Below are 50,780 nucleotides of genomic sequence, written 5' to 3'. Positions count from 1 at the left end.
CGCAGTCGCAGCAGTGCGGTCCGCATTTCCACCGTCTCGGTGCCGTTCGTCTCCACAGGCCCGCTCTTCTCCCGCTCTCCCGCCGTACTCCCTTATCGGTCGGCCGCCCGTCTCGACCAGACCGCCGAAGGCCACCGGCAGTCCCGACGCGCGCCGCAGTCGCAGCAGTGCGGTCCGCATTTCCACCGTCTCGGTGCCGTTCGTCTCCACAGGCCCGCTCTTCTCCCGCTCTCCCGCCGTACTCCCTTATCGGCCGGCCGCCCGTCTCGACCAGACCGCCGAAGGCCACCGGCAGCCCCGACGTGCGCCGCATCCGCAGCAGCGCCGTCCGCATTTCCACCGTCTCGGTGCCGTTCGTCTCCACAGGCCCGCTCCTCTCCCGCTCTCCCGCCGTACCCCCTTCCGGGGGTGGTGAGACCCACGTCACGGATCCCACGATGGTAGGCAGGGGGTCCCGCAACCTGGAGGACACATGACGACGAGCGCCACCGAGGAGTTCCGCGCCGCGCGGGACTTCCTGCTGCGACACCGCACGGACTACCCGGCCGCGTACGAGGGCTTCGCCTGGCCGCGGCCCGAGCTGTTCAACTGGGCGCTCGACTGGTTCGACACCATTGCGCGCGGCAACGACGCCGAGGCGCTGCACATCGTGGAGGAGGACGGCTCACGGGCCGTGCGGACCTTCGCCGAGATGGCCGCGTACTCGGACCGCGCCGCGAACTGGCTGCGGGACCAGGGTGTCGCCGCCGGTGACCGCATCCTCGTGATGCTCGGCAACCAGACCGAGCTGTGGGAGACCGCGCTCGCCGCGATGAAGCTGCGGGCCGTGGTCATCCCGGCGACCCCGCTGCTCGGCCCCGCCGATCTGCGCGACCGGGTGGAGCGCGGCCGGGTCCGCCATGTGATCGTGCGGGCCGCGGACGCCGCCAAGTTCGACGACGTGCCCGGTGACTACACCCGGATCGCGGTCGGCGGGGACGGCGGGGACGGCGGTGACCTGCCGGGCTGGCTCGCCTACGAAGACGCGTACGAGGCGTCGGCGGAGTTCACGCCGGACGGTCCGACCCGGGCCGACGATCCGCTGATGCTCTACTTCACCTCCGGGACCACCGCCCGGCCGAAACTGGTCGAGCACACCCATGTGTCGTATCCCGTCGGCCACTTGGCGACTATGTACTGGATCGGGCTGCGCCCCGGTGACGTCCATCTCAACATCTCGTCGCCCGGCTGGGCCAAACACGCCTGGTCGAACCTGTTCGCGCCGTGGAACGCCGAGGCGACCGTCTTCATCCACAACTACACACGGTTCGACGCGGCCCGGCTGATGGCCGAGATGGACCGGTCGGGCGTCACCACCTTCTGCGCCCCGCCGACCGTGTGGCGGATGCTCATCCAGGCCGATCTGAGCGGGCTGAGGACCCCGCCGCGCGAGGTCGTCGCCGCCGGGGAGCCGCTGAACCCCGAGGTCATCGAGCAGGTCCGGCGGGCCTGGGGCGTCACCATCCGGGACGGTTTCGGGCAGACCGAGACGGCCGTGCAGGTGTCCAACAGCCCCGGGCAGGAGCTGAAGACCGGGTCCATGGGCCGCCCCAGCCCCGGCTACCGGGTCGTCCTGCTCGACCCGGTGACCGGCGAGCCCGGCGCCGACGAGGGCGAGATCTCCCTCGATCTGTCCACGCGCCCCGTCGGCCTGATGACCGGCTACCACGGGGATCCGGAGCGGACCGCCGAGGCGATGGAGGGCGGGTACTACCGGACGGGTGACATCGGCTCCCGGGACGCCGACGGATACATCACCTACGTGGGCCGCTCCGACGACGTCTTCAAAGCCTCCGACTACAAGATTTCGCCGTTCGAGCTGGAGAGCGCGCTCCTTGAGCACGAGGCGGTGGCCGAGGCCGCCGTCGTCCCGGCGCCCGATCCGCTGCGCCTCGCGGTCCCGAAGGCGTACATCGTGCTCGCCGAGGGGTACGCGCCGGGTCCCGACACGGCGAAGCTCCTCTTCGAGCACGCGCGGAGCGTCCTCGCGCCCTACAAGCGCATCCGGCGCCTGGAGTTCGGGGAGCTGCCCAAGACGGTGTCCGGCAAGATCCGCCGGATCGAGCTGCGCGAGGCGACGGCGCGCGGGTCGGCCGATGAGTACCGCGAGGAGGACTTCCGGTGACCGCGACCCCGGCCGCCGATACGGGGGCCGCCCCCGAACTGTCGTACACCCACGGCACCAGCACCACCCCCCTCCTCGGCGACACCGTCGGGCGCGACCTCGACCGCGCGGTGGCCGCGTTCCCGGACCGGGACGCCCTCGTGGACATGCCGTCGGGGCGCCGCTGGACGTACGCCGAGTTCGGCGCCGACGTGGACCGGCTGGCCCGTGCGCTGCTCGCGCGCGGGGTGCTCAAGGGGGACCGGGTCGGGATCTGGGCGGTCAACTGCCCGGAGTGGGTCCTCGTCCAGTACGCGACCGCCCGCATCGGCGCGATCCTGGTCAACATCAACCCGGCGTATCGCGCGCACGAGGTGGAGTACGTGCTGCGGCAGGCCGGGGTGTCGCTGCTCGTCGCGTCGACCGGCCACAAGGGGACGGACTACCGCGCCCTCGTCCAGGAGGTCCGCGAACGCTGCCCCGACCTGCGCGGGACGGTGTTCATCGGCGACCCGTCCTGGGACGACCTGACGGCCGCCGGCACACCGGAACTGACCGCTGAACTGACCGCTGAACTGACCGCACGTCAGGCCGAGTTGAGCTGCGACGACCCGATCAATCTCCAGTACACCTCGGGCACCACCGGCTTCCCGAAGGGCGCCACGCTCTCGCACCACAACATCCTCAACAACGGCTACTGGGTGGGCCGTACGGTCGGCTACGACGAGCGCGACCGGATCTGTGTGCCGGTGCCCTTCTACCACTGCTTCGGCATGGTCATGGGGAATCTGGCGGCCACCTCGCACGGCGCGTGCGTCGTCATCCCCGCGCCGTCCTTCGACCCGGCGGCCACCCTCCGCGCCGTACAGCAGGAGCGCTGCACCTCGCTGTACGGGGTGCCGACGATGTTCATCGCGGAGCTGAACCTGCCCGACTTCGCGGCGTACGACCTGTCGTCGCTGCGCACCGGCATCATGGCGGGCTCGCCCTGCCCGGTCGAGGTGATGAAACGGGTGGTCGCCGAGATGCACATGGCCGAGGTGTCCATCTGTTACGGCATGACCGAGACCTCGCCCGTGTCGACGCAGACCCGCCGCGACGACGATCTGGAGCGCCGCACCGGCACGGTCGGCCGCGCGCTGCCGCACATCGAGGTCAAGGTGGTGGACCCTGTCGACGGAACCACCGTGCCGCGCGGCACGTCGGGCGAGCTGTGCACCCGGGGCTACAGCGTGATGCTCGGCTACTGGGGCGATCCCGCGAGGACGGCCGAGGCGATCGACGCGGGCCGCTGGATGCACACCGGCGACCTCGCGGTCATGCGCGACGACGGCTACGTCCAGATCGTCGGCCGCATCAAGGACATGATCATCCGGGGCGGCGAGAACATCTACCCACGCGAGATCGAGGAATTCCTGTACGGGCACCCGAAGATCGCCGACGTCCAGGTGGTCGGCGTCCCTGACGAGCGCTACGGCGAGGCGGTCCTGGCCTGCGTCATCCCCCGCGACCCCGAGGACCCGGTGACGCTGGACGAACTGCGCGCGTACTGCCACGACCGGCTCGCCCACTTCAAGATCCCCACCGCCCTCCGCATCCTGGACACCTTCCCGATGACGGTCAGCGGAAAGGTCCGGAAGATCGAACTCCGGGAGACGTACGGGGAACAGCGACCGGGTTCGTGACCGGCGGTCAGGAGCTGTGCGCCCCGGTGGTGTCGTACCTGTGCAGCAGCTTGCCGCCCGGACCGTACACAGCGAGGAGGTAGCCCTGGTCCAGGCGCACTCCTTCGCCGGTCAGGAAGGACGCCAGGCCGGTGGCGAAGTCCTCGAACGGCAGGTAGCCGCTCTTCTCGTCGGTCCACACGGTCAGGTGGACGCCGTCCTCGCCCTTCGCGTGCCGGATGCCGTGCACCTGGGAGTCTCCTCCGGCCGCGCGATAGCGGTCGGCCAGCCGACGGCTGTCCCCGGACGGCGCGATCGAGGCCCCGTCCGGCTCGGCGGCGCCGCCCCGCGTGGTCCTGGGCTCGGGGCGGTCGTCCGAGGTGCAGCCCGACGCGACGGCGGCGAGCGTCGCGGCGCAGGCGAGCGCCATCAGGGTGGGGGTTCGCTTCATGGGGTCAGTGTGGCGGTACGGGAGTTCACGCGCCCGTTGAATTCAGCTCGTCCGCAGGGGTGTTGAGGGGCTGCGGGGTTCCCGTCAGGTCGATGGTGAAGAGGGGGATCGACAGGGTGTCGGCGCGGGTTCGGGCGTCCTCCTCGTAGCCCGCCAGGGAGAAGCACATGCACGTCGCGCCTTCCGTCGTGGCCGTGAGCCAGAGGCATTCCACGTCCCGGGGCGAGACGGGGAGCACGGTGGGTGCGACCAGGGCGATGACGCCCGGTGCGGTGAGGGCGACGCCGGACGGGGGCGGGCTGTCGGCCTGGCGGATCTCGCGCCAGCCCAGCCAGCGCAGATAGAGGGCGGCGACGATCACCGCGTCCCGCGCGGTCCGCACCGCCACCGGCTGGAAGGCGGGGCGCGGGACCGGCGCGAGCGCCGGCGGCGGTACATGCGGCGGTACGTGCGGGGGGACACCGGCCGGTTCCGGGTCCGCCGTCTCCCGTACCGGAATGCGCAGGAGTGTGCCGCAGGAGCAGCCCAGCTCGGGGCTCGGCCACTGGTCCTCGCGCCCGCACGCCCGGCACCGCACGGTCACCCAGTCGTCGGCCCAGATCCGGTGGGTCACGCGCAGCGGGGGCGCGCCCGGGACCAGCGGCGGCACGATCGGGGCGCCGCAGGGGCAGGGGAGGGCCGTGGCGGCGTACGCGTGCTCGCGCCGGCAGTCGGGACACCGCACCGGCACGGTCTCGGCCATCGGTTCTCCCAGGGCGGTTCGGCTGAGCGGTTCGACTGAGCGGTTCGGCATGAGCCGGAGGTCACGGGCAGGTCCCCTCATCGTCCTCCTCCCGCGCGGCCCCCGCCCGGGTTTCGGCTCTCTTGACGCTCCTGGCACCGGTCCCTACATTGATTCCATATAGCAGAACATGATTTCCGCAATGTGGAAAAGAGAGGGTGAGGGCTTGCCGCGGGGCGCGACGGGAGCCTGAATCCGACAGCCGAAGCAGGAGTACTCCATGGCTCGTATGACCGCTGCCCGCGCGGCAGTTGAGATCCTCAAGCGGGAGGGCGTCGCCCACGCGTTCGGTGTGCCGGGCGCGGCCATCAACCCCTTCTACAAGGCGCTCAAGGAGGGCGGCGGCATCGCGCACACCCTCGCCCGCCATGTCGAGGGCGCCTCGCACATGGCCGAGGGGTACACCCGTACGCACCCCGGCAACATCGGTGTCTGCATCGGTACGTCGGGACCCGCGGGGACCGACATGATCACCGGGCTGTACTCGGCGACCGGCGACTCCATCCCGATCCTCTGCATCACGGGCCAGGCGCCGACCCATGTGATCCACAAGGAGGACTTCCAGGCCGTCGACATCGCGTCGATCGCGGCGCCGGTGACCAAGATGGCCGTGACGGTCCTGGAGGCCGCGCAGGTCCCGGGCGTCTTCCAGCAGGCGTTCCACCTGATGCGCTCCGGCCGGCCCGGTCCCGTCCTGATCGATCTGCCGACCGATGTGCAGCTCACGGAGATCGAGTTCGACCCGGAGACCTACGAGCCGCTGCCCGTGTACCGGCCGGTGGCGAGCCGCGCCCAGATCGAGAAGGCGCTCTCGCTGCTCCTTGAGTCCGAGCGTCCGCTGATCGTCGCGGGCGGCGGGATCATCAACGCCGACGCGTCCGACCTGCTGGTCGAGTTCGCGGAGCTGACCGGAACGCCGGTCATCCCCACCCTGATGGGCTGGGGCGCCGTCCCCGACGACCACGAGCTGAACGCCGGGATGGTCGGCCTCCAGACCTCGCACCGCTACGGCAACGCGACCTTCCTGGAGTCCGACTTCGTCCTCGGCATCGGCAACCGCTGGGCCAACCGCCACACCGGCTACAAGCTCGACGTCTACACACGCGGCCGTAAGTTCGTGCACGTCGACATCGAACCGACCCAGATCGGCAAGATCTTCGCCCCGGACTACGGAATCGCCTCGGACGCCAAGGCAGCCCTGGAACTCTTCGTGCGGGTCGCGCGGGAGCTGAAGGCCGAGGGCAGGCTGCCCGACCGGTCCGCGTGGATCGCGTCCACCGGCGAGCGCAAGGCCACGCTCCAGCGCCGCACCCACTTCGACGACATCCCCATCAAGCCGCAGCGCGTGTACGAGGAGATGAACAAGGCGTTCGGCCCCGAGACGCGGTACGTCACCACGATCGGACTCTCGCAGATCGCCGGCGCCCAGATGCTGCACGTGTTCCGGCCCCGGCACTGGATCAACTGCGGCCAGGCGGGCCCGCTCGGCTGGACCATCCCGGCCGCCCTGGGCGTCGCCACCGCCGACCCGCAGAGCCCGGTCGTCGCGCTCTCCGGCGACTACGACTTCCAGTTCATGATCGAGGAGCTGGCCGTCGGCGCCCAGCACCGCATCCCGTACGTCCATGTGCTCGTCAACAACTCCTATCTCGGCCTGATCCGGCAGGCGCAGCTCGGACTCGACATCAACTTCGAGGTCAACCTCGAATTCGAGAACATCAACTCGCCCGAGCTGGGCGTCTACGGCGTCGACCACGTCAAGGTCGCCGAGGGCCTGGGCTGCAAGGCGATCCGGGTCACCGACCCGAACGAACTCGGCGCCGCCTTCGAGGAGGCCAAGAAGCTCGCGGCCCGCTACCGGGTGCCGGTCGTGGTCGAGGCGATCCTCGAACGGATCACCAACATCTCGATGAGCCGCACCGCGGACATCAGCGACGTCACCGAGTTCGAGGAGATCGCCACCGAACCGTGGCACGCGCCGACGTCCATCAGGACCCTGAAGGTCTGACAGGACCCTGAAGGTCTGACCGGCCGGGCGAAAACCGTCCGACGGGGTTCCGATGAGCCGTCCACCCGAGCGGGGTGGACGGCCCTTCGGCGTACCGGGCCGGCCCCTTTCCGGCCCCGCCTCGGATAGCGTGAACCGGCCATGCAGGAACCGGACGAAGGGGGTCGTACCGATGACGGGGACGGGGACGGGTAAGGGGACAGAGGCGGCGGGCGGTGGGACCGAGTCGCCGGACGGGGCGGCGGTTCTCGCCTTCACGGGCCCGGCCGCGCTGGAGGAGTGGCTGGAGCGCCACCACGCGGACAGCAAGGGCATCTGGCTGAAACTCGCGAAGAAGGCGTCGGGTGTGGAGTCGGTGACCATCGGCGAGGTCCACGAGGCGAATCTCTGCTTCGGCTGGATCGACGGGCAGCGCCGCGCGTACGACGCCACGTACTACCTCCAGAAGATCACCCCGCGCCGCCCGCGCGGCACCTGGTCGCAGGTCAACGTCGACAAGGTCGAGGCGCTGCGGGCCGCGGGCCGGATGCGGCCGTCGGGGCTCGCCGAGGTCGAGGCGGCCCAGGCGGACGGCCGCTGGGCCGCCGCCTACGCGCCCCAGGCCACCGCCACCGTCCCGCCCGACCTGGAGGAGGCGCTGAGCGCCGCACCGGCCGCGCGGCGGACCTTCGACGCGCTCGGCAAGTCGGACCGCTATCTGGTCGTGCTGCGGCTGATGACGGCGAAGACCGGGAAGACCCGGGCGGCCCGTCTGGAGCGGATGGTCGCGCGCCTCGCGGCGGGCGAGAAGGTGCGCTGACCCGGCGGCGCCCGACCTGGCGGAGCCGCCGGGCGCACGCGGGAGAGCGCCGGGTACGGGATCGTCCGTACCCGGCGCTCGCGGCTGGTCGGACCGCGGCGGTCGCGACGGCCTCCGGTGTCCTGCCCTCAGGTCGAGCAGGGCACCGGCGCCTTCACCACCGCACTGGCTCACGAGCCGCCGCGGTCCTCACCGGGCCCGTACCGCCGGACCACCCCTCAGCCGGGTCCGGGACACGGGCCGGCGCGCAGGGGAGCCGACCAGCCGTCGACTCCCGTGCGCGGTCCGGGAGTTCAGTCCTCGCGCAGCGCGTGGACCGCCTCCTCCACGCGCTTGCCGTACTCGGCGTCCGCCGCGTGGAAGTGGGCGAGGTTCCTCTCGACGACGTCCTCGCGCGAGACCTGAGCCAGGCCGCCCGCGATGTTCGCCACCAGCCGGGACCGCTCGTCGTCCGACATCAGCCGGTACAACTCGCCCGCCTGGAAGAAGTCGTCGTCCTTGGGGTGGGCCGGTGCCGCGTGGGTGCCCGTCCAGCCGGTGACGGCGACCGGCGCCGACAGGGGGCGGCCCGTCTCGACCGGGCCCGCGTACGAGTTGGGCTCGTAGTTCTTGCGGTCGCGCGGGTGGGCGTGGGACGCCATCAGGCCGTCCCGGCCGTAGTTCTCGGCGGTCGTCGCCCTCGGCGCGTTCACCGCGAGCTGGGTGTGGTTGACGCCGAGACGGTAGCGGTGGGCGTCCGCGTAGGCGAAGAGGCGACCCTGGAGCATCTTGTCCGGCGAAGGGCCGATGCCGGGCACGAAGTTGTTCGGCGAGAACGCGGCCTGCTCGACCTCCGCGAACACGTTGTCCGGGTTACGGTCCAGGACCAGCCGGCCCACGCGCCGCAGCGGGTGGTCCTGGTGCGGCCACACCTTCGTCAGGTCGAACGGGTTGAAACGGTAACCGGCCGCCTCCGCCGCCGGCATCACCTGCACGTACACCGTCCAGGACGGGTGCATGCCCCGCTCGATGGCCTGGAGCAGATCGGTCTGGTGGGAGTTAGGGTCCTTGCCCGCCAGCTCCCGCGCCTGCTCGGTGGAGAGCGAGCGGACACCCTGGTTGGTCTTGAAGTGGTACTTCACGAAGAAGGCTGCCCCGTCGGCGTTCGTCCACTGGTAGGTGTGCGAGCCGTAGCCGTTCATGTGCCGGTACGAGGCCGGGATGCCGCGGTCGCCCATCAGCCAGGTCACCTGGTGCGTGGCCTCGGGGGCGTGGGCCCAGAAGTCCCACACGTTGTCCGGCTCCTGGCGGCCGGTGAACGGGTCACGCTTCTGCGAGTGGATGAAGTCCGGGAACTTCAGCGGGTCCTTGATGAAGAACACCGGTGTGTTGTTGCCGACCAGGTCGTAATTGCCCTGCCGTGTATAGAACTTGACGGCGAATCCGCGCGGGTCGCGCACCGCGTCCGCGCCACCGAGGCTGTCCGCCACCGTCGAGAACCGCAGGAACACCTCGGTCCGCAGCCCGACCTCGCTCAGGAAGTCGGCGTACGTGACATCCGTGACGTCGTCCGTCACCTCGAAGTAGCCGTAGGCACCGCTGCCCCGCGCGTGCACCACGCGCTCCGGTATGCGCTCGCGGTTGAAGCGGGCGAGCTTCTCCAGGAGGTGCTGGTCCTGGAGGAGGAGCGGGCCGCCCGCGCCGGCGGTGGCGGAGTTCTGGTTGTCGGCGACCGGGGCACCGGACTCGGTGGTGAGCACGCGCTGCGTCATCTCGGGGAGAGGACCTTCCGTACGGGAGAGATCAGAGGAGAGAGGGGGGGTTGGGAAGGAGGGAATCCGGGCCGCGGGGCGCCTGGGCGCGACAGGACAGATGTCGACGCGTCCGCGGCCCGGAAATCTGGGGTGGGGGATTTGGGGCCGGGGATCCGGTCAGACCTGGGTGCCGGCGAGCCGCTCCACGGCCCGCAGCAGCGCCGAGTGGTCGAGGCCCCCGTCGCCCTGCGCGCGCAGGCTGGCCACGAGCTGCGCCACGACCGCGCCGACCGGCAGCGGGGCGCCGACATTGCGCGCGGCGTCCGTGACGATGCCCATGTCCTTGTGGTGCAGATCGATACGGAAGCCCGGCGCGAAGTCCCGGTTCAGGAAGTTGGCCTTCTTGCGGGTGAGTACCGTCGACCCGGCCAGACCGCCGTTGAGTACGTCCAGCGCGGCCCCGAGGTCGACGCCGGACTTCTCCAGGAAGACCACGGCCTCGGCGCACGCCTGGATGTTCACGGCGACGATGAGCTGGTTGGCGGCCTTCACCGTCTGGCCCGAGCCGTGCGGGCCGCAGCGCACGACGGTCTTGCCGAGCGCGTCGAACAGCGGCTTCGCCGCGTCGAAGTCGGCCTGTTCGCCGCCGACCATGATGGACAGGACGGCCTCGATCGCGCCCGCCTCACCGCCGGACACGGGGGCGTCCAGGACCCGCAGGCCCTTCGCCCCGGCCGCCCGCGCCAGATCCACGGAGGTCTGCGGGGTGATCGAGGACATGTCGATGAGCAGGGCCCCGGACCTCGCGTGCTCCAGGATGCCGTCGGGCCCGTACGCGACGGCCTCGACCTGCGGGGACGCGGGCACCATCGTCACGATCACGTCGGCGTCGGCGACGGCCTCGGCGATCGACCCGGCGGCCGTGCCCCCGGCGGCGCTGAGCCGGTCCAGTTTGGCCTGCTCCAGGGTGTGTCCCGTGACCTGGTACCCGGCCTTGATCAGGTTCTCGGACATGGGCGAACCCATGATGCCGAGACCGATCCACGCGACCTTGGGAAGGGTGCTCATGAGGGTGCCTCTCTATGTCTCAAGCCATGTCTCAAGCCCTGGCGGGTCTACGTCTCACGCCCTGGCGGGTTGCCTCAGGCGCTGGTGGGCAGCCAGTCGAAGGTGTCGGCGGTCGGGCGGTCGCCGGCCTTGTACTCCAGGCCGACCCAGCCGTCGTAACCGGCCTTCCGTAGTTGGTCGAGCAGCCCTTCCAGCGGCAGTGAGCCGGTGCCGGGGGCGCCGCGGCCCGGGTTGTCGGCGATCTGCACATGGCCGGTCCTGGTGGCGTAACGCTCGATGACCGAGGGCAGGTCCTCACCGTTCATGGCCAGGTGGTAGAGGTCCATCAGGAACCGGGCGTTGCCCAGTCCGGTCGCGGCGTTCAGCCGGTCCATGACCTCGACGGCCCTGTCGGCGCTGACGATCGGGCACAGCGGCGACTCGGGCGCGTTCAGTGCCTCGATCAGCAGGACCGCGCCGACGCGGTCGGCGGCGCGCGCCGCGAGCGTCAGGTTCTCCAGGGCGAGCGCGTCCTGCTCCGCCGGGTCCACGCCCTCGACCCGGTTGCCGTACAGCGCGTTGAGCGCCGTGCAGCCGAGCGACTGCGCGAAGTCGGCGGCGACGTCGACATTGGCGCGGAACCGCTCCGACTCGGCGCCGGGGATCGACAGGGCGCCCCGGTCGGGGCCCGGGAGCTGTCCGGCGTAGAAGTTCAGGCCCACCAGTTGGACGCCCGCGTCCTCGATCGCCCGTTTCAGGGCGTTGAGCGCGGACCGCTCGGGGGTGGGTGCGTCGACCCAGGGCCACCACAGCTCGACCGCCGTGAAGCCCGCGTCGGCCGCCGCGGCCGGGCGCTCCAGGAGCGGGAGTTCGGTGAAGAGGATCGACAGGTTCACATCGAAGCGCTGGTCGGGGTATCCCATGAGAAGCGCGGCGCTCCTTCCGTATCGCGGAAGTTCAATTCTGCTTACCGGAAGATTGCCGCCGAAGCTCGGGGCTTGTCAAGGGGGCCAGGAGGGGGCTGCCGGAAAATCCGGGGGCGCAGTAGGTTGTGCGGGTGAGATTGCGCGTGGAGTTCACGACCGAGCCCTTCGATCTCGACGAGGCGCCGGGGCACGCGGTGGTCGCCCGCGAGGTCGTCCAGGGCGCCGGCCTCGACGCCGTCGACGTGGGCCCCTTCGGCAACACCGCCGAGGGCGGCGCCGACGCCGTCCTCACGGCCGTCGACGCGCTGCTGCGCCGGACCCTCGCGGCGGGCGCCACCCGCGTCTCGCTCCAGGTCAACGTCATCGCGGACCCGGAATCGAACCCGGAGTCGGCCCCGGATGCCGAGGGTGACCGGTGACCGGGTCGGCCGACGACGCCTTCGTGGCCGCCGTCAAGCCCCTCGTGGACGCCATGGGCGGCGAGATCGTCCCCCCTGACCAGGCGGGCGACGACGACGTGGTGCTCGCCTGGGCGGGCGAGGACGTCATGGCCGTACGGCTGCCTCAGCTCGCGGACTCCCTGGACCACATCCTCGCTGCGCTGGAGCGCAAGCACGGACAGCCGCTCGCCGGACTCGACCGCAAGGCCAAGCAGCAGGTCGTCCGGGCGCTTGAGGCGCGCGGCGCCTTCGCCGTCCGCCACGGCGTCGAGACCGTCGCGGGCGCGCTCGGCGTCAGCCGCTTCACCGTCTACAACTATCTGAACAGGGAAAACGCCGCCAAGGGCGAGTAGAACGGCGACTGGAACGGCGACGTTTTACGTCAACCAAATTTTTCAACAAAGTGTTGACGCCGTGTTTCCGCTGGCGTTAGCTGTGCGCAGCCCGTCCAGCATCAGCACCAGCACGCACCAGCACGCACCAGCACCAAGGCCACGGAGGCTCCCGTGACGTCGTCCTCGACACCGGGCACCGCCCGGTTCAACGCCCTGTCGGAGGAAGCGGCCACCGCCGTCCTTCACGAGGTGTGCGCCTCTTCGGCCTGGGGGAGCGCCCTGCTCGCCCAGCGCCCCTTCACCACCGCCGACGCCCTGTTCACCGCGAGCGACGCCGCCATGGCGGAGCTGACCGAAAAGGACCTGGCCGAGGCGATGGCGGGGCACCCGCCGATCGGGCGCCCCACCCCCGGCGACCCCACGTCGTCACGCGAACAGAGCGGGATGTCGGGCGCGTCCGACCGGCTCAGGGCCGAGATGCTCGCACTCAACCTCGCCTACCAGGACCGGTTCGGCCATGTGTTCCTGATCTGCGCGACCGGCCTGACCGGCGAGCAGTTGCGGGACGCCGTCAGGGAACGCGTCGGCAACCCGCCGGAGCGCGAACGCGAGATCGTCCGCACCGAACTCGGCAAGATCAACCGCATCAGGCTGACCCGACTCCTCGAAGGGGAGAGCGCATGAGTACGGACACCCGCCCGGACATCCGCCCGGACGCCACGGCGTCGGTGTCGACCCACATCCTCGACACCAGCGCGGGCCGCCCCGCCGCCGGAGTCACCGTCTCGCTCGCGGCCCGGCCCGGCCCCGGCGCCGACTGGGTGGTGCTCGGCGCGTCCGCGACCGACACCGACGGACGGTGCAAGGACCTGCCGGCGCCGCCGGCGGGCACCACCCACGTCCGGCTCGACTTCGCCGTCGAGCCGTACTTCGAGAAGAAGCGAGCCGAGGCACAGCAGGACGCCCCCGCGCATCGGGACAGCGGCGCGCCCGGAGTGTTCTTCCCCGAGGTGGCGATCGTCTTCGCCGTCGCGGAGGGCGAGCACTTCCACGTACCGCTGCTGCTCAACCCGTTCGGCTACTCCGTTTACCGAGGGAGCTAGCAGACACATGACCGACACGTCCCGCCGAGACCGCGCCGCCGCCCGCCCCGTGATGCTCGGTCAGAACCAGTACGGCAAGGCCGAGAACCGCGTCGTCAAGATCACCCGCGACGGCGACACGCACCACATCAAGGACCTCAACGTCTCCGTCGCCCTCTCCGGCGACATGGAGGAGGTCCACTACTCGGGCTCCAACGCGAACGTCCTGCCGACCGACACCACCAAGAACACGGTGTACGCGTTCGCCCAGGAGTACGGCATCGAGTCCGCCGAGCAGTTCGGCATCCACCTCGCACGGCACTTCGTCACCTCGCAGGAGCCGATCCACCGGGCCCGTATCCGGATCGAGGAGTACGCCTGGGAGCGCATCGAGACCTCCGACGCCTCCTCGCGGTTCATCGGCGCCGACGAGGTCAAGCACTCCTTCGTCCGCCAGGGCCAGGAGACCCGCACCAGTCAGATCACGTACGACGGTGAGCGGTGGGAGGTCATCTCGGGCCTCAAGGACCTCACCGTGATGAACTCCACCCACTCCGAGTTCTGGGGCTACGTCAAGGACGAGTACACGACGCTGAAAGAGGCGTACGACCGCATTCTGGCGACGCAGGTCTCGGGGCGCTGGCGGTTCAACTGGACCGACGACGCCGCGCACATGCCGAACTGGGAGAAGTCGTACGCGCAGACCCGCAAGCACATGCTCCAGGCGTTCGCGGAGACCTACTCGCTCTCGCTCCAGCAGACCCTCTACCAAATGGGCGCGCGGATCATCAACAACCGCTCCGAGATCGACGAGGTCCGCTTCTCGCTCCCGAACAAGCATCACTTCCTGGTCGACCTGGAGCCGTTCGGGCTGAAGAACGACACTGAGGACGGAGCCGTCTACTTCGCCGCCGACCGGCCCTACGGACTCATCGAGGGCACCGTCCTGCGGGACGGCGCCGAACCGCTGATCCCCACCGACCTGACCAACCTCTGACGGCCCGGCCGTGTCCCCCACGCCACTCACCGAAGGACGCACCATGGCAGCAACGGCGGCCCAGCGCCTCGTCATCGAGAACTGCGCCATCGCCACGGTCGACGCGGACGACACCGAGTACGCATCGGGTCATGTCGTCGTCGCCGGCACCCGGATCGAGTCGATCGGGCCCGGCCCGGCGCCCGAAGGGCTTCAGAACGTGGTCCGCCGTGTCGACGGCACCGGCCATCTGCTCACCCCGGGCCTCGTCAACACGCACCACCACTTCTACCAGTGGATCACCCGCGGCCTCGCCACCGACCACAACCTCTTCGACTGGCTCGTCGCCCTCTACCCGACCTGGGCCCGGATCGACGAACCCATGGCGTACGCCGCCGCGCAGGGCTCCCTCGCGATGATGGCCCGCGGCGGCGTCACCACCGCCATGGACCACCACTACGTCTACCCGCGCGGCGCGGGCGACCTGTCCGGCGCGATCATCCGCGCCGCGTCCGAGACCGGCGTCCGCTTCACCCTGGCCCGTGGCTCGATGGACCGCGGCACCTCGGACGGCGGACTGCCGCCGGACTTCGCGGTGGAGAGCCTCGACGGCGCGCTCGCCGCCACCGAGGCGACCATCGACCAGTACCACGACGACTCCTTCGACGCGATGACCCAGATCGCCGTCGCACCCTGCTCACCATTCTCCGTCACCACCGAACTGCTCAGCCAGGGAGCCGAGTTGGCCCGCCGCAAGGGGGTACGGCTGCACACCCACGGCTCGGAGACCGTGGAGGAGGAGAAGTTCTGCCACGAGCTGTTCGGCATGGGCCCCACGGACTACTTCGAGTCCACGGGCTGGCTCGGCGACGACGTGTGGATGGCGCACTGCGTCCACATGAACGACTCCGACATCGACGCCTTCGCCCGGACGCGGACCGGTGTCGCGCACTGCCCCTCGTCCAACGCCCGGCTCGCCGCCGGCATCGCACGCGTCCCCGACATGCTCGCCGCCGGCGTCCCCGTCGGCCTCGGCGTCGACGGCACCGCGTCCAACGAGTCCGGCGAACTCCACACCGAACTCCGTAACGCCCTGCTCATCAACCGCCTCGGCAGCCACCGCGAAGCCGCGCTGAACGCCCGCCAGGCGCTGCGGCTCGGTACCTTCGGCGGCGCCCAAGTGCTGGGCCGCGCCGAGCAGTTGGGCTCCATCGAGGCGGGCAAGGTCGCCGACCTCGTCCTGTGGCGCCTGGACACCCTCGCGCACGCCTCCATCGCCGACCCGGTGACCGCCCTGGTCTTCGGCGCGGCGGCCCCGGTCACCCTCTCCCTCGTCGGCGGCCGTCCGGTCGTCGAGGACGGACGGCTGCTGCACGTCGACGAGGACGCCGTCGCCCGCTCCACGCGGGACGAGGCGCGCCGCCTCGCGCGGATCGCCGCCGAGGGCTGACCTCCCCGGAAGTCCGGCCGAGGGGGACGGCCCTCGACCGGTCTCCGTGGACCCGAACCGGGCTCACGGCAGCCGTGTCCGGGGAGCGCGCATGGACGTGCGCGCTCCCCGGAACGGTCACACCGTCCCAGTTTCCGGTACGGCGATCCGTACCGCGTTCCAGCAGGTCACCGCACATGACTCGCGTCCCTCGCACCACCTCCCTGACACCCGCGTCACCGACGACGCGTAACCGACCGGAGGAGCCGCCGTGGCCGCACAGCCCAGGTTTCGCAACGCTGCAGTGAGCAACGACGCAGTGAGTAACGACGCAGTGAGTTCAGCGCAGCATCCGGTGGATCAGAGGCTTCCGCCGCTGAAGATGGCGACCAGCGGCCTTCAGCATGTGGCCGCCATGTACGCGGGCGTGGTCGCCCCGCCCCTGATCGTCGGCGCGGCCGTGGGGCTCTCGCCGACCGAACTGACGTTCCTCACCGGGGCCTGTCTCTTCACGGCGGGTCTCGCCACCTTCCTCCAGACCATCGGCGTCTGGAAGATCGGCGCCCGGCTGCCGTTCGTCAACGGGGTCACCTTCGCGGGCGTCGCCCCCATGCTCGCCGTCGTGGACTCCACCCGGGACAAGGCCGACGCGCTCCCCGTCATCTTCGGCGCGGTCATCGTCGCCGGTGTCCTCGGCTTTCTGGCGGCGCCCTTCTTCAGCAAGGCGATCCGCTTCTTCCCGCCCGTGGTCACCGGCACGGTCATCACCCTGATAGGTGTCTCGCTGATGCCGGTCGCCTTCGGCTGGGCCCAGGGCCCGGATCCGGCGGCCAAGGACTACGGCTCCACGACCTATCTCTCGCTCGCCGGGATCACCCTCGTCATCGTGCTGCTGCTGCGCCGCTTCACCCGGGGGTTCCTCAAGCAGATCGCCGTCCTGGTGGGCCTCGTCCTCGGCACGCTCGTCGCGATCCCGTTCGGCGTCACGGACTTCGGCCCTGTCGCGGACGCCGACGTCGTCGGTTTCCCGACGCCCTTCCACTTCGGCGCCCCGCAGTTCGCCGCCGCCGCGATCGTCTCCATGTGTGTGGTGATGGTGGTGTCGATGACCGAGTCGACCGCCGACATGCTGGCGCTCGGCGAGATCGTCGGCCGCCCCGCCGACGAGAGGACGATCGCGGCCGGGCTGCGCGCCGACACCCTCGGCTCCGCGGTCAGCCCGCTGTTCAACGGCTTCATGTGCAGCGCGTTCGCCCAGAACATCGGCCTGGTCGCGATGACCAGGATCCGCAGCCGGTACGTCGTCGCGACCGGCGGTGGCTTCCTCGTCCTGATGGGCCTGTGCCCGATGGCGGCGTCGCTCATCGCGGTGGTGCCCCGGCCCGTGCTCGGCGGCGCGGGTGTCGTGCTGTTCGGATCGGTCGCGGCGAGCGGTATCCAGACGCTGGTCAAGGCAGGTCTGGACAAGGACAACAACGTCCTGATCGTGGCGGTCTCGCTGGCCGTCGGCATCATCCCGATCACGGCCCCGGAGTTCTACCACGCCTTCCCGGAGACCGCGAAGATCATCCTCGACTCCGGGATCTCCACCGGCTGTGTGGCGGCCGTCGTCCTGAATCTCCTCTTCAACCACCTCGGCGGGGGGCGGGACGCCGACGAGGTCACGGCGCCGATGGAACCGGCGGGAGAGCTTTCGGAACGGCGGGGGGCGCCGGACACTTCGGTGGCCACGGGGACTTCGGCGGCCGGCTCCCACTGACCTGCCCGTACTGGAAGCCGTACGGAAAAGGGGAGCGGCCCGAGCCGCGCTCGGGCCGCTCCCTTCATGGCGCCGCCTCGGCCACACCCGTCACCCGGCGCCACGACCCGGTGGTAGGCGTCAGCCGATGTGGAAGCTGTCGCCGTAGACCTTCCAGTCCAGCGGCGGATCCAGGTTCAGATTCCGCTTGTTGAGGAAGACGCGCTGAGCCGTGTCGACGCGGCTCGTGTCGGAGTGGGCCTCCTCCTGCTTCATCGCCCAGACCCGCGCGTCGAGGAACGCGTTCAGCCAGGTGACCTCGGAGCCGCCCTGGGACGGCGGCTTCGCCTTGCCGAGCGCCCGCTTGCGGATGTTGCTGAAGCTGGTGCTGTCGCCGCCGTCGCCGTGCATGACGATGGCGTCGTAGTACGTGAACTGCCCGAGGACACCGACCCGGTCGGCCTTGCCCTGGCTGACCGACGGGTTGAAGTACACCCGGTCCCGCTCGTCATTCTGGGCCTGCTGGAAGACGGTGTCCTGCGCCGCCTTCGCCCAGTCCTTGGTGAAGTTCGGGTCCAGACCGGCGTGCGAGTCGGTGCCGTCGACGTTCCGCAGCGCCGGGAGGTACTTCTGCAGGACGTTGCCCGGCTTGCGCTGCGCGTACAGCTCCACGAGGTCCAGCATGTCGCCGGTGCCGGAACAGAAGCCGATGATCCCGGCCGTGTAGCCGCGGCCGTCACCGATGTCCTCGATGTACTTGTACTGCGCCTTCCAGTCCAGCGAGGAGTTCTCCGCGCTGGACACGAGCTTCATGGCGATCTCCTTCTTCGCCGGGTCGTCGAGTCCGATGGCGGCGGTGGCCGTGGTGCCTTTGGCGGACGCGGTGCCGGCTGCCGCCGGGGTGCCGGCCGGGGCCGCGGTGGCGATCTGCCCTGCCAGGCTCGGCGCGGCCAGCAGGGACGCTCCCAGGACGGCGAGCAGGGCGCGGCGCGTGGTGCGCCGCTGAGGGGCGTGACGGTGGGGGGTGTTCACGAGACCTCCAACGAGAGGGAGTGGGGCTCCGCAATCTGTTAGGAAACTTTCCTACCAGAGCGCAGGCGTGACGTATACCCGTCAAGAGAAGGTCGGTTCAGATCGTGACCGGGCCCTGTCAGCCCCGCGCGAGCCGGTCACGCACCTGAACGGCGATCCGATACGTGCTCCCGGACGGCCGATTCGCGAGCCGCCCCGGGTTCCGGATCCAGCGGTCCTCCAGCGCGTACCAGTCGATGGCCTGTGGCTTCTTCCCGGACTTCAGGACGGTACGCAATTCCGCGAAGTACGTTGCCCAGCGCAGCCGGTACAGCCCGCCGACCAGCCCGGCCCACTCGCGGTTGGCGTAGTCGCGCAGCCCGGCGTCGGCGCCCGCCCGGGTGCCCCACAAGGTGACGAGCGACAGCGCGTCGTACGCGAGCCGGTCCCGCTCCGCCGCGTCCGCGCCCCACGCCCGCGCCTCGGCGACCCAACGCCCCAGCAACTGACCGGAGTCCGTGGCGAGCAGCCGCTCCAGGAGATCCATCAACGCCAGCCACTCGTCCGCCAGTCGCCCGAAGGCGCCCGCGTCCCCGGCCTCGTACGCCGCCCTGATCCGGGGCAGCAGGACCCGCCCCCGGTCGGCGAGCGCCTGCCGCGCCACGTCCAGCAGATCGCGGCGGTACGCCGACGACGTACGCAACGCGGCCCGCACCGCGAGGAGTTCGCCGAGGGCGGGTGCGAAGTCGGCCGGGTCGTACCGCGTCTCCTTCGGCGACCAGGACGCCGCCCTGGCCGCCGTCAGCGAGGGCCGCGCCCCGAACAGGCAGTCGGCGCCCTCGCTCCAGCCGTCGGCGCGCTCCGTCCCGTACACCGTCCGGCGCAACCGGTCCCAGGCGGCCGTCGCGTGCGGGTCCGCTCCGCCGTACCGCGCCCGCGCCCACTGCCCGAACCACGCCGGCAGGTCCAACCCGCCCTCGGTCCAGGCGAGTTCGGAGAACAGCTCGAAGGCGGCCGGGTTGTTGTCGGCGGCCTCGGGCAGCAGCGCGATGCCCCGCAGCGCACTGCCGGGGCGGGTGCGCCACGCCTCGTAACTCCGCGCCCACTCGGCGGTGTTCGCGCCGAGCGCGGTGTGCCCGCCGAAGTTCCAGATCGACCCGTACGCGTACGGTGTGCCGCCCCAGTCGGACTCGCGGTCGGTGGCCTGCGGAGAACGGTCCGAGAGCCCGTCCACGACGAGCAACCGCTTCTTGTCGACCGCCTCCACGATCTCCTTCGGCGGATTGGCCCGCCAGCCGAGCAGCACCCAGACCGCGTCCGGATGCGCCTTCCACAGCGCGTCGCCGACCCGCCGGGCCGCTTCCCCGACGGGCACGTCACCGGGCCGGCCGCCCTCGTGCAGCAGGTCCGCCTTGTACAGCGTGGACGCGCCGAACATCTCGTCCTGGATCCGGTAGTACGCCGCCGCCACCCGCGCGAACACCTCGGTCCTGGGATCCAGCCAGTCGGGCCGCCGGAAGCCGTACCAGTCGCCCTGCGGGATCGTCCGGGCGCCCGGATTCCGCCCGGCGAACCCGGGCGGCACCATCCCCGACCAGCCGGGCAGCACCGGCACCATCCCCAGCTCCCGCACCCGCCCCGCGATCCGCCGCCCCAGCGCGGCCCGCGCGTCGAGGAGGTGGCGGGAGACCGGGTACGGAAAGCCGGCCAGGTTCTGGAGCAGCCACCAAGGCTGGTGCGCGGGCCCCGGAATCCAGCGGCGCAGCTCCTCGTCCCCGAGGCCGAACTCCTGGAACACGCGGTGGTACAGGGCGTCCGCGCCCGCGTACACCAGGACCTCGTTGTAGCCGTGCAGCGCGAGCACGTCCAGCTCACGCTCCCAGTACGACCAGTCGCGGTACGGGCCCGTGTAGGCGTCGCTGGTGTCGTTGAGGGCGAACCGGTGCGGGACGTTCGCCCGGCGGGTGAGCGTGGAGCGCGGGGGCGCGGGCAGCTCGGCGGGAAGGTTCAGCTGCTCGCCCGCCCAGGTGATGTTGGCGTGCGCCACCTGCTTCAAATACCAGCGCAGTCCGGCCAGTTGGACCGCCGGAGTGGTACCCGCGACCGTGACACGCCCTGCCTCGCCCGACACCTGGAAGACATCCGCGCCGCCCGCCGCGCGCGGCAGACTCCGCAGCGCCACCTGGTCCGAGTGCCGGGGCAGCAGCCGGCGGACCGCAGCCGCCGCGCCGCGCGGGGCGCCCTTCGCCGGGGCCCCGGCGTCCCCGGTCCCGACTCCGCGCGCGCCACAGGCCACGGCGCTGACCCCGGCCGATCCGGCGAGAGCGGTGAGGAGCGTACGGCGGGGGAGCGGCATGGCGTCTCCAACGGGGTGCGGGCGGACCGACGTGGGCACTCTCGGCGCTCCGGACGGAGGTCGAGACCCTGTGTATCGGCCGCACCGGGCCGGAAGGTGAACGCCCGGTGCCCGCACCCGCGCGGCTCATCCCCCTTGCGGCGCCTGACAGGGCCGCGCCGATGGCAGCCGCCCGGTGAAGTACGAGGTCGGCGGTACGCCCATCAGGGTGCGGAAGTCGGCCGCCATGTGGGACTGGTCGTAGAACCCGGTGGCGGCGGCGAGCTGCGCCCAGCCGGGCGAACGACCACCGCAAGGCGTTCACAGCGCCCTCGCCGGACTGACCTGCCTCTCTCCGTCCGGTCCGAGCGCGCGGCCCTACAGCCCCAGGACGTCGGGTGCCGAGGCCAGGGCCTTGAAGCGGGCCGCCGGGTCCGGCAGCAGGCGGCGCTCCTTGAGGTCCAGCAGTCCGCCGGCCGACGTCAGTTCGGCGGCGACCGTGCCGTCCGCCTTCGTGATCGTCTGCGTGATACGGAAGCTCTTGCCCTGCCCCCAGTCGAAGACGCAGGTCACCCCGACCGCGTCGCCCGCGCGCAGTTCACGGAGGTAGCGGATGGTCGTCTCCAGGACGACCGGCCCGACGCCCGCCTCCACCATGTCGCTCTGCCGGATACCGGCCTCCTGGAGGATCGACCAGCGCGCGTGCTCCGCGTACTGGAGATACACGGCCTGGTTGAGATGCCCTTGGGTGTCCGTCTCATAGCCACGGACGACGACCTGCACGCTGAACCCGGACACGGTGGTCCTCTCTGCACGGGGGGTACTTTCGCGGTACCCAGGGGGTGGTGGCTGAGCGCTTGCTCAGCCCGTCGACGGTGTCAACCCGCCGGGGCTGCCCGGCATTCCGGGCCCGTCACACTCTCCGTGGCGACGCCAGCAGATAGCGGCGCCCACCGGACCGCCGGGGATCCGTGTACTCGCCGGCCTGCCAGCCCGCCGCTTCGAGCGCCGCCGCGCAGGCCAGGAGCGCGGAGGGGTCGGGGGCGTGCACCGCAACGGCCTCCGGCTGGGCGGTCCCCGTCACCCGGTACCCGTCGTGACCGGTGCCGGCCGGGCGGCAGCCCGCCGCCTCCAGGGCGAGCGCAGCCGCTGGTATCAGATGGGTCCGCTCCCACGCGCACGGCCGGTCCACGGCACCGTCGGGATGGGTCATGCGCCGCATCTCCAGGAGCCCCTGCCACGCGCTGTGCACCTCGCGCGCCCGCGCGGGCCCGCCGTCCCCCGACGGCTCACCGCCGACCCGGGCGGCGAAGACCCTGGACGGCGCGGCCGGGGGCTCCGGCGCGGGCTCGGGCACCGGCACCGGCTCGTCGGCGGGCCGGTCGCGCCACGCGTGTCCCGCCGGGGTCAGGAACCAGTCGTGCGGCGGCCGTGGATGCCGGAACGCCAGCCGCAGCCGCACCAGCGCCACCAGTTGGGTCTCGGTCCCGCGCAGGCGTCCGGTCACCGGGTCGGCGGAGCGGATGAGCCGCAGCTGCGCGGCGGTCGGTGGTCGTGCCATGGCTGCCTCCCTCGTGACCGTGCCCACGAGACCCCCCCCGGACCGTGCCCACGGTCACGGGACGCCCGGAGATTCCCCCTGAGTCCCCGCGCGGCACCTGAGCCCTCGCAGACTACGACCCGGGTCTGACATTCCAGCCGGCGAGGACGTGCCGCCCGTGTTCGGTGCCGAGCCGGCCGATCGTGCCCGTCGCGAGCTGGAACAGGGCGCCCGCGGACGGCGGCAGGCCGAGGCGCCGCGCGGTCAGTACGCGCAGGAAGTGGCCGTGCGAGACCAGGACGACACTGCCCTCGTGGTCGGCGAGGGCCGCCTCCGCCTTCGTCAGCATCCGGTCGGCGCGGGCGCCCACCTGCTCCGGGGTCTCGCCGGGATGCTCGGGCGGCCCGGGGGCGACCCCGTCGTCGAACAGGAACCAGTCGGGCCGGGTGCGGTGGATGTCGGAGCTGGTGACACCCTCGTAGCCGCCGTAGTCCCATTCGCACAGGTCGGAGTCCACGCGGACGTGTTCCAGGCCGGCCAGTTCGGCGGTCTCCCGGGCACGCTTCATGGGGCTGCTGAACGCGCAGCCGATGCGGTGCGAGGTGAGCAGCGGGGCGAGGGAGCGGGCCTGCGCCCTGCCGTTGTCGGTGAGCGGAAGGTCCGTCCAACTGGTGTGCTGCCCGGAAAGAGACCATGCGGTCTCTCCGTGCCGGACGAGGAGAAGATCACCCATGCGTCCTTCCTATCACCGGACCCGTGGCACGCCGGGGCGGATCACTGACGGGTTCACTGGCGGAGTCACTGACGGGTTCGCCGGCGGAGTCACTGACGGGGTCATTGGCGGTAGCCGCCGAGGAACCGGCCGATCCGGCTGATCGCCGCGTCCAGGTCGTCGGCGTGCGGCAGCGTGAGGATGCGGAAGTGATCGGGGCGCGGCCAGTTGAAACCGGTGCCCTGCACGACCTGGATCTTCTCGCGCAGCAGCAGGTCCAGCACGAACTTCTCGTCGTCGTGGATCGGATGCACCTTGGGGTCGATGCGCGGGAACGCGTACAGCGCGCCCTTCGGCTTCACGCACGACACGCCGGGGATCTCGTTGAGCTTCTCCCACGCGCGGTCCCGCTGTTCGCGGAGCCGGCCACCGGGCGCGGTCAGCTCGCGGATGGACTGGCGTCCGCCCAGCGCGGCCTGGATCGCGTACTGCGCGGGCGCGTTGGCGCACAGCCGCATGGAGGCGAGCATGGTCAGCCCCTCCAGATAGCTCTTCGCGTGCTGCCGGGGCCCGGTGACCACCAGCCAGCCGGAGCGGAACCCCGCCACGCGGTACGTCTTCGACAGGCCGCAGAAGGTCAGTACGACCAGGTCGGGGGCGAGCGCGGCGGCCGAGTGGTGCACCGCGTCGTCGTAGAGGATCTGGTCGTAGATCTCGTCCGCGAAGACCATCAGATGGTGGCGGCGGGCCAGGTCGAGGATGCCCTCGACGATCTCCTTCGGATACACCGCGCCGGTCGGGTTGTTCGGGTTGATGAGGACGACGGCCTTGGTGCGGTCGGTGATCTTCGCGGCCATGTCGTCCAGATCGGGGTACCAGTCGGCCTGTTCGTCGCAGAGATAGTGCACCGCGCGCCCGCCCGCGAGGGTCGTGACGGCCGTCCACAGGGGGAAGTCCGGCGCCGGAATGAGCACTTCGTCGCCGTCCTCCAGGAGCGCCTGGACGGCCATCGACACCAGTTCGGAGACGCCGTTGCCGAGGAACACGTCGTCCACGCCGACGTCCAGACCGATGCCCTGGTAGCGCTGGGCGACCGCACGGCGGGCCGACAGGACGCCCCGCGAGTCCGTGTAGCCGTGCGCCTGCGGGAGCATCCGGATCATGTCCTGGACGATCTCCTCGGGCGCCTCGAAGCCGAAGAGTGCCGGGTTGCCGGTGTTCAGGCGCAGGACGCTGTGGCCCGCCTCCTCCAGCGCGTCGGCGTGCTCGATCACCGGGCCCCGGATCTCGTAACAGACCTCGCTCAGCTTGCTCGACTGCCGGAACTCCATGCGCTGGCCTCCCAGACCTCTGCCCCTGCGTGTTGCTTGGTTTTACCAAGTAGCCGCTTGGAAAGTCCAACGACTTGGCTAGACTGCGGCGTATGCCACGTCAGCCACGACCCCCGGGCCGCCGCAGCTACGACCAGTACTGTGCCGCCGCCCGCGCCCTGGACGCCGTGGGCGACCGCTGGACCCTCCTCATCGTCCGGGAACTCCTCGGCGGACCCCGTCGTTACACAGACCTGCACGCCGATCTCCCCGGCGTCAGTACGGACATGCTGGCCACCCGTCTGAAGGACATGGAGCGCGACGCGCTCGTGGAGCGCCGCCGCCTCCCGGCGCCCGTGTCCGCGTCCGTGTACGAACTGACCGTCCGCGGGCGGCGGTTGCTGCCCGTGCTCCAGGCGCTGGAGGAGTGGGGCGCGCCCGCCCTGGACGACCGGCGCCCCACGGACGCCGTCCGCGCGCACTGGTTCGCGCTGCCGCTGCGGCGCGCGCTGAGCGGGCTCGGCGGTGCGGGGGTGGTGGACGTGCGGCTGGACGAAGGGGAGTTCCACGTGCGCGTGGGCCCCGGTGAGCCCCACGCGGCGTACGGCGACGGCCGCGCCCCGGAGGCCCCGGACGCCCGGCTCGTCCTGGACACCGGGACGTGCGTGGCGGTCGGACGGGGGGACCTGTCGCTGGAGGACGCGGTGCGGGAGGGGCGGGTGGAGGTGGAGGGGGAGGGGGAGTTGGCGAAGCTGTTGCGGGGGTCTTGAGGTGGGGCGGGTGGGGCGGGTGGGGTGGGCGGGAGGGGAGGGGGAGGGCCCCAGGACGCGGGGAAGGACTCCGGGACGCAGCGGGTCTGCCGCTCGGATTGCCGACCAGACCCGAGGCGACCCGCCCCGCGCGCGTGGAAGTGCGTCGCGGCGGGGCGGGGCGGGCCCGGTGGGTTGTGGCGGTGGTGCGGTGGTGCGGTGGTGGAGTGGTGCGGTGGTGGGTCAGGCTCCCGGTGTGCCGCGTACCGGGCGTACGCGGCCCCGGGTCAAGGCGTGGCCCGCGACTCCCGCCAGCGCGGCCAGGACACCGCCGCCGGCCGTCCACAGCCAGCGGTCCGTCCACCAGCCGGATGCCCAGCCGTCGTCAGGTTCGCCGCCGGCCAGGGTGGCGGCCTCTGCCGTCGGTGCCCCTCCGGCGTCCGACGCCAGGGAGACGCCCGGTACCAGCGGAGTCGACAGCTTCCCGTCCACGGCGTACGAACCGCCCACGTCACGGGAGACGGTCTCGACCTCGGCACGGACCGGGAGCCCCAGTCCGTCGGCGTCGACCCCGACGGCCGTCAGCCGGATGTAGTACGTGCCCGGCAGCGGATCGTTCGCCCACTGCTCCGCCCACGCGCGGACCGGCCGCAGGGTGCAGGACAGACTCACCGAACCGGCGTCGACGGCGCGCGACTGGACGCCGTACATGCACGCCTGGCGGCGCCTCAGTCCGTCGTACACATCGACCCGCCAGGTCGATGCCGCCTTCTCGCCCGCCGCGTCGGGGAGTTTCACGGTCGCGCGCACGGTGGGGCGGGTGCCCGCGTCCGCCGGGAACGACCAGTACAGGTAGTCGCCCGTGGAGCCGCTCGCCGTGGCGCGCTGATCCGGACGGATCTCCGTGGCGGTACGGAAGGAGGTACCCGCCTCGGTGGGCGCCGCGTCCGAACCGTCGCTCGCGGACGGGGACGGCGACGCGTCGGCCGCCGCCGGAAGGGCGCCGGGGCCCAGCAGAAGCCCGGCGGCGAGCAGCGCGCCCGACAGGGCGGACACCCGCGACAGGGCCGACGGGCCGGACCGGAACCGTCCGGGACGTGCGAAGAGGTGTGTGAGAGACATCAGTTGGTCCTCCAGACGGCGACACGCGCGCGGGAGACGAAGCCCCACAGGACACCCGCGAGGAACCCGGTCACGACCAGGGCGCCCAGCAGCCACCAGCCACGGCCCAGTCCGAACGCGGCGACGTCGGACGCCTCGCCCGGACCGTCCACGACATCGACGGTCAGCTCCACCGGCAGACCCGGCGAGGTCTTCACCCCCGGCGCCACCGAGAAGGAGTGCGCGACCTCCAGACAGACCGTCACGGCGGCGGGCTTGTCCATGTCGGCGTCGTCCCGCTCCGGCTCCGGATACCGCAGCCCCGTCGAGATGACATCGGTGCGGCCGTCCCCGGCCTCCGAGCCCCGGACGATCTCCCGCCCGTGGACGGTGACGGCGCGCATCAGTACGCCGTAGTCGGGGCCCACGGCACGGTCGGCCGCGACGCTCACGGACGCGCGCAGCTCCTGTCCCGGCATGACGTCGACCCGGTACCAGCGGTGCGTGCCGAACGCGGCGCGGTCCGTGTACAGACCGGGCTTGACCTGCGGCGCGTCGGCGCAGCGCGGGGCGCCCTCGACGGCGACCGGCACCACCACGGGCTCGGCCGCCCGGTCGACCAACTGGCCCACACGGTCGGTGAGTTCGTCCTTGTGCCGGATCGACGTGTACGTACCGCCGGTGGCCTCCGCGATACAGCTCAGCTGCTCGCGGGTCTTCGCGTCGGGGACCAGACCGAGGGTGTCGATGGTGAGGTGGATGCCCTTGGCGGCGATGTCGCGCGCCACCTCGCACGGGTCGAGCGGCGCGCAGGTGTCCTCGCCGTCGCTGATCAGGACGATGCGGCGCGAGCCCTCGCCGCCCTCCAGGTCGTCGGCGGCCTTCAGCAGGGCGGGCCCGATGGGCGTCCAGCCGGTGGGTGCGAGCGTCGCCACCGCCGTCTTCGCCTCGGTACGGTCAAGCGGCCCCACCGGATACAGCTGCTGGGTGTCCTTGCACCCCTCCTTGCGGTCGTCGCCCCGGTAGGACGCGCCGAGGGTGCGGATGCCCAGCTCGACCTCCTCCGGGGTGGCGTCGAGCACCTCGTTGAACGCCTGCTTCGCGGCGGCCATCCGTGACCCGCCGTCGATGTCCCGGGCCCGCATCGAACCGCTGACGTCCAGGACGAGTTCGACCTTGGGCGCGGGCAGGTCCGCGGACGGTTCGTCCGCGACGGCGTCGGCCGGTATCAGCCCGACGCTCAGGGCGGCGGCGAGGGCCCCGAGGCCCGCCGCCAGCCGTAGTCTTGTGATCATCGCCGGATCCTATTGATCACCGGCCGCGCGATCCAATCGCCGGAACAACGCCTGACATAACGGCTGACGCGACGACTGACACAGCGACCGACGCGACGCCCGACCGTTCAGTGAACGCACATGCGAACGTGCCGGAAAGCGTCCTCGACCGCTTCCGCTTTCCGGCACGTCCTGGTCACGCGAAATTCATCACCGCGGCAACATCACTTGCCGTAGTACGCGTGGTGGATCGTCAGTGTCGACTTGTTGCCCTGCTTGTCCGTGACATCGGCGAGGAACGAGATGCTCTTGTCCTTCGCCGGGTTCTTCACGGAGATCCTGCCGTTGTCGACCTTGACGGGCTGCCAGGTCTTCCCGTCGTCGTAGCTCACGGACACGGTGAGCGACTTGAGGTTCTTCCCGGCCGCCGAGCCCTGCACGACCACCGGGACCTGGACCGACTTGCCCGCCGGGGCGCGCGAGGCGAGGTCGACGGGCGCCGCGAAGCGGACCGTGGACACCGGCAGCGCCGTGGTGGCCGCGACCTCCTTGGAGCGGAACGTGAAGCCGGCGTCGATGCGGGTGGAGGCCGCGGCGACCGCCGCCGGACGTTCGACGGAGGTCGTCAGCCGGTACTCGGCGTCGGCGGAACCGACCGTGAACGGCACCTGGCCGCTCAGCGGGTCGTCGTTCTCGGCGACCTTCACGCCGTCGCGGTACAGCACCGACGTGGCCGAGGTGTACGCCGAGCGGCCCAGGTTGCCCTTGCCGTCGCTGAACAGCGGCACGGCCCCGACGAGTTGCTGCTCGCCCGTGGCCGGGTCGGGTGCGGTGCGGAAGACGCCCATGTTCTCGCCCAGAAGCGGACCGAAGACGCCGACGTTGAACGTCTCCTGGTACGTGCGGCCGGTCTCGTAGCGCTTCGGCGCCGGCATCTCGTAGGCACCGTCGAAGGCCGGGTAGCCCCACTGGTCGGGCGCGCCGAGCTGGTTGACCCTGGTCAGCCACTTCACGCCGTCGGCAGTGGAGACGTAGAAGGTGCGCGTGCCGGGCGCCGGCTGCGGCGCCGAGAACCCCGTGCCCTCCGGCGCGCCCGGCAGCTGCGGGAACGGCGACGCGAGGGCGGTCTTCCCGGGGGCGGAGGCGCCGACGGCGACCTTGAGCGTCGCCAGTTCGTTCGCCTTCACATGCTTGGTGTAGCCGGTCGCGACCTGCTGCGGCTTGTCGCCGAAGGCCACCGAGTACTGCGAGGAGGCGTCCTTGACGAAGTGCGCGTCCCAGGTCTGCAGGAGCGAGCCGTCGGTGACGGCCGGACCCACGTGTGCGGTACGGAAGTTGGTGAATCCGCGCAGGACCCAGCCGTTGCCGACGCGGCCGATGTCGGTCGCCTGCTCGTAGTACGTGCTGCCGTAGTCGGCCGTGCCGATGCCGGGCACGGTGATGTCCACCGGCTTGGTGGTGCGGGCGTCGGCGGTGACCGTGGTGTCCCCGGAGATGTCCAGCTTCGGCTGCGCGATCCAGTCGGTGCCCTGGGTGAGGTCCGACGGGTCCTGGTAGACGGCGGTGCTGAGCGTGTACGAGCCCTTGGGTACGCGGATCTTGTAGGTGCCCGATTCGTTGTCGATGCGCGCCTGGAAGCCCTTGCCGAGGCCGGCGACGCCGATCAGGGTGCTGACGGAGTTACGCGCGTCGGTGCCGTCGCGGTCGATGGTCCTCAGCGTGAGGTCGTAGGACTCCGCCTCGCGGACGGCGACCGCGGCCGTGCGGACGGACTGGCCCGCGCCGGTGGCGGTGACGTACCCCGAGAAGGTGCCGTCGGTGTCGCCGATGCTCGTGTCGGCGGTCAGGTCGACCTCGGCCCTGCCTCCGGCGGGCACGGTCAGCTTGGTGGCGCCGAGCGTGAAGAACCCGGCCGGGGCCGGCTTGCCCGCCGCGTCCACCGTGGACACCGACAGGTCGAGGGTGACGTCGGCGGTCCCGAGGTTGCGGTAGCCGAGCTTCCGGGTGACGGGCCTGTCGTCGGTGTGCGGCCACTGCGCCATGCCGAAGTTCAGCGAGACCGGATCGGCGATCACGCTCTGGGCGAGCGCCTTGTCGACCTGGACACGGCCCGAGCCCTGCTGGTGGGCGGTGTAGTCGCCGCCCTTGGCGGACGCGGTCAGCGCGCCCTTCAACTCGGCGGACTTCCAGCCCGGGTGCCGCTGCTTCAGGATCGCCGCGGCGCCCGCCACATGGGGCGTGGCCATCGAGGTGCCGTCGATCTGGAGATAGCCGGGGGCCGGGTGCGGAGTGCTCGGGCGGGTGTCGATCTCGCTGCCGGGGGCGGCGGCTGCGGTGATGGCGACGCCGGGCGCGGTCACGTCCGGCTTGACGGCGCCGTCACCGACGCGGGGGCCGACGCTGGAGAAGGGCGCCAGCTTGTCGTCCTTGTCGACGGCGCCGACGGTCAGTGCGGCGTCCGCGCTGCCCGGCGAACCCACCGTCGATTCGCCGTACTCACCCTCGTTGCCCGCCGCGACGGCGAACAGGACGCCCTTCTCGGCGGACAGCCTGTCGACCGTCGCCTCCAGGGGGTCGACGCCCGGGGAGTCCGGGCCGCCGAGGCTGAGGTTGATGACGTCCGCGCCCTCGGCGGCGGCCCACTCCATGCCGGCGATGATGCCGGAGTCGTCCCCGAACCCCTCGTCGTCCAGCACCTTGCCGCTGATGACCTTGGCGCCGGGTGCGACACCCTTGTACGTCCCGCCCGACTTGGCGCCCGTACCGGCGGCGATCGACGCGACATGGGTGCCGTGTCCGACGCGGTCCGCGGTGTCGGGCGACGCGGAGAAGTTCTTCTCCCCGACGACCTGGGTCTTGAGGTCGTCGTGGGTCTTGTCGACGCCGGTGTCGAGGACGGCGATCGTGACGCCCGTGCCGTCGTATCCGGCCGCCCACGCCTTGTCGGCGCCGATCTGCCGGACACTGCGGTCCAGGCTCGCGGTGCGTATCCCGTCCAGCCACACCTTGCCGATGCCGGACGCGGTGGCGCGCAGGCCGTTCTTCCGCCGGTCGGTCAGCGCCTCCCACAGCGTGGGTACGTCGTCCCGCGACGTACGGATGGCGTCGGCGCCGATGGTGGGGAACGTGCGCCGCACCCGGGTGTCGCCGGCCGACCGGACATCGGCCCGTGCGGCTGCGGCGCCTTCGTCGTACTGCACGATCAGTTTGAGCCCGTCGCCATGGCTCTTGCGCAGCAGCGGGTCGGCGAGTTCGCCGATGTCGAACAGCCGCTGGTCCAGCTTGCCCGTGGCGATCAGGCGCTGTGCGTCGCCGGGCACCACGAGGGTGTGGTCCTTGACGCGCTGCACCTGCACGGGTATTCGCTCACGGCCCTTGGCGGCTTCGAAGCCCACCACTTGGCCCTTGGCGCCGACCACCACACGGTCGCCGGTGATGAGCTGGATCCGCTGGTCGCCGCCGAGGCGTGGGGTGTTCGCCGTGGCCGTGTGCGCGGCGGTCGCTGTCGTGGGGCCGGTCATGCCTGCCACGAGGGCCACCGATGTGGCCGCCGCGACGGTGAAGGCGTGTGCTCTCTTCACATGTACGCGCAAGTCTCCCCCAGGAGCTTGGGATGGAGGCGAGCGGGCGTCGTCCACCGTGGGCGGAACGGCGCCCGCCGCCGGTCAGCGCAGTATGTGAGGTGAGGGATTCGTGATCAACGAGGGGGCAGGAGTGAAGAACTGAGGCGTGTGATTTCAAGACATCTTTGAAGAAGTCGAGTTCCAGGGGAGCCGGAGCGCGGCCGTCCCGGCGGTCACCCGGCGGCGGCTGCGGGGCAGTGTCCTCGACGACCGGCACATTCACGGACGGAAGGTGCCCGTCCAATTGGCCGTATCCGTACCCGGAGGGAACCTGTCGCCGTCCGGGCACGTGAGCGCGGCTGCCCTGCGGCCGTCCTGCCCATCGGACAAGCGTCCACCGGACAGGCAATTCCCGTGTACGACTGCGTGTTCGGATAATCAGTAAATCGGTCAATGTGAAAGTACGTTTTTATGAGGATGTTGGTTTATCTCTCATGAGGAAACCGGCTGACTACCATGGGCGGCACCTGAATTCCAAGAAGGCTGGAAGGCGAGTCCCCGGTGCATGACCGATGGATCACATCGACACTCCAGACGTATGAAGGGGACTCGCGTTTCGCTCACGCGTATTCGGGCGCCGACGGAAACACGGTCTCTTTGTCCCGCGCCGAATTGCTCGCGGCCGTACGCGCATCGGCCGGCTGGCTGCTCGCCGCCGGACTGCGCCCGGGGGACCGGGTCGCGCTGGTCGCCGGTGAGCCAGGGCCTTTCGTGCACGCGTTCCTCGGGGCCGTCTGGGCCGGTCTCGTGCCGGTGCCGGTTCCCCCACCGCCTCGACTCGGCCGCCGTGACGCCTGGCGCGAGGCGCTGGGCGAGGCCCTGGCGGTCGCCGGACCACGCGTCGTCATCGCACCGGAGACGACCCTGCCGCTGCTGTCCGGCCTGTGCCCGCGCTCCCTCCCGTACACCCGCCAACTCCCCGACAGCGCCGGGGCGGTCGGGCCGCGCGAGCCCGTTCCCTACCGTCCCGACCGGATCGTGTATCTCCAGTTCAGCAGTGGCAGCACCGGCCGGCCCCGTGCGGTGGCCGCGACCGCCGGTGCGGTGAACGCCAACGCGCACGCCATCATGCGCGACGGGCTGGCCGCCGACCCCGACCACGACCACGCGGTGAGCTGGCTGCCGCTCCACCACGACATGGGGCTCGTCGGATTCGTCCTCGCCCCGCTCGCGGTGGGCCTGCCGGTGACCCTGCTGTCCGCACACGAGTTCGTCCGCGACCCCGGGATGTGGATGCGCGCGATGTCCCGGGTGCGGGGCACCATCACCTTCGCTCCGAACTTCGCCTTCGCGCTCGCCGCCAGACGGGTCCGCCCCGACGACATCGCCGGTCTCGATCTGTCACGGGTGCGGGTACTCGGCTGCGGGGGAGAGCCGGTGAACGCGAGTACGCTCCGCCGCTTCACCGAGGCGTACGCGCCCGCCGGACTGGATCCGGCCGCGCTGCTCCCGTGCTTCGGTCTCGCCGAGTCGACGCTCGCGGTGACCTTCGGGGCGCGGGCGCGCGGCGCACGGACCGACGCGATCTCCCCCACCGCCCTGCGCGACACGGACCGGGCGGTTCCGCTCGACGCCGACCCCGGCACTCAGTCCGACGCCGAACCCGACGCTCGGCCCGACGCCCGATCCGACGGTGCAGAGGCGCCGTTGGAGGTCATCAACTGCGGCAGACCGTTCCCGGGCCACGAGGTCACCGTGGTCGACGGTCTGGGCGCGCGACGCCCCGACCGCCGCGTCGGGGAGATCTGGGTCCGTGGCCCCTCGGTCGCCGCCGGGTACGTCGGTGACGCCGAGGCCACCGCGGAGACGTTCCGCGAGGACGGCTGGCTGCGCACCGGGGACCGGGGCTATCTCGCGGACGGCGAACTGCACATCACGGGACGCCTGAAGGACGTACTCGTCGTCAACGGCCGCACCATCGACCCGACCCGCCTCGAATGGCTGGTGGAGGCGGTGCCCGGGGTCCGCGCCGGAGGCGTGGTGGCCTTCACCCGGCCCTCGCCGTACACGGAGGAGGTCGTGGTGGTCGTGGAGTGCCGCCGGGACGCCGCACCCGATCTCGACCGGGCGATCCGGGAAGTCGTGGCGGAGCACTTCGCGCTGACCGTCGGTGAGGTCGTCACGGCCGGGCCCGGGACGATCCTCAGGACGACATCGGGGAAACCGCGCCGCCAGGAGATGCGCCGCAGATACCTCGCGGGACCACCGGCCGTCCCGGGACGGCGTGCGGAGGCACACGATGTCCACAGCGCCTGAGATCGACGTCAGCTACGGGCCCAGCCCCGAGTTCTTCCGGCTGTGGCTCGGTCGGGAACTGCACTACACCTGCGCGGTGTTCGACGACACCGACGACCTGCACGAGGCACAACTCGCCAAGCTCGCCGTGATGTACGACTACGCCGGGGTCCGCCCGGACTCCAGCGTGCTGGACATCGGCTGCGGCTGGGGCGGCACTCTCGCGTATCTGGCGGTCGACCGACAGGTCAGGGATGTGCACGGCATCACGCTCTCCCGCGATCAGTACGCGGAGATCGAGCGGCTGAACCTGCCGGGTGTGCGGGCCAGTTGCGTCGACTACCGCGACTACGAGCCGCCGGGCAGGTTCGACGCGCTGATCTCGATCTGCATGATCGAGCACGTGTGCCGACCGGAGCAGTTCCGCGCCGGTGAGGCGGTGGACGTCTACCGGGACTACTTCCGCAGGGCCTGGGAGTGGACGGTGCCGGGCGCCTCCTTCGCCCTCCAGCACGTCGTGGGCGACCGCATCCCGCGCGACCTCGCGGACCTCCGTGAACTGGGCTGGTACAGCCGCCGTATCTTCCCCGGCGGATTCGCCCCGCGCATGGAACACATCGTGCAGGCCGTCGGCCCGTACTGGGAGATCGACCGCCTCCGCACCCGGCGTACGCACTACGCCCGTACCACCGGGCTCTGGCGCGCGGGTCTACGGCGGAACGAGACGCTCATCCGCACCACCTGGGGCGATGAACTGTTTGTCGATTTCGATCGCTACCTCACTTTTTGTATGCGCGCCTTCGAGCAGGGATACCACTCCCTGGCTCAGTGGTCGCTGCGGCGTATCGACTGATGTCGACCGATCAGGAGAGTGGAATGAACCTTGCCGAGGCACTCGCGCTGCTGCAGAGCGCCGGTGAACAAGTCAGCCATCGCGAACTGGGGCCGCTGACCCCGGAAACGGAGGTGCAGTCCCTGGGCCTCGACTCCGTACAGCTCCTCGAAATGATCACCGTGGCCGAGCGGGACCTCGGTATCCGCCTGCCGGACGCCGTATTCGGACGTGTGGGCACGGTCGGTGAGCTGTGCGAGGCGCTGATGGCCGCGGCCCCGGAACCGCAGGCGGACGCCCGATGACCTCCCGTGCGCTGCGCGAGGCGTTCCACCGCGAGTACATGTCGTTCTTCGAACACGCGGAACGCAACCGCCGCTGGAACCTCTTCGACGACGTGCCCTGGGACCGGCTCCCCGAGGCTCCCCGGGACGAGCGGCTCGCGCTCTGCGCGGAGACGTTCTGCGGCGTGGAGATGTTCCTCCCCGACTATCTCCGCGAACACCTGTCGCTGCTGGCCGGCGACTACGGCCAGGCGTGGTTCGCGGCCAACTGGGGCTACGAGGAGGCCAAACACTCCCTCGTGCTGCGCGAGTATCTCCGCCGCAGCGGACAGCGCACCGAGGAGCAGTTGCACGACTACGCCGAGGAGGTCATGGCCCGCCGGTGGAACGCACCGCACAGCGACCCCCGGCAGATGACGCTCTACCTCGCCGTCCAGGAGCTGACCACCTTCGTGAGCTACCGGAAGCAACGGGAGTTCGCGCGCCGGAAGGGCGATCCCGTACTGGCCGAGGTGTACCGCTTCATCGGCCGCGACGAGATGGCACACGCCCGGTTCTACCAGCGCATGCTCGCCCTGCACCTCGACGCCGACCGCGCGGGCACACTCGCCGATCTCGCGCACGTGGTACGCACCTTCCGCATGCCGGCCCACGAACTGCTCCCCGACTACGCCGACCGCATCGCCGTCATGCGCACCGCGGGCATGGACGCGGCCGTGTTCTTCAGCGACGTGGTGCTGCCGCTGCTGAGCGCGCTGGGACTCACCCGCGAGGACCTGTTCTCCGTCCCGGCCCGTCCGGCGCCGACCGGCGCCGCCGCCCGCGCGGAGGGCTGAGACATGCTGCCCATCGCGATCACCGGCATGGCCTGCCGTTTCCCCGGCGCTCCGGACCTCCATGACTACTGGCGGCTCATCCACCGCGGCACCGTCGTCGGCGGCCCCGTCGGCGGACGGTGGGACCACGAGCCGTTCCACCGCCCGCAGGACCCCCGCGACCCCGACGGCTCCTACACCGACCGGGTGGCCCACCTCGACGACGTACGCTCCTTCGCCGCGCTGCACTACGGACTGCCGCCACGGCGCGTGGAGGTCACCGACCCCCAGCACCGGCTGCTGATCGAGCTGACCCGGGTGGCGCTTCAGGACGCGGGGCTGGAGCGCGGCCCGTTCCCGAGGGAGCGTACGGGGGTCTATGTCGGCGCGTCCGTGACCGAGTACAAGGACATGCTCACGTCCCGGATCCGGGCCCGCCAGCTCGCCCGGGGGCAGTTCGGGAGCGTGGACGCGGCGGACGCGGACCGGCTGACGGCCGCCGCCGACGGGGTCGCCCCGACGAACGCGTACACCGTGCCGGGCACGCTGCTGAACATGGCGGCGACCTCCGTGAGTTCCGTCTTCGACCTGGGCGGACCCAGCTTCGTGGTGGACTCGGCGTGCTCCGCGTCCCTCGCCGCCGTGCACGAGGCCGTCACCCATCTGCGCTCGGGACAGTGCGAAGTGGCCTTGGCCGGCGGGGTCTACCTCAACCTGGTACCCGACAACCTCATCGGCTTCTCCCGCATCGGCGTCGTGTCCCGTACGGGCGTCTGCCGCCCCTTCGACCGGCGTGCCGACGGATTCGTACTCGGTGAGGGCGCCGGAATGGCCGTCCTCAAACGGCTCGCCGACGCCGAACGCGACGGCGACCGCGTGTACGCGGTCATCCGCGGCAGCGCCTGCACCAACGACGGCCGCTCCAGCGGCCCCATGACACCGAGCGAAAAGGGACAGACCGCCTGTCTGGAGCGTGCCTACGACGACGCGGGCGTCCCACCGGGCAGCGTCGGTTTCATCGAGTGCCACGGCGCGGCCACCCCTACCGGCGATGCCGTCGAGATGGCGTCACTGCGTGCCCTCCGGTCGGGTACGCCTGCCGGCCCGCCGGCCTACGTCTCCTCGGTGAAGGCGAACATCGGCCACACGCTGTCCGCCGCGGGCATCGCGGGCCTGCTCAAGGCGGCCCTCGTCGTCCATCACGGAGTCGTTCCGCCGCAGGCGGGCTGTGAACAGGCCGAACCCGGGCTGCTCCCGAACGGCGGCACGTTCGCGGTCACGCGCGAACCACGTGCCTGGCGGCCCGAGCGGGACGCGCCGCGCAGGGCCGGTGTCAGCGCCTTCGGATTCGGCGGCACGAATGTGCACATGGTGCTGGAGCAGGCACCGGAGCCGTCGCCGGGACCGGCGGTCGCTGTCACGCGGGGGGCCGACGGCCTGCTGTTCCTGCTCACGGCCGGTTCGGACGCTCTCCTCGCCCAGTACGCCGAACGGCTCGCCGACACCCTGGGCGAGCCGGAGTCCCCGTCGCCGACGCTCGCCGATGTCGCGTACACCCTGGCCTCGCGGACTCCGCTGCGCGCCCGCGCCGTGGTGGCCGCCGCCACCCGCGCCGAGTTGTCGCGGCGGCTCGGCGAGTTGGCGAGCGCACTGCGTGACGACGCGGCCGTGCCGCCGGGTGTGTGGGTCCGGTGCCCCGGTATCCACCCGCGCGGCCCCGGCGGGGCACCGCCCCCGGAGGCCGAGCACCTGCTCGGATCACCTCAGCCGCACCCCCGGCGGCCGTCCGTGGCCGCCCCCGGCCGACTGGTGAACCTGCCTCCCAGCCCGGTCGAGACCAGTACGTATTGGGCCCTGGACGAACCCGAGCACACCACCACGCCCGACGGCTCCGTGACCGCACGCCTGCTGGCGGCCGTCGCCCGGGTGTCGGACTTCCCGCCGGACGTACTCGAACCGGACCAGACACTCGTGGACGACCTGGGGTTCGACTCCCTGCTCACCGCCGAACTCACCGCGCAACTGGACAACGAGTGGCCCGGACTGCCCCCGCTCACCCGCGAACTCCTGCGCCCCGGGACCACGGTGCGGGAGATCGCGGACTGGATCACGGCCCATGCCCCCAGGTTCGTACCGGGACAGACCCCGGCACCGCCCGCCGAGAAGCTGCCGCACAGCGACGGACCCACCGGACCAACTGCGGCCACTGGCCTGGCCGATCACCTACGCCAACTCGGCCTGCCGAGCCCCTACTTCGCCGTCCACGACGAACTCATCGGCGCCACCGCCCTGGTCGACGGCGTGCGCCTGACCAATTTCTCCGGCTACGACTATCTGGGGCTCACCAGGGATCCCGTGGTGACCACCGCGGCGAAGGCGGCCATCGACCGGTACGGCACCTCCGTATCGGCGAGCCGCGCCGCCTCCGGGGAACGACCGGTGCACGGCCTCCTTGAAGAGGCATTGGCCCGGCACCTGAACGCGGAACGGGCACTCGCCCTCGTCGGCGGACACCCCACCAATGTCGCCGTACTGGCACATCTGCTCGGCCCGGCCGACCTCATCGTCCATGATGCGTTCGCGCACAACAGCATCCTGCAAGGTGCCCAGCTCTCCGGCGCCCGCCGGCGGATCTTCCCGCACAACGACATGGCCGTGCTGGATCGCCTCCTCACCGAGCAGAGGCCGCGGCACCAGCGCGTCGTCGTCGCGGTGGAGGGCGTCTACAGCATGGACGGCGACCTCGCCGACCTGCCCGCACTGATCGAACTGCGGCGCCGTCACGACGTCCTGCTGTACCTGGACGAGGCACACAGCATCGGAGTCCTCGGCGCCACGGGAGCCGGTGCCGCCGAGCACTGGGGCGTCCCGGGAGACGAAGTCGACATCCGGATGGGCACCCTCTCCAAGGCGCTGGCGAGCTGCGGCGGATACGTCGCGGGCGCCGAACCCCTCATCACCCACCTCCGGCACACGACGCCCGGATTCCTCTACAGCGTCGGCATCCCGCCGAGTGCGGCGGCTGCGGCGCTGGCCGCGCTCGAACGGCTCCGCCAGGACCCCGCACTGGCGGCGACGGCCCGAGCCCGTGCGGCACGGTTCAGGCAAGGCGCCCTTGCGGCGGGCCTGAACACCGGTCTCAGTACGGACGGTTCCTGCGTCGTGCCGGTCATCACCGGTGACGCGGACACCGCACTGCGGCTCGCCGACCGGATGCGCCAACACGGCGTCAACGTACAGCCGTTCACACCACCCGCCGTGGAGAACCACCAGTCACGCCTGCGGTTCTTCGTGACCGCCGACCACAGTGAACGGGAGATCGACGCGACCGTCCGGGCCCTGACCGCCGCATGGGCGGCGCTCCAGGGAGAGGGAGCCCTCACCATCTGACGAACGCTACCGCGCCAGCAGTTCCGCCAGCCCCTCCTCCAGACGGACGGCGGGCACGAACCCCAGCTCACGGCGTGCCCGTTCCATGGAGCAGGTCCACCACGCGCTCCTCAGCTCGACCGCCTTGTCACGGTTGAGCGGCGGATGCACGCCACGGACACGGCCGACCAGCTCGGCGCCCCCGGCCACCGCACCGACCAGGGCGAGGGGCACCGGCAGGACCAGCGGACCACGGCGGCGGCCGAGCGCCCTCGCCAGCGCCGCGCACAGGTCCTCCCAGGTGTGCGTGGTGCCGTCCGACACGGAGTAGACGCCGTCGGCGGGCCGCTCCGCGCTCAGCCGACGGCCCCGGAGCGCCGCCGCGAGCAGCGCCTCGCACACGTCGTCGACATGCACCAGGGAGTATCCGCGCGGACCGAAGCCGGCCTTCAGCACCACTCCCGTACGCACCATCGGCAGCAGGGAGGGAAGGAACGCCGGGTCTCCCGGGCCGTAGACGATCGGAGGGCGGACGACGGTCGCGGGCAGCCGGTCGGACAGCGCGCGCACCGCCTCCTCGGCGGCGAGTTTGCTCCGGCCGTAGCGGGACACCGGCCGGGGAGGGTCCTCCTCCCGGCGGGGCCGGCCCTCGCGCGCGGGGCCCGCGGCGGCCAGGGAGGAGCACACGACGAGCGGCGGCGGGGACGCCGACGCGGCCACTTCCTCCGCGAGTCTGCGGGTGCCCTCCTCGTTGCACCGGCGAAACCCCTCGTCCGTGCGCGACTTGACCAGACCGCCGAGATGGAGGACGTAGTCGGCGCCGCGTACCAGCTCGCGAAGCCCCTCGCCCGTGACGAGATCCCCGGTCACCGGCCGCACCCCCGCCGCGGCGACGACCCGGTGCGCCGAAGCCTTTCGTACGAGGGCGACCAGTTCGCCGCCGTCGGCGACGATCCGCCGGCACAGCCTCCGGCCGATGAACCCCGTCGCGCCGGTGATCGCGAAACGGGCGTGTGCGGGGGTGGTCATGCGTCCTCCATCGGAGCCGCTGGAAGGGGAGTTCCTGACGGCACAGGGCCGTCCGTTCCGCGCCCGAACCGTGGCATCCACCAATTCGCGCGTCCGGCGAGCCGCATCACCGCCGGGACGAGCAGGGCGCGGATGACGGTGCAGTCCAGCAGTACGGCGAAGGCGAGCCCCACGCCGATCAGCTTCAGCAGCACCAGGGAGGAGAGCGCGAGGGCCGCCATGACCGTGGCGAAGACCAGCGCGGCGGAGGTGAACAGCCTGCCCGTGTGCTGCAGCCCGACGGCCACCGCGGTCGCCGTGTCGCTGCCACGGCGGTGCTCCTCGACGATGCGGGACAGCAGGAACACCTCGTAGTCCATCGACAGGCCGAAGGTCACGCAGAACATCAGGCTCGGCACGACCACGTCCGTGATGCCGCCCGCGCTGACGTCACCGATCAGCGGCGCGAGGTAACCCTGTTGGAAGACGGCGACGAGAACCCCCGAAGTGGCCGCCAGGCCCAGTGCGTTGAGCAGGAGCGCCTTGACGGGAATGAGCACGCTCCGGGTGAACGCCAGCAACAGCACGAAGGCCGCCACCACGGTGACGCCCACGACCAGGGGCAGACGGTCGGCCAGTACGTGTTCGGTGTCGGCGAGCCTGGCGCCGGGGCCGCCGACCAGGACAGGCACGGGCGCGGGCACCGCGCGCAGCCCGGCGGCGAGGCGGCTGCCCTGCGGGGACAGCGGATCGGTGCCCTCCGGGACCACCGACAACCAGGTGCCACCGCCGGGCTCCGCGAACCGGGCGGACGACGCATCGGGCGCCGCCACCCGCCGCCCGTCGCGATAGGTACCGGTTCGGGCGTCCACCCGACGCACCCCCGGCACCGACGCCAACCGACCCGCATACGCGTCGAGTTCCGGGCCGCTCACAGGGCCGCTCACCGGGCCGGTGGTCCGCGCGGGCAGCACCACGCTCGCCGCGTCCACCCACTCCGACCCGAAGTCCGCCCGCAGCCGCTGGGACGTCTCGGCGACGGGTGAGGACGGCGGGAGGATCCGGTCGTCGTACATGCCGAACCGCACCTGGGCCGCCGGGGCCGCCAGCAGGACGAGGAGGGCGAGCGCCCCGGCGGTCACCAGGACCGGGCGCCGCATCACCCCGCGCGCGAGCCGGAACCACGCACCCGACGACACGGCCGGGCGAGGGCGGCGGAGCGCGGCGAACACGTCCCAGCGGTCGAGGCGGTCACCGAGAAGGACGAGCAGGGCGGGCAGGATCGTCAACGCCCCGGCGGCCGACGCGCACACCACCGTCGCACCGCCGTAGGCGAGGGATTTCAGCAGCGGCAGCGGGAAGAGCAGCAGCGCGCACAGGGAGGCCGCGATGGTCGCGGCGGAGAACAGCACGGTGCGGCCGGCGCCGCGCAGCGTCCGCCGCAGCGCCAGGTCCGCTCCGGCGCCACCGGCCAGCTCCTCCCGGTACCGGCTCACGAGCAGCAGGCTGAAGTCCACCGCGAGCCCGAAGCCCAGGGCGGTGGTGATGTTCAGGGCGAAGAGCGACACCTCGGTGACACCGCTCAGCAGCCGCAGGACCGCCGTCGTGGCGGCGACCGCGACCACGCCCACCACGACGGGCAGCAGGGCCGCCGTGACGCTGCCCAGAACCCAGAGAAGGATGAGGAGTACGAGCGGCACGGCGACGAATTCGGCGAAACGCATGCCTTCCTCGCTGAGCCTCTCCGTCTCGTCCATCACCGCCGCCGCACCTGACGCCGACACCCGCAGCGGCCCCTTCGTGCCGGTGAACCGGTCGATGAGATCGCCCGCCGCGTCGCGGGTGGCCCGTTCATCACCCCGGAAGCGGATCAGTACGAGAGCGGAGTGCCCGTCCTCGGTACGCAGGGCCGGAAGCCGGTGCTGCCAGTACGCGTTCACCCAGGCGACGCGGTCGTCCTGCGTCAGCCGGCGGGTCAGGTCGCGGCCCGCGGCGGCTGCCCGCGGGGCGTCGACGGAGTCCGGTGCCGTGGCCAGAAGGATCAACTGCGGTGGCCCGGCGCGGTATTCGGAGGCGAGCAGTGCCTCGGCGCGTACGGAGTCGGCGGACGCCGGGGTCCAGCCACCGGGAGACAGCAGGTGGCCCAGGCCCAGCGCGTACCAGCAGGCCAGCGCGCCGAGAACGCCGGTCAGGGCCACGACCACCCGTGCGCGGCGCAGCGACCGCCGGCCGAAGCCGCCGTCGGGCTCTTGCTTCACGGACCGGCCCGCCCCCCTCCCTTGGCTTACGAGGAGTCAGTCATAACACAGGTCATCACGACTGGTGATCGCACAACTACGTGGAGTGCTAGCTTGGTCGGGTTTTCCGGGCGGGCGGCCGGTATCGGCCAAGGAGGCCGAGGCGGTCAAGGAGGCCGAAGCGGCCGAGGAGGAGTGGCGAGGGCATGCACAACAGCTCTGACCCGTACGACGTGGCAGTGGTCCGTACCCGTGCGGACCGATCCGCGTTCATCGGCTTCCCCCACGTCCTGCACCGGCATGAGCCCCTGTGGGTTCCTCCGCTCCGCAGCGAGCAGCGCAAGCTCATGGACCGCGGGTCCCATCCCTTTTACGAGTTCGGTCGGGCGGAGTTCTTCCTGGTCCGGCGGGGTGGCCGCGTCGTGGGCCGGATCGCGGCCGTCGACAACCCGAACCACAATCTCTTCCACGGCACGAAGGACGGCTTCTTCGGGTTGTTCGACTGCGTCGACGATCCGGGTGCGGCCGAGGCGCTGTTCACCGCCGCCGCGTCCTGGCTGCGGGAGCGGGGACTTGTCACGCTGCTCGGCCCGGTCAGCCCCTCCACCAACTACGAATGCGGACTTCTGACCGAAGGGTTCGATCTGCGGCCCGCCGTCCAGATGCCGTACAACCCGCCGCACTACCCCGGACTGATGTCCGGCTGCGGATTCACCACGGCGACGGACATGCTGGCCTGGGAGCTTCCCACCACTGTGCACGAGGACTCGAAGCTGCTGCGCCTGCTGCGGTCCGGGAGCGACCGGGGAATCCGCGTCCGGCCGTTGAATCTGCGGAACTTCGCCGCCGAATCGGACGTGGTCAAGGAGATCTACAACTCCGCCTGGGAGCGCAACTGGGGGTTCAGCCCGATGACCGACCGTGAATTCCACGCCCTGGCCCAGCAGTTGCGGCCCCTCCTCAGGCCCGGACTGGGGGTGGTCGCGGAAGTGCGCGGCGAGCCCGCCGGTTTCGCCCTGGCGGTACCGGACTTCGCCCCCGCGCTCGCGGCGGCGAACGGACGCCTGCACACCTGGGGCATCCCGCTCGGCCTGCTGCGGCTGCTGCACGCGAGCCGCCGGCTGGACCGGGTGCGGGCCGTGGTCCTGGGCGTACGGGAGGAGTGCCGCGGCCGTGGCATCGAACTGTTCCTCGGAATGGAGCTGTCACGGGTGGCGCAGCGGCTGGGCTACCCGGTCATGGAGGCCTCTTGGATGCTGGCCGACAACCACCGGGCCAACCGGACGATGAAACTCGCCGGGGCCCGGGTGATCAAGAAGTACCGCATCTATCAACGCCCGCTGGAAAGCCCCGTACCGTCCCCGGAGTGACCGGCCCCGGGGCGTCACCACGTCACCAGCCCACCAGCCACCACCCCACCAGGTCACCACGTCACCAACAGGCGTACCGGACTGCGTGACGTACTGCCCAGCCGCCAGTCCACGGCCTCCGCGGGCTCCGTGAGGCGCAGTCCGGGGAACCTGGCCGCCAGGCGGCTCAGCGCCAGTTGCAGTTCGAGGCGGGCCAGCCACGCGCCCAGGCAGTAGCGGACACCGGCCCCGAACGACAGCGTGGGAGCCTCCAGCGGCGCGAGGAGGTCGTCCAGCGTCGCGGCGGGGAAGACCGCCGGGTCGCGGTTGGCCATGGCGCAGTCGGCGAGGACCACCGCACCGGCCGGTACGACCACGCCGCCCACCTCGACGTCCTCGTACGCCTGACGGAGACTTCCCCGGTCGTCTCCCAGGGGAATCAGATGGAACAGACGGTCGGCGACGGTGCCCGCCGACTCCTCGTCCGACGCGAGGCGCGGCCAGATCTCCGGGTGCTCACCGAGCACATAGAGGAGCGAGTTCCCGAGCATGGTCATCGTGCTGTCGTGGCCCCCTACCACCAGCCCGCAGACCAGCATGACCATCTGGGCCTCCGGGATGCCGCCTTCCTCGTCGGCCGTCCGGACCAGGCCGCTCACCAGGTCGTCCCCGGGCTCGCGGCGCCGTTCGGCGAGCAGTTCGGCGCCGAACACCTTGAACTCGGCGAGGCCCGCGCCCACTTCGTCGTCCTCGTGGCCACCGTCCGAGAAGGCGTACTCACTCCAGTGGCGCATCCGCTCGCGCGCCGACACGTCGAGGCCCATGAGCCGGCTGATCACGGCCACCGGCACCGCGCGCGTGAACTCCGCGACGATGTCCACCGGCCGCTCCCGCCGCGCGAGGTCGTCCAGCAGCTGGTCCACGATCGCCGAGATCCAGGGCCGCCACCGGGCGATGGCCCTCGGGGTGAACGCGCGGCGCATGGTGCGGCGCAGGCGCAGATGGTCGGGGCCGTCCTGGTTGAACATCAGGTCCGGGCTGTTGACGAGGTTGGGCACGTCCGAGACGACCGGCGCGTCCGCCGCGTACAGATGGGCCCGGCCGAACCGGCCGTCGCTGAGAACCTGCCGCACATCGGGGTAGCGGCTCACCAGCCAGGCCGGTGAACCGTCCGGCAGGGTGGTCGGCGTGGGCGGCCCCGGTGTACCGAAGTCCATGCGGTGCAGCGGGGGCAGCACCGGGTCGGGGACGGGGGCGTTGCTGACGGGGGCGGACACGCGGTACCTCCTGGTTGCGTTGCGTTGCTCGGCTTTGTTCTGGTGGTGCCCGTCACAGTTCGACCAGCACCTTGCCCGTGTGGGTGGCCGACCGGCCGTGGTAGAGGCTCGCGTAGGCGGCGGGGATGTTGTCGAAGCCGCGGTGCACGGTGTGGTCGCAGACGACCTCGCCCCGCCGGATCCGGCCGCCCAGCTCGGTGTGGAGCGCCCGCCAGTTCTCGTCGGTGAACCACTCCAGGGAGAAGATCCCGCGCACGGTGGTCCGCGGGAACATGATGTACGGCAGCAGCCGGGGCCCCACCGCGTCCCGTCCCACCTGGGTCGCCCACTGCCAGCACACGGCCACCCGGCTGCCGACGTTGAGCAGGGAGAACACGGCGTCCGTGACGGCGCCGCCCAGGTTGTCGAAGTAGCGGTCGACGCCGTCGGGCGCCGCCTCGGCGAGACGCTCCCGTACGGTGTCGGCGCTGTCGCCGTGCCGGTAGACCACCACCGCGTCGAATCCGATGCCCGTCAGGTACTCCGCCTTCCGCGGGCTCGACGTCGTGCCGACCACCCGTGCTCCGGCGAGCCGCGCCAGTTGACCGGCGAGCGTGCCGACGGCGCCCGACGCGCCGCTGATCACGAGGGTGTCGCCAGGACCGGCCGTGAGAAAGGTGGTGAGGGTTCGCCAGGCCGTCATGCCGGGGCCGCCCATCGAGCTGAGCGCCGTCGCCAGGGGCAGCGTGTCGTCGTACCAGCTCGGGTCGAGGCGCCGGTAGGCGGGGAACACCATCGGGAAGGTGCCCGTCTGCCAGAGCGTCGCGGCGCCGTTGCCGACGACGTGCGACCGCCAGCCGCCGAAGCCCTGCACGAGATCGCCGGGACGGTGGGCGGCGAGCGGCCCCGCCTCCAGCACCTCCATGATCGAGTCGGCGCCCATGTGCCGGCCGAGCGGGGTGTCCAGCGCGATGCCCTGGAGGTAGGGGTCCACGGAGACGTAGAGCGTCCTCAGCAGCATCTCGTCGGGTGCGAGGTCCACCTCCACGTCCTCGACCAGCTTCTCGTAGATCCGGTCGACATCGGGCGTGCCCTCGACATGCTCACGGACCACCCACTTCTGGACCTTCATTTCGGCTCCCTTTCCAGGCATGCGAGAGCGCGGCCCGGCGCGGCGGGGACATCGGGCCGTCTTCCGACCGGGAGGACGAGGTGTGTCGGCGGTGGCCCCGACGCGTCGACGGAGGCGGTGAACTCCCTGCCGTCGTCGCGGCAGACGAACTGCATGACATGCCGGCCGGCCGCCGCGGCGCGGATCAGACCGCCCGTGGTCGCCCAGACGCCCGACAGATAGAAGTTCTCCAGGCCCGGCAGCCCCGGACCGTGCTTCTTGACCAGCTTCTCCAGCGTCTCGCCGCTCTCCACGAACGGCTGCCAGCCGAGCACCGTCCCGTCGTGGTTGCCCGTGTAGCGGACCTGGGTGAGCGGACTCGACACGTCACGCACCACGATGGCGTCCTCGATACCGGGGAACCGCTCCTCCAGGAACCGCACCAGCGCGACGCGCGCCCGCCGTTTGGCCGCGTAGTAGCCGCGCCCGTGCCGCACCGGAAGCGTGTGGAGCCGTTCGCCGCCACGGTTCCGGGTGACCTGTTCCGGCCCCTCGTCCAGTGCGCGCCAGGGCGCGATGTCGCAGAAGTAGGTGGCGTAGACGACGCTCGTCGCCTCCGGTGAGAGTTCCGGGTAGTGGCGGCTGCGGAACTGGACGTTGACGCTCGGGTGGCGGATGCCGGTCAGCTCGGCCGCCTGCGCGTCGGTCAGCAGATGGGTCGTGCACGGGTCGCCCTCGGGGAATGGCCTGCTGAGCCCGAGGAAGAGCGTGAAGTAGCCGGGGAACACCATGCCGGGTTCGTTGAGGGTGGTGGTGTAGAGCCGCCGGTAGGCGTCGTTCAGATAGCGGCCCCCCAGGAACTTCATCATCGTGGTGGGCCCGTCGCAGGCCGACACGATGATGTCCGCGCGCAGTTCCCGCCCGTCGCTGAGGCGCACACCGACCGCCCGGTCCTCCTCGACGATCACCTCCTCGACCTTGGTGTTGTACGAGGTCCGGCCGCCGAGCCGCCGGTAGCGCCGCTCGATCGACTGCGCCAGCCCGAGCGATCCGCCCTCCGGCACCCCCGCGGACAGATTGGCGTGCGCGGCGAGCTGGAAGAGGGTCGGCAGTACGGGGAACGCCGGGTGTTTCTCGTAGAGGACGAAGTTGAACGCCTGTCGCAGCAGGGGGTCCTTGAACCGTGCCGAGTAGTCGGACATCAGCACCGAGATCGACTTGCGGACGGCGTTGAAGTACGGGGCGAACGACGCGAGCATGCGCCAGCGTTCCGTCCGTCCCATCAGTCCGACCGGTTTGAGGAAGGGGTAGACGGCCAGCGCGCGGCGGAAGGACCGCAGAAGCCCGCAGAACTCCGCGATCTGCCGGGCGTCGGCGGGGGACAGCTCGGTCAGATGGGCCTGGAGCCGGTCCGGGTCGGAGTAGAAGTGGACCGCCCGGCCGTCCTGCCCGCGCACGATGTTGAACACGTCGAAGTGGCGTACCTCCTTGCCCTGGAGGGCGCCCAGCTCCAGCCAGATCTGGTGCATCTCGTTGCCGGGGCCGCTGCCGAGCAGCCAGCTCACACAGGCGTCCAGGGTGTAGGCGCCCCGCTCCCAGGCGGTGCAGCAGCCGCCGGGGATCTCGTGCATCTCCAGTACGTGGGAGCGGTAGCCGTTCATCTGCGCGTAGCAGCCGGTGGAGAGACCGCCGAGCCCCGCACCGATGATGATCATGGTTTGCCTGTCGCGCGGCGAACGCGTCATGAAGTGGGTCTCCTTAGGGGGCTTCTGATGGCCGTCACGCGCCGGTGTTCTGCCGGAAGGGCCGCCGGTCGAGCTGTGGCAGCCGCCCGAGCTTCCCGGTGTGCCAGGGCTCGGTCGCGGTGCTCTCCCACGCCCGGAACGCGACGCCCAGCTCCTCGCACAGGTACTGCGTGGCGAAGCGGCCGGTGGACGCGGCGCGGATCAGACCGCCCATCCCGACCCACTGGCCGGCCATGGTGAAACCGCGGAGTCCGGGCAGCGCCATCCGGTCCTTGCCGACGAGATCCGCGGCGATGTCGTCGGCCTCGGAGAACGCCTTCCAGGCCAGGATCGAACCGTTGTGGTTGCCGGTGTAGCGCCTGGTCGTCGCCGGTGAGGCCACGTCCACCAGCTCGATCCGCCCGGCGACGCCGGGCCACAGCCGCTCCAGAAAGCGCCGTACGAAATCGGCCACCTCGCGTTTGCGCGCCCAATAGGCCTTGCGGTCGGTGCGGCGCAGCGTGTGCCAGTACGTGTAGTCGCTGAAGTACGTGCAGTGCACCACCGACTTGCCGGGCGGGGCGAAACCGTCCGCGTAGCGGGAGCGCAACTGGACGACCAGGCTGCTCTGAAGCGCCCCCGGCAGCTCGCGGGCATCGGCGGCCGGGAGGAGATACGTGGTGCTGTGGGCGTCGTCGGCGGGCAGCTCGCCCCGCACCCCGACGAACGCCGACACCACGGCCGGGAACAGGGTTCCCGGCCGCTCAAGGAGGTCGGAGTAGAGCTTGTCGATCCTCGGCCCGGTGTAACGGCCGCCCAGCAGCCCGTGGACGGTGGTGCGGCCGTCGCAGGCCGACACGACATGATCGGCGAAGTACCGTCTGCCGCCGCGCAGTTCGACCCCGACGGCCCGGCCGCCCTCGACCAGCACCTGCTCGGCGCGGGCCCGGTAGGTCACCGTCCCGCCGAGCCCCTTGTACCGCCCCTCGATCGACCGGGCGAGCCCGAGCGAACCGCCCTGCGGGAAACCGGCGTTGCCGTGGTAGGCGCTCGCCATGTTGAACAGGAACGGAAGCAGCGGGAAGTCCTCCGGATCCTGGAAGAAGATGTTGCGGAACGCCCGGCGCAGCAGCGGATCCTCGAACCGGTCGGCGAACCGGTGCATCGGCGTCGCGGCCGTCCGCCAGAACAGCCGGAACGCCGGCAGCACGGTACGCAGCAGCGCCGCCCGCTCCCGCACGGTCCGCAGCGCGGGCGCGGTCAGGAACGGGTACAGCTCGATCTCCGTGAACCGCCGCAGGTCACGGCAGAAGGAACGGATCAGCCGCGCGTCCCCGGGCGAGACCTGGAGGAGGTGTTCCTGAAGGCGCGCCGGGTCGTTGTAGAACGTCACCGACCGGCCGTCCTCGTCGACGACCTTGTTGAACAGGTCGAAGTTCTTGATCGTCTTGCCGTCCAGCGCGCCCAGCTCACGCCAGACCTGGTGCGCGTCATTGCCCTCGGCGGTGCCGATCAGCCACTCGATGCAGTAGTCGAAGAGGTAGCCGTCGCGCGACCAGGCCGTGCAGCAGCCGCCCGGCAGGACGTGCTTCTCGAAGACGCGGGTCCGTAACCCGCTCATCTGCGCGTAGCAGCCGGTGGACAGTCCTGCGACGCCCGCGCCGATCACGAGGACGCGGGGCGCGCTGCCCGGCGCCCGCTCCCTGACGGTCCAGTCGGACCCTTCCTCATCCCGCATGGTCCGCTCCCCCCGTCAGAAGGGCCCGCACCAGGGCGGCGTTACGGGGGAGATGCTTGGGGTCGAGCATGTCGGCGTGGGTTCCGGAGCCGCGCAGGACGTGCGTCTCCCCGGTGGAGCCGCCGTGCCAGGAGCCCGGGAGGCCGGCCGCGTACAGACCGGCCTTGTCCTCGTCGGTCACGACGCCCAGCGAGGCCGCCAGCGTGCCGGTGTTGGGGGTCGTGCCGCAGAAACTCAGATACTCGGCGGCGTGTTCGAGCGCGGTGGCGGTGACGATCTCCGACCCCGTGTGCTTGAACAGATGGAGCCCCAGCTCCTCCTCGAACCGTTCGACGTCCTCCTCGCCGGGCGCGTACGTCTCCAGGATGCGCCGGGCGTCGAGCACCACGACCTGACCGGGCGCCCGCCCGCGTGCTTCGAGTTCCTTGGCCACTTCGAAGGCGAGGTTGCCGCCGAGCGAGTACCCGAGCAGCGGGCAGGGGCCCTCGGGTGCGACGGACTCCACGAGGTTCGCGTAGCGGGCGACCTTGTCCCCGCCGGGCAGGTAGTTGAAGGCGATCACCCGGTACTCGGGGAGCTGCGCCGCCAGGCCGCGGTAGACGAGACCGTGGCCGCCCGCGGGCGGGAAGCAGAAGACCGGCGGCCCCTGCTCCGGGTTGAACGTCAGATACGGAAGTTCCTCGGCCGTCGTGCTGTTCACCACCTCCTGGACGGCAGCCGCCATGCCGTACAGCGTTGTCGTCCGGTACAGGCGGCTGACGGGCACGGCGACACCGAACTCGGTCCGCAGGTGGTGAAGGAGTTCGATCAGCTTGATCGAGCTGCCGCCGGACTCGAAGAAGTCGTCCCCGAGCCCCGCCCGTTCGATCCCGAGCAGCGCCTCCCACAGCCTGGCCATGCTGATCTGGTAGAGCGTCACCGGCGCTTCGTGCGACTGCTGCCGGTCACCGCTCACCGGCACCGGGAGCGCGGCGACGTCGACCTTTCCGTGCGCGGTGAGCGGCAGTTCGGGCAGCTCGACGACGTGCGAGGGCACCATGTACGACGGCAGCGCGTCCGCGAGGTGGCGGCGCAGCGTGCGCCGGTCGAGGACCGCACCCGGCTCGGCCACGCAGTACGCGCACAGCGTCGCGTCCCCGACGGCGTCCGGGCGCACGGCCACCACCGCGCGCGCGAGCCCCGGCCAGTCCGTCAGATGCGCTTCGATCTCGCCGATCTCGATCCGGTGCCCGCGCAGCTTGACCTGGTTGTCGCTGCGCCCGAGCAGATGCACCCGGCCCTGACCGTCCCAGCGCGCCACGTCACCCGTCCGGTACAGCCGGACCGGCGCGGCCCCCGGCTCCCGGCTCAGCGTCCGGACCACGAAGCGCCGCGCGGTCAGCCCTGGGTCCCCGGCGTAGCCGAGCGCGACGCCCTCGCCGCCGATCCACAGGTCGCCCGGCACACCCGGCGGCACCGGCTCGCCGTACGCGTCGAGGACGTGGAGCGTACTGTTCGCCAGCGGCCGGCCGATCGGCACCATCAGACCGGGCTCCAGGTCGTCCACGGGACCCTCGAAGAAGGCGCTGTCGATGGTCGCCTCGGTCAGGCCGTACGAATTGATCACACGGGTGTC

The 50,780-nt window shown here is 71.3% G+C and carries 39 protein-coding genes (1 of these 39 only partly in view); 18 read left to right on the top strand and 21 right to left on the bottom strand.

The window, feature by feature from the left end; genetic code table 11:
* Positions 1-472: 472 nt before the first annotated feature.
* Both ACIQNU_RS38475 and ACIQNU_RS38470 read left to right on the top strand, forming a co-directional pair.
* A complete protein-coding gene (locus tag ACIQNU_RS38475) occupies positions 473-2,164 on the top strand; it encodes an AMP-binding protein (RefSeq protein ID WP_401375697.1) in 1,692 nt (563 codons plus the stop codon).
* Complete coding sequence (locus ACIQNU_RS38470; protein ID WP_401375694.1) at positions 2,161-3,828, top strand: AMP-binding protein; 1,668 nt, start codon at positions 2,161-2,163, stop codon at positions 3,826-3,828. Before ACIQNU_RS38475 ends, ACIQNU_RS38470 begins: the two co-directional genes overlap by 4 nt.
* Positions 3,829-3,835: 7 nt before the next feature.
* On the opposite strand, the gene ACIQNU_RS38465 is transcribed toward ACIQNU_RS38470, so the two are convergent.
* Both ACIQNU_RS38465 and ACIQNU_RS38460 read right to left on the bottom strand, forming a co-directional pair.
* Positions 3,836-4,258, bottom strand: coding sequence for a hypothetical protein (locus ACIQNU_RS38465; protein WP_401375691.1), 423 nt, complete (start codon positions 4,256-4,258; stop codon positions 3,836-3,838).
* Positions 4,259-4,283: 25 nt separating this feature from the next.
* Positions 4,284-5,000, bottom strand: coding sequence for a hypothetical protein (locus ACIQNU_RS38460; RefSeq protein ID WP_401375688.1), 717 nt, complete (start codon positions 4,998-5,000; stop codon positions 4,284-4,286).
* Between the two features lie 268 nt (positions 5,001-5,268).
* Here ACIQNU_RS38460 and gcl point away from each other — a divergent pair, with 268 nt between their 5' ends.
* Positions 5,269-7,047, top strand: a complete 1,779-nt coding sequence (gene gcl, locus ACIQNU_RS38455) for a glyoxylate carboligase (protein ID WP_401375743.1) — start codon at positions 5,269-5,271, stop codon at positions 7,045-7,047.
* A gap of 172 nt (positions 7,048-7,219) precedes the next feature.
* Positions 7,220-7,846 (top strand): YdeI family protein, encoded by a 627-nt coding sequence (locus ACIQNU_RS38450; protein ID WP_401375686.1) that lies wholly within the window; start codon positions 7,220-7,222, stop codon positions 7,844-7,846.
* A gap of 293 nt (positions 7,847-8,139) precedes the next feature.
* Here ACIQNU_RS38450 and ACIQNU_RS38445 read toward each other — a convergent pair whose 3' ends face one another.
* From ACIQNU_RS38445 to ACIQNU_RS38435, 3 genes are all read right to left on the bottom strand, one after another.
* Entirely contained in the window at positions 8,140-9,597 is a 1,458-nt protein-coding gene (locus ACIQNU_RS38445; RefSeq protein WP_401375683.1) for a catalase, read from the bottom strand.
* A 159-nt stretch (positions 9,598-9,756) separates the two neighbouring features.
* Entirely contained in the window at positions 9,757-10,647 is an 891-nt protein-coding gene (locus tag ACIQNU_RS38440) for a 2-hydroxy-3-oxopropionate reductase (protein WP_401375680.1), read from the bottom strand.
* A 74-nt stretch (positions 10,648-10,721) separates the two neighbouring features.
* Positions 10,722-11,549: a TIM barrel protein gene (locus tag ACIQNU_RS38435; protein WP_401375679.1), complete on the bottom strand. Its 828-nt coding sequence runs from the start codon at positions 11,547-11,549 to the stop codon at positions 10,722-10,724.
* A 134-nt stretch (positions 11,550-11,683) separates the two neighbouring features.
* Between ACIQNU_RS38435 and ACIQNU_RS38430 the strand changes: the two genes are divergently transcribed.
* The 7 genes from ACIQNU_RS38430 to ACIQNU_RS38400 all read left to right on the top strand — a co-directional run bounded on the left by ACIQNU_RS38430 (position 11,684) and on the right by ACIQNU_RS38400 (position 17,573).
* A complete protein-coding gene (locus tag ACIQNU_RS38430; RefSeq protein ID WP_401375676.1) occupies positions 11,684-11,971 on the top strand; it encodes a hypothetical protein in 288 nt (95 codons plus the stop codon).
* A 53-nt stretch (positions 11,972-12,024) separates the two neighbouring features.
* The gene (locus tag ACIQNU_RS38425; protein WP_401375742.1) at positions 12,025-12,345 is read left to right on the top strand and encodes a helix-turn-helix domain-containing protein; all 321 of its coding nucleotides are present in this window, start codon (positions 12,025-12,027) and stop codon (positions 12,343-12,345) included.
* Positions 12,346-12,498: 153 nt separating this feature from the next.
* Positions 12,499-13,011, top strand: a complete 513-nt coding sequence (gene uraD / locus ACIQNU_RS38420) for a 2-oxo-4-hydroxy-4-carboxy-5-ureidoimidazoline decarboxylase (RefSeq protein WP_401375674.1) — start codon at positions 12,499-12,501, stop codon at positions 13,009-13,011.
* The gene (uraH, locus tag ACIQNU_RS38415; RefSeq protein ID WP_401375671.1) at positions 13,008-13,430 is read left to right on the top strand and encodes a hydroxyisourate hydrolase; all 423 of its coding nucleotides are present in this window, start codon (positions 13,008-13,010) and stop codon (positions 13,428-13,430) included. Before uraD ends, uraH begins: the two co-directional genes overlap by 4 nt.
* A gap of 7 nt (positions 13,431-13,437) precedes the next feature.
* A complete protein-coding gene (gene pucL / locus ACIQNU_RS38410) occupies positions 13,438-14,406 on the top strand; it encodes a factor-independent urate hydroxylase (RefSeq protein WP_401375669.1) in 969 nt (322 codons plus the stop codon).
* Positions 14,407-14,449: 43 nt separating this feature from the next.
* Complete coding sequence (locus ACIQNU_RS38405; RefSeq protein WP_401375666.1) at positions 14,450-15,835, top strand: 8-oxoguanine deaminase; 1,386 nt, start codon at positions 14,450-14,452, stop codon at positions 15,833-15,835.
* A gap of 361 nt (positions 15,836-16,196) precedes the next feature.
* Positions 16,197-17,573 (top strand): nucleobase:cation symporter-2 family protein, encoded by a 1,377-nt coding sequence (locus tag ACIQNU_RS38400; RefSeq protein WP_401375739.1) that lies wholly within the window; start codon positions 16,197-16,199, stop codon positions 17,571-17,573.
* 120 nt (positions 17,574-17,693) lie between these two features.
* Here ACIQNU_RS38400 and ACIQNU_RS38395 read toward each other — a convergent pair whose 3' ends face one another.
* The 6 genes from ACIQNU_RS38395 to ACIQNU_RS38370 all read right to left on the bottom strand — a co-directional run bounded on the left by ACIQNU_RS38395 (position 17,694) and on the right by ACIQNU_RS38370 (position 24,481).
* Positions 17,694-18,584 (bottom strand): chitosanase, encoded by an 891-nt coding sequence (locus ACIQNU_RS38395; protein WP_401375663.1) that lies wholly within the window; start codon positions 18,582-18,584, stop codon positions 17,694-17,696.
* Between the two features lie 118 nt (positions 18,585-18,702).
* Positions 18,703-20,919, bottom strand: a complete 2,217-nt coding sequence (locus ACIQNU_RS38390) for an alpha-N-acetylglucosaminidase (RefSeq protein WP_401375661.1) — start codon at positions 20,917-20,919, stop codon at positions 18,703-18,705.
* A gap of 357 nt (positions 20,920-21,276) precedes the next feature.
* On the bottom strand, positions 21,277-21,696 hold the full coding sequence (locus tag ACIQNU_RS38385) for an acyl-CoA thioesterase (RefSeq protein WP_401375658.1): 420 nt from the start codon (positions 21,694-21,696) through the stop codon (positions 21,277-21,279).
* Positions 21,697-21,811: 115 nt separating this feature from the next.
* Positions 21,812-22,459, bottom strand: coding sequence for a hypothetical protein (locus ACIQNU_RS38380; protein WP_401375655.1), 648 nt, complete (start codon positions 22,457-22,459; stop codon positions 21,812-21,814).
* Positions 22,460-22,571: 112 nt separating this feature from the next.
* Positions 22,572-23,171, bottom strand: coding sequence for a histidine phosphatase family protein (locus ACIQNU_RS38375; RefSeq protein WP_401375652.1), 600 nt, complete (start codon positions 23,169-23,171; stop codon positions 22,572-22,574).
* Positions 23,172-23,272: 101 nt separating this feature from the next.
* Positions 23,273-24,481, bottom strand: coding sequence for a pyridoxal phosphate-dependent aminotransferase (locus ACIQNU_RS38370; protein ID WP_401375649.1), 1,209 nt, complete (start codon positions 24,479-24,481; stop codon positions 23,273-23,275).
* A gap of 92 nt (positions 24,482-24,573) precedes the next feature.
* Between ACIQNU_RS38370 and ACIQNU_RS38365 the strand changes: the two genes are divergently transcribed.
* Positions 24,574-25,230 (top strand): winged helix-turn-helix transcriptional regulator, encoded by a 657-nt coding sequence (locus ACIQNU_RS38365; RefSeq protein ID WP_401375646.1) that lies wholly within the window; start codon positions 24,574-24,576, stop codon positions 25,228-25,230.
* Positions 25,231-25,452: 222 nt separating this feature from the next.
* Here ACIQNU_RS38365 and ACIQNU_RS38360 read toward each other — a convergent pair whose 3' ends face one another.
* From ACIQNU_RS38360 to ACIQNU_RS38350, 3 genes are all read right to left on the bottom strand, one after another.
* Positions 25,453-26,331 carry a hypothetical protein gene (locus tag ACIQNU_RS38360; protein WP_401375643.1) on the bottom strand — a complete coding sequence of 293 codons (879 nt, stop codon included), beginning with the start codon at positions 26,329-26,331 and terminating at the stop codon, positions 25,453-25,455.
* A complete protein-coding gene (locus ACIQNU_RS38355; RefSeq protein ID WP_401375641.1) occupies positions 26,331-27,605 on the bottom strand; it encodes a VWA domain-containing protein in 1,275 nt (424 codons plus the stop codon). Before ACIQNU_RS38355 ends, ACIQNU_RS38360 begins: the two co-directional genes overlap by 1 nt.
* Before the next feature lie 203 nt (positions 27,606-27,808).
* Positions 27,809-31,165, bottom strand: a complete 3,357-nt coding sequence (locus ACIQNU_RS38350; RefSeq protein ID WP_401375638.1) for a S8 family peptidase — start codon at positions 31,163-31,165, stop codon at positions 27,809-27,811.
* 543 nt (positions 31,166-31,708) lie between these two features.
* Here ACIQNU_RS38350 and ACIQNU_RS38345 point away from each other — a divergent pair.
* The 5 genes from ACIQNU_RS38345 to ACIQNU_RS38325 are packed head-to-tail and all read left to right on the top strand — an operon-like array spanning position 31,709 to position 38,763.
* Complete coding sequence (locus ACIQNU_RS38345; RefSeq protein ID WP_401375635.1) at positions 31,709-33,463, top strand: AMP-binding protein; 1,755 nt, start codon at positions 31,709-31,711, stop codon at positions 33,461-33,463.
* Positions 33,447-34,295, top strand: a complete 849-nt coding sequence (locus ACIQNU_RS38340) for a class I SAM-dependent methyltransferase (protein WP_401375632.1) — start codon at positions 33,447-33,449, stop codon at positions 34,293-34,295. The genes ACIQNU_RS38345 and ACIQNU_RS38340 overlap by 17 nt, the downstream gene beginning before the upstream one ends.
* Positions 34,296-34,318: 23 nt before the next feature.
* Positions 34,319-34,579 carry an acyl carrier protein gene (locus ACIQNU_RS38335; RefSeq protein WP_401375629.1) on the top strand — a complete coding sequence of 87 codons (261 nt, stop codon included), beginning with the start codon at positions 34,319-34,321 and terminating at the stop codon, positions 34,577-34,579.
* On the top strand, positions 34,576-35,394 hold the full coding sequence (locus tag ACIQNU_RS38330; RefSeq protein ID WP_401375626.1) for an acyl-ACP desaturase: 819 nt from the start codon (positions 34,576-34,578) through the stop codon (positions 35,392-35,394). Before ACIQNU_RS38335 ends, ACIQNU_RS38330 begins: the two co-directional genes overlap by 4 nt.
* Before the next feature lie 3 nt (positions 35,395-35,397).
* Positions 35,398-38,763 (top strand): aminotransferase class I/II-fold pyridoxal phosphate-dependent enzyme, encoded by a 3,366-nt coding sequence (locus tag ACIQNU_RS38325; protein WP_401375623.1) that lies wholly within the window; start codon positions 35,398-35,400, stop codon positions 38,761-38,763.
* Positions 38,764-38,769: 6 nt separating this feature from the next.
* Here the strand turns inward: ACIQNU_RS38325 and ACIQNU_RS38320 are convergent, their stop codons facing one another.
* Both ACIQNU_RS38320 and ACIQNU_RS38315 read right to left on the bottom strand, forming a co-directional pair.
* Entirely contained in the window at positions 38,770-39,771 is a 1,002-nt protein-coding gene (locus tag ACIQNU_RS38320; RefSeq protein WP_401375620.1) for an NAD-dependent epimerase/dehydratase family protein, read from the bottom strand.
* Entirely contained in the window at positions 39,768-42,008 is a 2,241-nt protein-coding gene (locus tag ACIQNU_RS38315) for an MMPL family transporter (RefSeq protein ID WP_401375617.1), read from the bottom strand. Before ACIQNU_RS38315 ends, ACIQNU_RS38320 begins: the two co-directional genes overlap by 4 nt.
* A gap of 185 nt (positions 42,009-42,193) precedes the next feature.
* On the opposite strand from ACIQNU_RS38315, the gene ACIQNU_RS38310 reads away from it, so the two are divergent.
* Positions 42,194-43,357 (top strand): GNAT family N-acetyltransferase, encoded by a 1,164-nt coding sequence (locus ACIQNU_RS38310; RefSeq protein WP_401375615.1) that lies wholly within the window; start codon positions 42,194-42,196, stop codon positions 43,355-43,357.
* A gap of 53 nt (positions 43,358-43,410) precedes the next feature.
* On the opposite strand, the gene ACIQNU_RS38305 is transcribed toward ACIQNU_RS38310, so the two are convergent.
* From ACIQNU_RS38305 to ACIQNU_RS38285, 5 genes are all read right to left on the bottom strand, one after another.
* Positions 43,411-44,553: a cytochrome P450 gene (locus ACIQNU_RS38305; RefSeq protein WP_401375736.1), complete on the bottom strand. Its 1,143-nt coding sequence runs from the start codon at positions 44,551-44,553 to the stop codon at positions 43,411-43,413.
* Positions 44,554-44,665: 112 nt separating this feature from the next.
* Positions 44,666-45,724, bottom strand: a complete 1,059-nt coding sequence (locus ACIQNU_RS38300; protein WP_401375612.1) for an MDR family NADP-dependent oxidoreductase — start codon at positions 45,722-45,724, stop codon at positions 44,666-44,668.
* Entirely contained in the window at positions 45,721-47,418 is a 1,698-nt protein-coding gene (locus ACIQNU_RS38295) for a phytoene desaturase family protein (protein ID WP_401375733.1), read from the bottom strand. The genes ACIQNU_RS38300 and ACIQNU_RS38295 overlap by 4 nt, the downstream gene beginning before the upstream one ends.
* 64 nt (positions 47,419-47,482) lie before the next feature.
* On the bottom strand, positions 47,483-49,165 hold the full coding sequence (locus tag ACIQNU_RS38290; protein ID WP_401375610.1) for a phytoene desaturase family protein: 1,683 nt from the start codon (positions 49,163-49,165) through the stop codon (positions 47,483-47,485).
* A protein-coding gene (locus ACIQNU_RS38285) for an amino acid adenylation domain-containing protein (RefSeq protein ID WP_401375608.1) crosses the window boundary here: on the bottom strand, positions 49,155-50,780 show its 3' end. The gene runs 7,803 nt beyond the window's last position; only the last 1,626 of its 9,429 coding nucleotides appear in the window; its start codon lies beyond the right edge, outside the window — the gene reads right to left on this strand; its stop codon occupies positions 49,155-49,157. The genes ACIQNU_RS38290 and ACIQNU_RS38285 overlap by 11 nt, the downstream gene beginning before the upstream one ends.

Origin of the sequence: Streptomyces sp. NPDC091292, from assembly GCF_044757265.1 — a bacterium.
GTDB lineage: Bacteria > Actinomycetota > Actinomycetes > Streptomycetales > Streptomycetaceae > Streptomyces.
Note: the sequence above shows the minus strand (reverse complement) of the source record. Positions and strands in the feature narration are given on the sequence as shown.

What these genes read in the sequence shown, in the direction of transcription:
- ACIQNU_RS38475 (WP_401375697.1), top strand. Translation starts at nt 473, where the DNA reads ATGACGACGAGCGCCACCGAGGAGTTCCGCGCCGCGCGGGACTTCCTG.
- ACIQNU_RS38465 (WP_401375691.1), bottom strand. Translation starts at nt 4,258, where the DNA reads ATGAAGCGAACCCCCACCCTGATGGCGCTCGCCTGCGCCGCGACGCTC.
- ACIQNU_RS38460 (WP_401375688.1), bottom strand. Translation starts at nt 5,000, where the DNA reads ATGGCCGAGACCGTGCCGGTGCGGTGTCCCGACTGCCGGCGCGAGCAC.
- gcl (WP_401375743.1), top strand. Translation starts at nt 5,269, where the DNA reads ATGACCGCTGCCCGCGCGGCAGTTGAGATCCTCAAGCGGGAGGGCGTC.
- ACIQNU_RS38450 (WP_401375686.1), top strand. Translation starts at nt 7,220, where the DNA reads ATGACGGGGACGGGGACGGGTAAGGGGACAGAGGCGGCGGGCGGTGGG.
- ACIQNU_RS38445 (WP_401375683.1), bottom strand. Translation starts at nt 9,597, where the DNA reads ATGACGCAGCGCGTGCTCACCACCGAGTCCGGTGCCCCGGTCGCCGAC.
- ACIQNU_RS38440 (WP_401375680.1), bottom strand. Translation starts at nt 10,647, where the DNA reads ATGAGCACCCTTCCCAAGGTCGCGTGGATCGGTCTCGGCATCATGGGT.
- ACIQNU_RS38435 (WP_401375679.1), bottom strand. Translation starts at nt 11,549, where the DNA reads ATGGGATACCCCGACCAGCGCTTCGATGTGAACCTGTCGATCCTCTTC.
- ACIQNU_RS38425 (WP_401375742.1), top strand. Translation starts at nt 12,025, where the DNA reads ATGGGCGGCGAGATCGTCCCCCCTGACCAGGCGGGCGACGACGACGTG.
- uraH (WP_401375671.1), top strand. Translation starts at nt 13,008, where the DNA reads ATGAGTACGGACACCCGCCCGGACATCCGCCCGGACGCCACGGCGTCG.
- pucL (WP_401375669.1), top strand. Translation starts at nt 13,438, where the DNA reads ATGACCGACACGTCCCGCCGAGACCGCGCCGCCGCCCGCCCCGTGATG.
- ACIQNU_RS38405 (WP_401375666.1), top strand. Translation starts at nt 14,450, where the DNA reads ATGGCAGCAACGGCGGCCCAGCGCCTCGTCATCGAGAACTGCGCCATC.
- ACIQNU_RS38400 (WP_401375739.1), top strand. Translation starts at nt 16,197, where the DNA reads ATGGCGACCAGCGGCCTTCAGCATGTGGCCGCCATGTACGCGGGCGTG.
- ACIQNU_RS38390 (WP_401375661.1), bottom strand. Translation starts at nt 20,919, where the DNA reads ATGCCGCTCCCCCGCCGTACGCTCCTCACCGCTCTCGCCGGATCGGCC.
- ACIQNU_RS38380 (WP_401375655.1), bottom strand. Translation starts at nt 22,459, where the DNA reads ATGGCACGACCACCGACCGCCGCGCAGCTGCGGCTCATCCGCTCCGCC.
- ACIQNU_RS38375 (WP_401375652.1), bottom strand. Translation starts at nt 23,171, where the DNA reads ATGGGTGATCTTCTCCTCGTCCGGCACGGAGAGACCGCATGGTCTCTT.
- ACIQNU_RS38370 (WP_401375649.1), bottom strand. Translation starts at nt 24,481, where the DNA reads ATGGAGTTCCGGCAGTCGAGCAAGCTGAGCGAGGTCTGTTACGAGATC.
- ACIQNU_RS38365 (WP_401375646.1), top strand. Translation starts at nt 24,574, where the DNA reads ATGCCACGTCAGCCACGACCCCCGGGCCGCCGCAGCTACGACCAGTAC.
- ACIQNU_RS38360 (WP_401375643.1), bottom strand. Translation starts at nt 26,331, where the DNA reads ATGTCTCTCACACACCTCTTCGCACGTCCCGGACGGTTCCGGTCCGGC.
- ACIQNU_RS38355 (WP_401375641.1), bottom strand. Translation starts at nt 27,605, where the DNA reads ATGATCACAAGACTACGGCTGGCGGCGGGCCTCGGGGCCCTCGCCGCC.
- ACIQNU_RS38340 (WP_401375632.1), top strand. Translation starts at nt 33,447, where the DNA reads ATGTCCACAGCGCCTGAGATCGACGTCAGCTACGGGCCCAGCCCCGAG.
- ACIQNU_RS38335 (WP_401375629.1), top strand. Translation starts at nt 34,319, where the DNA reads ATGAACCTTGCCGAGGCACTCGCGCTGCTGCAGAGCGCCGGTGAACAA.
- ACIQNU_RS38330 (WP_401375626.1), top strand. Translation starts at nt 34,576, where the DNA reads ATGACCTCCCGTGCGCTGCGCGAGGCGTTCCACCGCGAGTACATGTCG.
- ACIQNU_RS38325 (WP_401375623.1), top strand. Translation starts at nt 35,398, where the DNA reads ATGCTGCCCATCGCGATCACCGGCATGGCCTGCCGTTTCCCCGGCGCT.
- ACIQNU_RS38320 (WP_401375620.1), bottom strand. Translation starts at nt 39,771, where the DNA reads ATGACCACCCCCGCACACGCCCGTTTCGCGATCACCGGCGCGACGGGG.
- ACIQNU_RS38310 (WP_401375615.1), top strand. Translation starts at nt 42,194, where the DNA reads ATGCACAACAGCTCTGACCCGTACGACGTGGCAGTGGTCCGTACCCGT.
- ACIQNU_RS38305 (WP_401375736.1), bottom strand. Translation starts at nt 44,553, where the DNA reads ATGGACTTCGGTACACCGGGGCCGCCCACGCCGACCACCCTGCCGGAC.
- ACIQNU_RS38300 (WP_401375612.1), bottom strand. Translation starts at nt 45,724, where the DNA reads ATGAAGGTCCAGAAGTGGGTGGTCCGTGAGCATGTCGAGGGCACGCCC.
- ACIQNU_RS38295 (WP_401375733.1), bottom strand. Translation starts at nt 47,418, where the DNA reads ATGATCATCATCGGTGCGGGGCTCGGCGGTCTCTCCACCGGCTGCTAC.
- ACIQNU_RS38290 (WP_401375610.1), bottom strand. Translation starts at nt 49,165, where the DNA reads ATGCGGGATGAGGAAGGGTCCGACTGGACCGTCAGGGAGCGGGCGCCG.